The organism is Nitratireductor kimnyeongensis (genome assembly GCF_019891395.1).
GTDB lineage: Bacteria > Pseudomonadota > Alphaproteobacteria > Rhizobiales > Rhizobiaceae > Nitratireductor > Nitratireductor kimnyeongensis.
On the sequence record NZ_CP078143.1, the window covers coordinates 172,521 to 230,191 of the forward strand.

General features: G+C 58.7%; 47 protein-coding genes and 4 tRNA genes (1 of these 51 only partly in view). 16 read left to right on the plus strand and 35 right to left on the minus strand.

Translation table 11 applies throughout. The features are described from left to right. Both KW403_RS00805 and KW403_RS00810 read right to left on the minus strand, forming a co-directional pair. Positions 1–562: the beginning of a homoserine dehydrogenase gene (locus tag KW403_RS00805; RefSeq protein WP_223020907.1), read on the minus strand. It extends 752 nt beyond the left edge of the window; 562 of the gene's 1,314 nt are visible here — the first part of the coding sequence; the start codon lies at positions 560–562; the stop codon falls past the left edge of the window. Between the two features lie 40 nt (positions 563–602). Next, a complete protein-coding gene (locus KW403_RS00810; RefSeq protein ID WP_223022379.1) occupies positions 603–1,823 on the minus strand; it encodes an LL-diaminopimelate aminotransferase in 1,221 nt (406 codons plus the stop codon). A 621-nt stretch (positions 1,824–2,444) separates the two neighbouring features. On the opposite strand from KW403_RS00810, the gene phaC reads away from it, so the two are divergent. The 7 genes from phaC (at position 2,445) to radC (ending at position 9,400) form a co-directional block, all read left to right on the plus strand. Then, a complete protein-coding gene (gene phaC / locus KW403_RS00815) occupies positions 2,445–4,274 on the plus strand; it encodes a class I poly(R)-hydroxyalkanoic acid synthase (protein ID WP_223020908.1) in 1,830 nt (609 codons plus the stop codon). A 253-nt stretch (positions 4,275–4,527) separates the two neighbouring features. Further along, positions 4,528–5,691 carry a YcbK family protein gene (locus KW403_RS00820; RefSeq protein WP_223020909.1) on the plus strand — a complete coding sequence of 388 codons (1,164 nt, stop codon included), beginning with the start codon at positions 4,528–4,530 and terminating at the stop codon, positions 5,689–5,691. Positions 5,692–5,771: 80 nt separating this feature from the next. Further along, positions 5,772–5,847: transfer RNA gene (locus KW403_RS00825), tRNA-Glu, on the plus strand. A gap of 145 nt (positions 5,848–5,992) precedes the next feature. Next, complete coding sequence (locus tag KW403_RS00830) at positions 5,993–6,967, plus strand: hypothetical protein (protein ID WP_246637842.1); 975 nt, start codon at positions 5,993–5,995, stop codon at positions 6,965–6,967. Between the two features lie 43 nt (positions 6,968–7,010). Continuing rightward, entirely contained in the window at positions 7,011–7,712 is a 702-nt protein-coding gene (gene sfsA, locus KW403_RS00835; protein ID WP_223020910.1) for a DNA/RNA nuclease SfsA, read from the plus strand. A 53-nt stretch (positions 7,713–7,765) separates the two neighbouring features. Continuing rightward, entirely contained in the window at positions 7,766–8,593 is an 828-nt protein-coding gene (gene map, locus KW403_RS00840) for a type I methionyl aminopeptidase (protein WP_223020911.1), read from the plus strand. A 66-nt stretch (positions 8,594–8,659) separates the two neighbouring features. Beyond that, positions 8,660–9,400 (plus strand): RadC family protein, encoded by a 741-nt coding sequence (radC, locus tag KW403_RS00845; protein WP_223020912.1) that lies wholly within the window; start codon positions 8,660–8,662, stop codon positions 9,398–9,400. 85 nt (positions 9,401–9,485) lie between these two features. Here the strand turns inward: radC and tig are convergent, their stop codons facing one another. Next, positions 9,486–10,922 (minus strand): trigger factor, encoded by a 1,437-nt coding sequence (gene tig, locus KW403_RS00850; RefSeq protein WP_223020913.1) that lies wholly within the window; start codon positions 10,920–10,922, stop codon positions 9,486–9,488. An 88-nt stretch (positions 10,923–11,010) separates the two neighbouring features. Next, positions 11,011–11,095, minus strand: a tRNA-Leu gene (locus KW403_RS00855). A gap of 330 nt (positions 11,096–11,425) precedes the next feature. On the opposite strand from KW403_RS00855, the gene KW403_RS00860 reads away from it, so the two are divergent. After that, on the plus strand, positions 11,426–11,566 hold the full coding sequence (locus KW403_RS00860) for a DUF1127 domain-containing protein (RefSeq protein WP_007008226.1): 141 nt from the start codon (positions 11,426–11,428) through the stop codon (positions 11,564–11,566). Between the two features lie 498 nt (positions 11,567–12,064). Here KW403_RS00860 and KW403_RS00865 read toward each other — a convergent pair whose 3' ends face one another. Continuing rightward, complete coding sequence (locus tag KW403_RS00865) at positions 12,065–12,514, minus strand: hypothetical protein (protein WP_246637843.1); 450 nt, start codon at positions 12,512–12,514, stop codon at positions 12,065–12,067. Positions 12,515–12,757: 243 nt separating this feature from the next. Here KW403_RS00865 and trmFO point away from each other — a divergent pair, with 243 nt between their 5' ends. After that, positions 12,758–14,161 (plus strand): methylenetetrahydrofolate--tRNA-(uracil(54)-C(5))-methyltransferase (FADH(2)-oxidizing) TrmFO, encoded by a 1,404-nt coding sequence (gene trmFO, locus KW403_RS00870; protein WP_223020915.1) that lies wholly within the window; start codon positions 12,758–12,760, stop codon positions 14,159–14,161. Between the two features lie 92 nt (positions 14,162–14,253). Here trmFO and KW403_RS00875 read toward each other — a convergent pair whose 3' ends face one another. The 5 genes from KW403_RS00875 to yajC form a co-directional block, all read right to left on the minus strand. After that, the gene (locus tag KW403_RS00875) at positions 14,254–15,897 is read right to left on the minus strand and encodes a DUF4153 domain-containing protein (protein ID WP_246637844.1); all 1,644 of its coding nucleotides are present in this window, start codon (positions 15,895–15,897) and stop codon (positions 14,254–14,256) included. 191 nt (positions 15,898–16,088) lie between these two features. Continuing rightward, positions 16,089–16,937 (minus strand): phytoene/squalene synthase family protein, encoded by an 849-nt coding sequence (locus KW403_RS00880; RefSeq protein ID WP_223020917.1) that lies wholly within the window; start codon positions 16,935–16,937, stop codon positions 16,089–16,091. Position 16,938: 1 nt separating this feature from the next. After that, complete coding sequence (locus tag KW403_RS00885; protein WP_223020918.1) at positions 16,939–17,328, minus strand: Mth938-like domain-containing protein; 390 nt, start codon at positions 17,326–17,328, stop codon at positions 16,939–16,941. After that, complete coding sequence (secDF, locus tag KW403_RS00890) at positions 17,328–19,898, minus strand: protein translocase subunit SecDF (protein ID WP_223020919.1); 2,571 nt, start codon at positions 19,896–19,898, stop codon at positions 17,328–17,330. Before secDF ends, KW403_RS00885 begins: the two co-directional genes overlap by 1 nt. Positions 19,899–19,968: 70 nt before the next feature. Continuing rightward, positions 19,969–20,316 (minus strand): preprotein translocase subunit YajC, encoded by a 348-nt coding sequence (gene yajC / locus KW403_RS00895; protein WP_223020920.1) that lies wholly within the window; start codon positions 20,314–20,316, stop codon positions 19,969–19,971. A gap of 242 nt (positions 20,317–20,558) precedes the next feature. Between yajC and KW403_RS00900 the strand changes: the two genes are divergently transcribed. Further along, entirely contained in the window at positions 20,559–21,437 is an 879-nt protein-coding gene (locus KW403_RS00900) for an ATP-binding protein (RefSeq protein ID WP_223020921.1), read from the plus strand. Positions 21,438–21,525: 88 nt separating this feature from the next. On the opposite strand, the gene KW403_RS00905 is transcribed toward KW403_RS00900, so the two are convergent. The 14 genes from KW403_RS00905 to KW403_RS00970 form a co-directional block, all read right to left on the minus strand. Beyond that, positions 21,526–23,160 (minus strand): LysM peptidoglycan-binding domain-containing M23 family metallopeptidase, encoded by a 1,635-nt coding sequence (locus tag KW403_RS00905; RefSeq protein WP_223020922.1) that lies wholly within the window; start codon positions 23,158–23,160, stop codon positions 21,526–21,528. A gap of 110 nt (positions 23,161–23,270) precedes the next feature. Beyond that, entirely contained in the window at positions 23,271–23,924 is a 654-nt protein-coding gene (locus KW403_RS00910) for a protein-L-isoaspartate(D-aspartate) O-methyltransferase (RefSeq protein WP_223020923.1), read from the minus strand. Next, positions 23,921–24,679, minus strand: coding sequence for a 5'/3'-nucleotidase SurE (surE, locus tag KW403_RS00915; protein ID WP_223020924.1), 759 nt, complete (start codon positions 24,677–24,679; stop codon positions 23,921–23,923). The genes KW403_RS00910 and surE overlap by 4 nt, the downstream gene beginning before the upstream one ends. A gap of 4 nt (positions 24,680–24,683) precedes the next feature. After that, on the minus strand, positions 24,684–25,967 hold the full coding sequence (serS, locus tag KW403_RS00920; protein ID WP_223020925.1) for a serine--tRNA ligase: 1,284 nt from the start codon (positions 25,965–25,967) through the stop codon (positions 24,684–24,686). A 66-nt stretch (positions 25,968–26,033) separates the two neighbouring features. Beyond that, positions 26,034–26,867 (minus strand): twin-arginine translocase subunit TatC, encoded by an 834-nt coding sequence (gene tatC / locus KW403_RS00925; protein WP_223020926.1) that lies wholly within the window; start codon positions 26,865–26,867, stop codon positions 26,034–26,036. Then, on the minus strand, positions 26,864–27,445 hold the full coding sequence (gene tatB, locus KW403_RS00930; RefSeq protein WP_223020927.1) for a Sec-independent protein translocase protein TatB: 582 nt from the start codon (positions 27,443–27,445) through the stop codon (positions 26,864–26,866). Before tatB ends, tatC begins: the two co-directional genes overlap by 4 nt. A gap of 52 nt (positions 27,446–27,497) precedes the next feature. Further along, a complete protein-coding gene (locus KW403_RS00935) occupies positions 27,498–27,722 on the minus strand; it encodes a twin-arginine translocase TatA/TatE family subunit (protein WP_223020928.1) in 225 nt (74 codons plus the stop codon). A gap of 35 nt (positions 27,723–27,757) precedes the next feature. Further along, complete coding sequence (locus KW403_RS00940) at positions 27,758–28,876, minus strand: ABC transporter ATP-binding protein (RefSeq protein ID WP_223020929.1); 1,119 nt, start codon at positions 28,874–28,876, stop codon at positions 27,758–27,760. A 53-nt stretch (positions 28,877–28,929) separates the two neighbouring features. Further along, a complete protein-coding gene (gene scpB / locus KW403_RS00945; protein ID WP_223020930.1) occupies positions 28,930–29,661 on the minus strand; it encodes an SMC-Scp complex subunit ScpB in 732 nt (243 codons plus the stop codon). Beyond that, entirely contained in the window at positions 29,654–30,460 is an 807-nt protein-coding gene (locus KW403_RS00950) for a segregation and condensation protein A (protein ID WP_223022381.1), read from the minus strand. Before KW403_RS00950 ends, scpB begins: the two co-directional genes overlap by 8 nt. A gap of 61 nt (positions 30,461–30,521) precedes the next feature. Beyond that, the gene (nagZ, locus tag KW403_RS00955; RefSeq protein ID WP_223020931.1) at positions 30,522–31,541 is read right to left on the minus strand and encodes a beta-N-acetylhexosaminidase; all 1,020 of its coding nucleotides are present in this window, start codon (positions 31,539–31,541) and stop codon (positions 30,522–30,524) included. A 90-nt stretch (positions 31,542–31,631) separates the two neighbouring features. Continuing rightward, entirely contained in the window at positions 31,632–34,406 is a 2,775-nt protein-coding gene (locus KW403_RS00960; RefSeq protein ID WP_223020932.1) for an SPOR domain-containing protein, read from the minus strand. Between the two features lie 112 nt (positions 34,407–34,518). Further along, positions 34,519–36,276, minus strand: coding sequence for an arginine--tRNA ligase (argS, locus tag KW403_RS00965; protein ID WP_223020933.1), 1,758 nt, complete (start codon positions 36,274–36,276; stop codon positions 34,519–34,521). 60 nt (positions 36,277–36,336) lie between these two features. After that, positions 36,337–37,557, minus strand: a complete 1,221-nt coding sequence (locus KW403_RS00970; protein WP_223020934.1) for a deoxyguanosinetriphosphate triphosphohydrolase — start codon at positions 37,555–37,557, stop codon at positions 36,337–36,339. A 147-nt stretch (positions 37,558–37,704) separates the two neighbouring features. Between KW403_RS00970 and erpA the strand changes: the two genes are divergently transcribed. The 3 genes from erpA (at position 37,705) to xth (ending at position 40,337) form a co-directional block, all read left to right on the plus strand. Continuing rightward, positions 37,705–38,055, plus strand: a complete 351-nt coding sequence (gene erpA, locus KW403_RS00975; RefSeq protein ID WP_223022382.1) for an iron-sulfur cluster insertion protein ErpA — start codon at positions 37,705–37,707, stop codon at positions 38,053–38,055. Positions 38,056–38,384: 329 nt separating this feature from the next. Beyond that, on the plus strand, positions 38,385–39,440 hold the full coding sequence (locus KW403_RS00980; protein WP_223020935.1) for a polysaccharide deacetylase family protein: 1,056 nt from the start codon (positions 38,385–38,387) through the stop codon (positions 39,438–39,440). Between the two features lie 105 nt (positions 39,441–39,545). Continuing rightward, positions 39,546–40,337, plus strand: a complete 792-nt coding sequence (gene xth, locus KW403_RS00985) for an exodeoxyribonuclease III (protein ID WP_223020936.1) — start codon at positions 39,546–39,548, stop codon at positions 40,335–40,337. A gap of 378 nt (positions 40,338–40,715) precedes the next feature. Here xth and KW403_RS00990 read toward each other — a convergent pair whose 3' ends face one another. The 9 genes from KW403_RS00990 to KW403_RS01030 form a co-directional block, all read right to left on the minus strand. After that, positions 40,716–41,519, minus strand: a complete 804-nt coding sequence (locus KW403_RS00990; RefSeq protein ID WP_223020937.1) for a tetratricopeptide repeat protein — start codon at positions 41,517–41,519, stop codon at positions 40,716–40,718. After that, positions 41,506–43,230, minus strand: a complete 1,725-nt coding sequence (ilvD, locus tag KW403_RS00995; protein ID WP_223020938.1) for a dihydroxy-acid dehydratase — start codon at positions 43,228–43,230, stop codon at positions 41,506–41,508. Before ilvD ends, KW403_RS00990 begins: the two co-directional genes overlap by 14 nt. 241 nt (positions 43,231–43,471) lie before the next feature. Further along, complete coding sequence (locus KW403_RS01000; protein WP_223020939.1) at positions 43,472–44,404, minus strand: TerC family protein; 933 nt, start codon at positions 44,402–44,404, stop codon at positions 43,472–43,474. A gap of 260 nt (positions 44,405–44,664) precedes the next feature. Further along, positions 44,665–45,777: an OmpP1/FadL family transporter gene (locus tag KW403_RS01005; RefSeq protein WP_223020940.1), complete on the minus strand. Its 1,113-nt coding sequence runs from the start codon at positions 45,775–45,777 to the stop codon at positions 44,665–44,667. A gap of 405 nt (positions 45,778–46,182) precedes the next feature. Beyond that, positions 46,183–49,035 carry a valine--tRNA ligase gene (locus tag KW403_RS01010; RefSeq protein ID WP_223020941.1) on the minus strand — a complete coding sequence of 951 codons (2,853 nt, stop codon included), beginning with the start codon at positions 49,033–49,035 and terminating at the stop codon, positions 46,183–46,185. 186 nt (positions 49,036–49,221) lie between these two features. Beyond that, a complete protein-coding gene (locus KW403_RS19420) occupies positions 49,222–50,016 on the minus strand; it encodes a PopZ family protein (RefSeq protein ID WP_281425681.1) in 795 nt (264 codons plus the stop codon). Positions 50,017–50,273: 257 nt separating this feature from the next. Then, on the minus strand, positions 50,274–51,638 hold the full coding sequence (locus KW403_RS01020; protein WP_223020942.1) for a TolC family outer membrane protein: 1,365 nt from the start codon (positions 51,636–51,638) through the stop codon (positions 50,274–50,276). A 206-nt stretch (positions 51,639–51,844) separates the two neighbouring features. Beyond that, a complete protein-coding gene (locus KW403_RS01025; RefSeq protein ID WP_223020943.1) occupies positions 51,845–52,519 on the minus strand; it encodes a protein-L-isoaspartate O-methyltransferase family protein in 675 nt (224 codons plus the stop codon). A 225-nt stretch (positions 52,520–52,744) separates the two neighbouring features. Continuing rightward, positions 52,745–53,680: a pirin family protein gene (locus KW403_RS01030; protein ID WP_223020944.1), complete on the minus strand. Its 936-nt coding sequence runs from the start codon at positions 53,678–53,680 to the stop codon at positions 52,745–52,747. A 265-nt stretch (positions 53,681–53,945) separates the two neighbouring features. Between KW403_RS01030 and KW403_RS01035 the strand changes: the two genes are divergently transcribed. After that, entirely contained in the window at positions 53,946–54,887 is a 942-nt protein-coding gene (locus KW403_RS01035) for a hypothetical protein (RefSeq protein WP_223020945.1), read from the plus strand. 123 nt (positions 54,888–55,010) lie between these two features. Here KW403_RS01035 and KW403_RS01040 read toward each other — a convergent pair. Both KW403_RS01040 and KW403_RS01045 read right to left on the minus strand, forming a co-directional pair. Beyond that, positions 55,011–55,084, minus strand: a tRNA-Cys gene (locus KW403_RS01040). Between the two features lie 126 nt (positions 55,085–55,210). After that, the gene (locus KW403_RS01045) at positions 55,211–55,492 is read right to left on the minus strand and encodes a hypothetical protein (protein ID WP_223020946.1); all 282 of its coding nucleotides are present in this window, start codon (positions 55,490–55,492) and stop codon (positions 55,211–55,213) included. Between the two features lie 189 nt (positions 55,493–55,681). Between KW403_RS01045 and KW403_RS01050 the strand changes: the two genes are divergently transcribed. Both KW403_RS01050 and KW403_RS01055 read left to right on the plus strand, forming a co-directional pair. Further along, positions 55,682–55,756: transfer RNA gene (locus tag KW403_RS01050), tRNA-Asn, on the plus strand. A gap of 229 nt (positions 55,757–55,985) precedes the next feature. Next, a complete protein-coding gene (locus tag KW403_RS01055) occupies positions 55,986–57,530 on the plus strand; it encodes a CYTH and CHAD domain-containing protein (protein ID WP_223020947.1) in 1,545 nt (514 codons plus the stop codon). Positions 57,531–57,671 lie beyond the last annotated feature (141 nt).

A 57,671-nucleotide genomic window follows, 5' to 3' on the forward strand; every position in this document is an offset into this window, starting at 1 on the left:
GGCGCTGCGCTTCTGTAAGACAGTCCTCGAAGGAAAGCCCCTCTTCTTCCATGCGTGTCAGAATGTAGTTTGCCGTGCCGTTCATGATGCCGAACACACGGCTCACTTCATTGCCGGCAAGCGCCTCGCGCATGGTTTTGATAACGGGGATGCCGCCGGCGACCGCGGCTTCATAGTTGAGAAGAACGCCCTTCTCCTCCGCGATCGCGGCCAGCGCGACACCGTGTTTGGAGAGCAGCGCCTTGTTTGCGGTCACCACGTGGCGCCCGGCCTCCAATGCCGCCTTCACCGCATCGTAAGCCGCACCACTGTCGCCACCGATCAGTTCCACGAAAACGTCGATCTCGGCCGACCCGGCCAATTCGACCGGATTGTCGAACCATTGCGCGTTACCGAGTTCGATGCCGCGGTCGCGATTGCGGTCGCGTGCTGAAACCGCGGTCAGTGCCATCGTGCGTCCGCATTGCCTGGTCAGTTCCGCTTCCTTGTCCGTCATGCAACGCACGACAGAGGCGCCTACGGTTCCCAAACCCGCAATTCCAATACGCAACGCTTCGGCCATGATGCGGCGTGCTCCTTCTCGATCGTTCAGTGAATAAGACTCAGCGCCGGGCGCCGAGCGGGATGACGTTGTCGGTGTTTTCAGGTGCGGTTGCAAGGAAGCGCTTGATGCTGCGCGCCGCCTGTCGGATCCGGTGCTCGTTTTCAACCAGTGCGATACGCACGAACTGGTCGCCAAACTCACCAAACCCGATGCCAGGCGCAACCGCCACCTCGGCCTTTTCAACCAGAAGCTTGGAAAATTCCAAAGAACCGAGTTCACGGTAGGCGTCCGGGATCGGCACCCAGGCAAACATGGTGGCAGGGGGCGGTGGCACATCCCAGCCGGCGCGGCCAAACGCTTCCACAAGCACGTCTCGGCGGCGCCGATAGATTTCGCGCACCTCTTCAATTTCCGTGCCATCGGAGTTCAAAGCAGCCGCAGCCGCCACCTGGATCGGCGTGAACGCCCCGTAATCCAGATAGGATTTGACACGCGAAAGCGCAGCAATCAGCCGCTCATTTCCGACGGCAAAACCCATGCGCCAGCCTGGCATCGAAAAGGTCTTGGACATGGAAGTGAACTCCACCGTGACGTCCAATGCGCCCGGCACCTCCAGTACCGAAGGTGGTGGATTTCCCTCGAAATAAATCTCCGAATAGGCAAGATCAGACAGGATGATCAGATCGTTCCTGCGCGCGAATGCCACCACATCCTTGTAGAAATCCAACGACGCCATGCAGGCTGTCGGATTGGAGGGATAATTGAGGATAAGCGCGATGGGCTTCGGCGTCGAATAGCGCACGGCACGTTCAAGCGCCGGGATGAAATTCGCGTCAGGCTCGGCGGGGATAGCCCGCACAACACCACCCGACATGATGAAACCGAAAGCGTGAATGGGGTAAGTGGGATTCGGACAAAGAACCACATCGCCCGGCGCAGTGATCGCCTGGGCCATATTGGCAAACCCCTCTTTCGACCCCAGCGTCGCCACCACCTGGGTTTCGGGATTGAGCTTCACCCCGAAACGACGCTCATAATAGGCCGCTTGTGCCCGTCGAAGGCCGGGAATGCCCCGAGACGAGGAATAGCGGTGCGTGCGTGGATCGCGCACCGCATCACACAGTTTGTCAACTATGGCCTGGGGGGTTGGAAGATCAGGATTTCCCATGCCGAGATCGATGATATCGGCACCGCGTGAACGCGCACTCGCCTTCAGGCGGTTCACCTGCTCGAAAACATAGGGCGGGAGCCGACGGATTTTGTGGAATTCTTCCATCATCATACCTCGATGCAGGTGACGCGAGACCGGTGACCGGACCTCATATACCCATTCCCCCGACTGGTCGAGGGGAAGGAGAGCGCGGTTACTCGCTCTTTTCAATTTCCTCGAGCTGACGCTCCGCATGCGTTTTGGCAAGACGGCGCAGCCGTGCGGCTTCTGCTTCAGCGTTGTTGCCTGGAGCACGAACCGCAAGACGCTCCCGCACTGCAGAAAGATCGCGCGTGAGCAGGTCTTTCTCGGTGGAATCAATTGGCGTAGCTGCAGATTCCGGCGGAATATTGAGATCAGGATAAGCACCGGTGTTTCGCGCAGCTGGGGCATTGCCTCCTTCTGAGGCAACCTTTGCCCCGGGACTTGGCAAGGGAGGCGGGGCGCTGATCGTTGCGGAGGGAGCGGCGTCTTCCAAACTCGCGCTGACACATCCTCCAAGCGAGAGCGACAGGGAAGCCGTCAATATAATTGCTTCCGAGATGCGAAAAAAACCGCAGTGAGCTCTGATTTTCATATTCTCTTCCGATTCAAGCCACTACCATGCATGATGGTCGCGGGGGAGCCTCCCGTGAGATTACGTTAACACCGCGCCGCTTGAAAGGCGCGTTCAGGTTGCAGGCGCAAATTATGGCTCGAGAAAACAAGACCAACGGCGCAGGAAACCAAGCAGACTCAACGCTCCACCAGTATTTCGCAAAAGATCCCGAACGTCTGGCGCAAAATCTAGCGCGCGCGCTCGAAGAGCTCGGCAAGGCTGCCGCCTCCTGGACACAAGCACGGGAACAAGGTGAAGCAAGCGACATAACGGCCGCGCCGCTTGCCGACATGATCAGGACGTTCTCTCGCGTCAGTGAATACTGGCTGAGCGATCCTACCCGAGCGCTCGAAGCACAGACGCGTCTCTTCGCCGAGTTCATGGGCATCTGGGCAAATGCCATCCGCCGCATGAGCGAGCAGGATGTCAGTGATTACATCCCAACCGCAGCGAATGACAAACGTTTCCAGGACCCCGACTGGGGACGCAACGCCTTTTTCAGCTTTCTGAAACAGGCCTATCTCGTCACCGCCCGTTGGGCTGTCCACCTCGTGGATGGTGCAGATGAGCTCGACGACGTAACGCGCCACAAGGCGCGGTTCTACGTCGAGCAGATGAGCCAGGCCCTTTCGCCATCGAACTTTCTTCTGACGAATCCTGAGCTCTTTCGCGAGACCATGGCGAGTGACGGTGAAAATCTCGTGCGCGGCATGCGCATGCTGGCCGAAGATATCGCCGCGGGGAAAGGCGACCTCAAACTGCGGCAGTCCGACAGTTCGAAATTCAAGATCGGCGAAAACCTGGCCACCACCCCGGGGAAGGTCATAGCGCGCAACGACCTGGTCGAAATCCTTCAATATGCTCCCACGACGAAGAACGTGTTGAAGCGACCGCTTCTCATCGTCCCTCCGTGGATCAACAAGTTCTATATCCTCGATCTGAACCCCAAGCGTTCTTTCATTCGCTGGGCGGTTGAACAAGGACACACGGTTTTTGTCATTTCCTGGATCAATCCAGACGAACGCCACGCGCGTTACGACTGGGCAGACTATATTGACCACGGCATAAGGTTTGCGCTCCAAACGATCGAAGCGGCAACAGGCGAAAAGCAAATCAATGCCATGGGGTACTGCGTCGGCGGCACGCTTTTGGCAGCCGGCCTTGCCTTAATGGCGGCCGAGGGCGATGAACGCATCGCCACCGCAACGTTCCTGACCACACAGGTGGATTTCACTTTCGCTGGCGACCTCAAGGTCTTCGTGGATGAAGAGCAGATCCAGGCTCTGGATACAGCCATGCACCAACGCGGATATTTGGACGCGACGCGCATGGCTACAGCGTTCAACATGCTGCGCGCAGGCGATCTGATCTGGCCCTATGTGGTTAACAATTACCTGCGCGGCCAAGCGCCCCTGCCCTTCGACCTTCTCTACTGGAACTCCGATTCCACGCGGCTGGCCGCAGCCAATCACTCATATTACCTGCGCAACTGCTATCTGGAGAACAACCTCTCCCATGGTCGCGCTGTTCTACGTGGAAAAACCCTTCATCTCGAAGATATCACGATCCCGATTTTCAACCTTGCCACGCGTGAGGATCACATAGCGCCAGCAAAATCCGTCTTCATTGGCAGCCGCTTTTTCGGAGGACCGGTGGAGTTTGTTTTGGCAGGCTCCGGACACATCGCAGGCGTCATCAATCCACCCGAGATGAAAAAGTATCAGTTTTGGACGGGCGGAGAGCCCAATGGCGAGTTTGAAGATTGGTTGGCAACCGCCGATGAGCATGCCGGTTCCTGGTGGCCGCGCTGGCAGTCCTGGATTCTTTCGAAGGACAGCCGTGAAGTCAAAGCCCGCAAACCAGCGAAGAACAAGAACACGCTGGGTGAAGCCCCGGGAGATTATGTGCGCATCCGCGCCTGATCACGCAAAATGACAAGACGAAACAATGCTTTTAGAGGCCGTGAGGGAACTTTGACGTAGTTTCGGAATGAAACATGTTCTTGCCTCAATTGTTTTCTACCGCCTATATGGTTGTCCAAAGGGCTGGGATTCGCAGGCAAGACAAGCACTTGCTGTAGATTTGCGAACCGTATTCAGTTCATCGTCGCGTGCGTTGTTCAATCAATTGAGGGGCATATTTCTGTTGTTGGGGGACGAGAGCGGAAAACGCTATATGACGGTGTTGAGGCATGGTCGGTCCAGTCTGACGGGTGTGATCTGCGCTCTGATTCTGGCATCCTGCTCCACCACCTCTGATCCCGTGGCCCAACTGGGTCTCGCCCCGACCGCGCTGCAAAACGGCGGAACCGATACTGATCTCTCAGCGAGCGATGCTACCCTGCTTGCAGCAGCGGAAGGCACTGGCGGGTCGGAAGTCTCAACTTCCATGCCTCTCCCGTCCGAACGTCCTGGTCAAAACGAAGAGGTGACGGCCGCAGAAGAGGTTCCCACGGAAACAGCAGCAGTTCCACAGGAAGAACCTGTCTCAGCAACCGAGACGGCAAGCGAAACGACCGCCGCCGAAACCACTTCAGAAGACATCGATCCCCCGGCCAAAAGCGCCCCTACACAGACTGCAGCTGCTGTTCCAGCTGAAGAAAGCACTTCCGAAGAAGTCGCGGAGGCCGATGCGGCACCGCCGTCCGAGAACGAATCAGCGTCCAAGCGGCAGAGTTTTCTTTCAGCCTTCTTCTCTGCCAAGGAGCCGAAAGCAGCAAAAGCGGCCGAGAAAGCCACCCGTCCCCTGGTCGATACGAGCAAAGCCAAGCCCGCGGAAGAGTCCAAGGTCGTGCTTGCTTCTGCCTCGCCCGACACAAAGCCCGTGCAGGCATCCGTCAACATGGGTTCAGCTCTCCCTGGCGTACGGCAGGGCGAAAGCCTGTTTGAATTCTCCAGCAAGACGGGCAGCGGTGATGCCGACGCGGATATTTACGAGGAGGAACCTGCCTACCAGGTCGCCTCGGCAGCCGGTATGGCGCGGCTTGCTCCCAATGGCCTTCTTAAACAGCGGGAAAGTGTCGATACAGCCTGCCTGAAGCCCGCATTGGTCGGCATGCTCAAGGCAATCGAACGGCACTACGGCAAAAGAATCGTCGTCACCTCGGGCTATCGCAGCCCCAGTTACAATCGCCGCGTACGCGGAGCCCGTAAGTCTCTTCATATGTATTGTGCCGCCGCCGACATCCAGATCGATGGCGTTAGCAAATGGGAGCTGGCGAAATATGTACGCTCTATGCCGGGCCGCGGTGGCGTAGGCACCTATTGTCACACAAAATCGGTGCATGTGGACGTCGGTCCGGAGCGAGACTGGAACTGGCGCTGCCGCCGCAGAAAATAAATCACAAAAAAAGCATAGAACTATCACAAGACGGGTTGCCCCCGGCAACGAAGCTCACTATAAGCCGGATCGTCTTGAGCGCGCCCATCGTCTAGCGGTCTAGGACGCCGCCCTTTCACGGCGGAAACACGGGTTCGAGTCCCGTTGGGCGTACCATTCTTTTCTTCTCTGACATTCTACGTCGGCAAACTGAATCGGTTGTCGTTTGACCCGACTTGTCAGTCCGCGTACTTCTCGCTCATCCTTGGCATACTGATGGAGACGTGGCGGTTTCACCCGGCACGAGCAGGAAGGCAGCCAAATGCAAGGCCCGTTGATTGTTATTGAGAAGGCGCTCGGTTTTGCCGCCTCGCGCGCACGTTTCTTCCTTATTGCCGGGCTCCTGGTCGGCATTGCCTCACCGGCGGCCGCGCACGCGGCAAAACCCTGGATCGCCGAATTGATTGCCGCACTGCTGTTCCTCGCAGCTCTGAGGGTGGGGCCGAAAGCCCTCGTCGGTGCTCTGGGGGAACTGCGTCAGTCACTTGTCGCCACCCTCGCCTTTCAATTGTTCTTGCCGATCGGTTTCGCGCTTTTCTTTCTCGCAATCGACTGGGAAGGCATCCTGCCCACCGCGCTGGTGTTGATGGCCGCTGCGGCGCCGGTTTCCGGCAGTCCGCATCTGGCGATCATGACCGGCAATGATCCTGCACCGGTCATGCGGGTCATGACGCTCGGAACCGCACTCCTGCCGCTCACCGTACTGCCTGTTTTCTGGCTCACTCCAGCGCTCGGCAGCGCTGACGTTGTCTTGGCGGCTGCTGGCAGGCTGCTGGCTGTCATCGGGCTTGCCGTTTCCGCAGCATTCATCCTTCGCCGTTTCGCATTCGCAAACCCGTCGCCGGTCGCGATCCGATCGATTGACGGTCTCTCTGCCATTCTCATGGGTGTCGTGGTGATCGGCCTCATGTCCGCGGTCGGCGAAACGCTTTTGATCGATCCGGCACGGGTTGGCCTTAATCTCGCGATTGCTGTCGCCGCAAATTTCTTGCTGCAGATCGCCGTGACGGTTCTGCTGGAACGCTCTGGAAAGCAAGGCATTGCAGCGCCTTTGGGCATTGCCGCCGGCAATCGCAACATCGGCCTGTTCCTTACCGCCCTACCCGCTGGCGTGACCGATTCGCTGCTGCTCTTCATCGGTTGCTACCAGATTCCCATGTACCTGACGCCGCTTGTCCTCGGCCCATACTATCGAAAACGCGCGGCGGCCCTGGCTTCCCCTGAAGTACACGGCTGATTGACAGTGTACCGTGTGAACACACCTTCATCGAAAGACCGTCATGGAATTTTCAACACCGCTGATCGAGGCACGCCTGATCCGCCGCTACAAGCGCTTTCTGGCGGATGTCCTACTTTTGGACGGAACCGAGATCACTGTCTCCGTACCGAACACCGGCTCCATGCTCGGGCTCACATCTGAAGGTGCGCGCGTCTATCTCTCCCGCGCAGACGATCCAAAACGTAAATACCGACACCGGCTGGAGATCGTCGAGGCCGACGGCACCCTGGTCGGGATCAACACGGGATTGCCGAACAAGCTCGCCGAGGAAGCCATCCACGCCGGTCTCGTGTCCGATCTTGCAAGATACGGCAGGTTGAAACGCGAGCAGCGCTATGGAGAGCGCTCCCGCATCGATATGCTTCTTGAGGACCCGGAGCGCCCTCACGCCTATGTGGAAGTCAAGAACGTGCATTTCATGCGCGAAGCGGGTCTCGCGGAATTCCCCGACACGGTGACAGAGCGAGGGACACGGCATCTGCATGAGCTTGTCGCCATGCGCAAGGCAGGCCACCGCGCCATCATGATCTATCTCATTCAAAGAGGCGACTGCACGCGCTTTCGTTTGTGTGACGATCTCGACCCCGCTTACGCAAAGGCTTTTGCACTTGCTGACAAAGCTGGGGTTGAAGCCTACGCCATCAAATGCCAAATCAGCCCTGAAGCAATCAAGCCGGATCGTCTGATAGACATCGTGCGATAAAACCAGCAAAATCCGGCAACCGTATCCATTCGAAGCCAAGCGATTCAAACCTCATGGTCACCTATCTCGAAGCAGAGTCCGCCCCGATGCGAAACACCGGCCAGATCCGCCTTTATGGCGAGGAAGGATTCGAGGGCATGCGTCGGGCATCAAACCTGACCGCTCGCTGTCTGGACGAACTCGCAAGCCGGGTTGCACCAGGCATAACCACCAATGAGATCGACAGATTTGTTTTTGAGTTCGGGATGGATCACGGCGCAATACCCGCGACGTTGAATTACCGCGGCTACACCAAATCCACCTGCACCTCCATCAACCATGTCGTTTGCCACGGGATCCCGGATGACAAACCGCTCCGCGACGGTGATATCGTCAACATAGACGTCACCTATATCCTTGACGGATGGCATGGCGATTCAAGCCGCATGTATCCGGTCGGCACTATCAAACGCGCCGCCGAACGGCTTTTGGAGGTTACCCATGAGTGCCTCATGCGCGGCATCGCCGCGGTGAAGCCGGGGGCACGCACCGGAGCCATCGGAGCGGCTATCCAGTCTTACGCGGAGGGAGAGCGCTGCTCGGTTGTGCGGGATTTCTGCGGTCATGGAGTCGGTCAGCTGTTCCACGACGCGCCCAACATTCTGCATTATGGCAGTGTGAACGAGGGTGTTGAAATGCGTCCGGGCATGATCTTCACGATCGAACCCATGATCAATCTCGGTCGCCCCCATGTGAAAGTCCTTTCGGACGGGTGGACAGCAGTCACGCGAGATCGTTCCTTGTCGGCCCAGTATGAACACTCGATCGGCGTTACGGAGACCGGCTGCGAAATTTTCACGCTTTCGCGCGCAGGGCTCGACCGTCCCAGCCTCCCGGCTTAAACTGCCACCAGAACGTGTGCTATCGGCGAACCGCACGTTCCCATGGAACAGTGGCGGGGACACTTCATGGAAGAGGACGACGATCACGGTTTTTTGGCTGAACGGCCGATTGTAGCCACACCAAAATCCGGCATGAAGCCGCATTATCACGGGCATAGAGACCGCTTGCGGCAACGTTTTGGGGAAGCCGGCAGCACGGCGCTTTCCGATTATGAGTTGCTGGAGCTCTTTCTGTTCCGTTCCATACCGCGTGCAGACACGAAAGGTCCGGCAAAAGCCTTGCTGGCGCGCTTTGGCTCGCTTCCCGAGATTTTCGGTGCCTCTGAGCGCCTGTTGCAGGAAGTGGATGGCATCGGAGAAGCCGCTGCCCGCGATATCAAGGTCGCAGCGGCCCTGGCCCAAAGGATGCTCAAGGCCGACTTGCGCAACCGCCAGCTCCTGACCTCATGGTCACAGGTGATAGAATATTGCACCGCGGTCATGGCCCACGAGGACCGAGAACAATTCCGTGTCCTTTTTCTCGACAAGAAAAACCAGCTCATTGCCGACGAGGTTCAACAGACAGGCACCGTGGATCATACGCCGGTTTATCCACGAGAACTGGTGCGACGCGCGCTGGAGCTTGCCGCAACCGCCGTGATTCTCGTCCACAACCATCCCTCAGGAGACCCAACCCCTTCCCGCGCAGACATCGACATGACCAAAACCATCGTGGACACGGCCAAGCCAATGGGCATCACGGTTCATGATCACATTATTATCGGCAAGAAGGGACATGCGAGCTTCAAGGGGCTTCAGCTGATCTGATTTTTCCCTCAAGATCTGGCACCCAACAAAGAAAAGGCCGCTGAGAAAGCGGCCTTTTCCATTGGTTTCGAAAGAAGAGCAGCGATTATTCGCTTTCTTCCTTCTTCTTGGCGGCAGCCTTTTTCGGAGCGGCTTTCTTTTTCGGAGCAGCCTTCTCCTTTTTCGCGGGCTTTGCCTCCGCTTCGTCCTCATCATCCGCCATCAGCTCGTCGCGCGAAACCTTTTCGTCAGTGACGGAGATTTCACCGAGCAGATGGTCAATAACCTTCTCCTCGAAGAGCGGCGCCCGGATGTTGGCCATGGCCTGCGGGTTCTGACGATAGAACTCGTAGATCTCCTGCTGCTGATGCGGCGGATAGCGGCGGATCGATTCGATGAGCGCACGCTGCATCTCTTCGTCACCAATCGTCACCTCGGCCTTCTCGCCGATCTCGGAGAGCACGAGACCAAGACGCACGCGACGCTCGGCAAGACGCTGATACTCTTCCCGCGCCTCTTCCTCGGTGGTTTCTTCGTCTTCGAAGGTGCGGCCGGCAGACTCGAGGTCGCGGGTCACCTGGTTCCAGATATTCTCGAACTCGGCTTCCACCAGCTTGGACGGCGCTTCGAACTTGTAGGCGTCGTCCAGCGCATCGAGAATCTGCCGCTTCGCCTTCTGGCGCGTAACCTGGCCGAACTGGTTTTCCAGCTGACCACGAACGATCTCACGCAGCTTGTCGGCTGATTCCAGCCCAAGCTGCTTTGCAGTCTCGTCATTGATCTCCAGCTCATTCGGCTTGGAGACTTCCTTCACCTTGATGTCGAACTCGGCTTCCTTGCCGGCCAGATGCGCTGCCGCATACTCTTCCGGGAAGGTCACCTTGATCGTGGTCTCATCTCCGGCCTTCAGGCCAACGAGCTGCTCCTCGAAACCGGCGATAAACTGGTTCATGCCGATCGTGACTTCGGAATCCTCAGCTGCGCCGCCATCAAAGGGCTCGCCATCAATCTTGCCGAGATAATCGAGTTTCACCTTGTCGCCGTCAGCGGCCTTGCCCTTCTTCACCTCATAGGTGCGGGCGGAATCGGCAACGCGCTTGACCTGCTCTTCGACTTCCTCATCCGGCACGTCATAAACCTGACGCGTGATCTTGATATCGGAAAAGCTCTTCAGCTCAATCGGCGGAATGACTTCGTAAGACATGGAGAATTCGAAGTCGGCATCGCCGGAAAGAACCTTCTCTGCTTCCTTCTCGTCCTCGGTCATGGAGATTTCCGGCTGAATGGCCGGCTTCTCGCCGCGGTCGGTCAGGATGCTTTGCGTATCGGCCAGGATTTCGTTCACGACCTCGGCCATGAACGACTTGCCATAGACGCGGCGCAGGTGCTGTGCGGGCACTTTGCCGGGGCGGAAACCCTTAAGGTTGACCTTGCCCTTCGCGTCATCGAGACGCTGGGTGAGGCGCGCCTCCAAGTCCTTGGCAGGAACGACGACCTTAAGTTCGCGCTTGAGCCCTGAATTGAGAGTTTCGGTTACCTGCATCCATCATACCTTTGTATTCGCTTTTGCCGCCGCTTTCACGGCGCCCACCGCTCTTGCTGTCGGGGAATCTTACCGGGAATGGCCCTTCTGGTGCGGGTGGAGGGACTTGAACCCCCACGGCTTGCGCCACAGGAACCTAAATCCTGCGTGTCTACCAATTCCACCACACCCGCTTCGAAAGACCCAAGGAACGCCCCAAGCTTCCGAAAGCGCGGGTTCTATATCACCTGCACCTAGTCTATCAAAGAGAAATTGGCAAGATTCAGGCCTTTTTTGACAGGGATCGCACGCAGAGCAACCCTGTGAGCCGACAGCCCCTTTTCCTGCGCTTTCATAAATCGATTATATCGCCGCCGGCACTTGGCCACAACGCAGCCGCAAAAGCGCCATGTTGCATTGCACAAATCGCATTGCTGTCATGCAACATTGGCACTTCAAACGAGCGCTGGTTCGGATTATCTCAAGCTCAACAACGAACACGGATTTACGAAGCGAGCACTGAGATGAACATCATCCGCAATTACCGCAACTGGCGCCGTTACCGGCAGACCGTCACCGAGCTGAGCCGCCTGTCCAATCGTGAACTGAACGATCTGGGCATCTCCCGCGGCGACATCCCCTTCGTGGCGCGCAAGTCCCTCTAAGGGCGCAAACGATTTTTGAGTTTCGTCAGGGTCACCTCCTCCCGATCCTGACGGATACGGCCGACAACCTCCTCCTCCCAATTGTCGGTCACCCAAACTCAACACCTGCCGGAACCTCCTCCCCCGGCAGGTGTTGGAACGGGGCGGCAAGTTCGAAAGAGCGGGCCACAAAGTTTCAGAGCTTCCTTCGGGGTTATCCTCCTCCCAATTCCGAAGGAAACGACCGGCAACCTCCTCCTCCCAATTGCCGGTCATCCCAAAACGACACCCGCCGAACCTCCTCCCTCGGCGGGTGTTGTTTCCGGGCAGATCCCACACTATATGGGCGCTGTCAGACATTGAGTTTCATAGATTTCGTCGGGGTTACCTCCTCCCAATCCTGGCGAATAGACCGGCAACCTCCTCCTCCCAAAATTGCCGGTCACCCCATAAACGACGCCCGCCGAAACTCCTCCCTCGGCGGGCGTCGTTTTTTTGGCTTACCGTGCACCTCGAAACTTACCGCGCGCCTCGAACACCGCGCTTTTTCCATTCGGCCAGTCTCATGATGTCCGGTGCGCCACCCGCTGGCTCGAACCAGCTGTCCACCGCCCACTCATCACCGCTTTTTGCACGCAGTACCGCTGTCGCGTGAGGGTAGCGCACGTCGAGGAAAAAACCGCGCGCGGAGTTTCGCTGAACAACGTGATGGCGAAGAAGCCCATGTCGCTGGAGGTAGCGCAGGAGCGTGCGCGTGTTTCGCGATTCGTCGATGCAGTCCATCTGTCCGTAAACGCGCGCTCCGCCCGGAGCCGATTTAGCGCCATCCCGCACTCCGAGAACCCCGGTTGCCATTGTCTCGAAATAGCGCACGGCCTTTGACACGGCCGCCCGTTCAGCCTTCGCAGATGCCTTGCCGGATGCCATGATGGCCGCTAGCCGCTGCCTCATCGCAGCATCAATCGACATGCTTTTCTTGTAAAAGCAGCCATAGCCGCTGCAAATATATATACGCTCAGCATTTGCGCCCCCCACCCAAAAGAGTGCGAACGCAGCACAAATCGCTCCAAGACGTAAAATTCCAAGCCCCATCCGCTCAACTTAAGGCGCGTTCACCGCCAAGGGAAGCGCTCCCGGTCGTGGAACGCATATTTGGTTAGCGCCCCGTCCTCTGCCGTTGCATTCGTCGAAATGGCGGCTTATCTCCATCCCATGAAACCAATACACATCATAGGCGGCGGGCTCGCCGGTTCAGAGGCTGCCTGGCAGATTGCGCAGGCAGGGGTTCCTGTCATTCTACACGAGATGCGTCCCGTGCGTGGCACCGATGCTCACAAGACCGACGGTCTTGCAGAGCTGGTCTGCTCAAACTCCTTTCGATCCGACGACGCAGAAACCAATGCTGTCGGCCTCCTGCACGCAGAGATGCGGCTGGCGGATTCGCTCATTATGCGTTGCGGCGATGCCAATCAGGTGCCCGCTGGCGGTGCGCTCGCTGTGGATCGTGACGGTTTTTCCCAAGCGGTCACGGCAGCGCTCGACGCTCATCCGCTCATCACCATCGAGCGCGGAGAAATCACCGGGCTGCCGCCGGAGGACTGGGATCAGGCGATCATCGCGACAGGTCCGCTCACCGCACCGGCACTCGCAGAAGCCATTTCAGAGGCAACCGGCGCAGAGTCTCTCGCGTTCTTCGACGCCATCGCTCCCATCGTCCATTTCGATTCCATCAATCTCGACGTTGCATGGTTCCAGTCGCGCTATGACAAGGTCGGTCCCGGCGGCACGGGCAAGGACTATATCAACTGCCCAATGGACAAGGCACAGTATGAAGCCTTCATCCAGGCCCTGCTCGACGGCGGCAAGACAGAGTTCAAGGAATGGGAAGGCACTCCCTATTTCGATGGCTGCCTGCCGATTGAAGTCATGGCCGAACGCGGCCCTGAAACGCTTCGGCATGGCCCCATGAAACCCATGGGCCTGACCAATGCGCACAAGCCGGACGAAAAGGCCTATGCCGTTGTCCAGCTTCGTCAGGACAACGCGCTCGGAACGCTGTACAACATGGTCGGCTTCCAGACGAAACTGAAATATGGCGAGCAAACTCGGATCTTTCGGATGATTCCCGGTCTGGAGAATGCCGAATTTGCTCGTCTGGGCGGATTACACCGCAACACCTATCTCAATTCGCCGACGCTTCTTGACGGCACATTGCAATTGAAAGGCCGCGATGGCCTGCGCTTCGCCGGTCAGATCACCGGTTGCGAGGGCTATGTGGAAAGCGCGTCCATGGGACTGCTCGCGGGGCGGTTTGCTGCTGCCGAACGCTTGGGGCGCCCGATTGCGACCCCGCCAGAGACCACCGCTTTCGGCGCTCTGCTCAACCATATCACCGGCGGCCATATCCTTTCGGATGACGAGCCCGGCAAGCGTTCATTCCAGCCGATGAACGTCAATTTCGGCCTCTTCCCTCCCATCGAGGTTCCCAAGCCCGAAGGCAAGCGGCTTCGTGGAAAGGAGAAATCCGTTGCCAAGAAGAAGGCGCTCACGGCGCGCGCGCTTGAGGATTTCAAGGCATGGCTCGATCGGCTTCCCGCAGCTGCAGCAGCTGAATAGCTCGGCCTCTCATGCTTTGAAATGCAAGCTGTCAGGGGTGCGGTTGGCGCACCCCTTGTTCATTCAGGGCATTTGCAATTGTCGCCAAACCCTCATTCCCAGTCGCTGCTGCGCAGAACCACCGCGCCATAGAAATGCGTCAGCACAGTTTCGGGGTATGAACTGGCAGAAAGAGTAGTGGGGATCAATAGGATCTGCTTCCCGTCCGCCTCGAGGCGTAACAAAGCTGATTGGTCAGCTTGAGTAGACAGTTCGACTATTCTTGAGGTTTCGACCTTGAAGAGGGTTGGGGTGCCTGTTTCCGAGGTCAGCGAAACTTCGTTCTTGTTCAGAGTCAATTTGAGACTGGTTCCGTCAGGCAATGACAAGGGGCTGTTGGCACCATCCTTTTGGTCTACTCTTACGTGCTGAAAAAGCACATCGAACCCATCCAGAGCGACCATAACGGTCGAGTTCCTGTCATAAGAATACCATTGACGCCCACGCTGTACAGGATTGTCCGGATCCAGGTTCCACGCATGCGCAACCTGCCGGTAAAGGCTTTCTTCTCCAGACGGCGAGAACCCTTCAGGCGCCACACCAAGCTCGGCATTCTCTTCACTGAGATAGCGCAGCACGGCTAGTGCTTCCGCCTTCGTTTGTTGATCGTCGGGCTCGCCGCGGACGATCTCAAGAAAGCGTGCCTGCTGCGACGTGATCGACCGGTCGATAGCCCCCTGGGGCCCGAAACTGCCAATCAGAAGCGCAATCACTGGCAACCCTGCGACGACCCGGATGTCGCCGCGCACAGGCCGTACCGTCTGCAGAACGACCAAAGCAAGCGTCACACCGCCAAAAAGCCCCAGGAAGTACCGATCCACGGTCCATCCGAACGCGCCCACACGCAGCCACAAAGCGTAAAACAGAAGGCCGAGCGGCACCGGAAGGATCAATGGCCAAAATCGCACGAAAAATCGGGTCGGCGCGCGTGCCGTATCGAGGAACGGCTTGGTCAAAAGCAGAACCGCGACGGTACAGACACCGTAGGTGAGGACCAACCAACCGATCTGCCCCTCCGGGACCTCGCCGGTGATAACGATTTTCAATGTGTAGAGATGCAAGATCACCGCATAGATGATGAGAAGTGGGACCGCAGCAAAGTCGCCGAGTGCGCGCATTCCATGTCGCATCATGTCATGTTCGCGCCCGCCCGGCTCCTCATCGAATTTGGTGGGTGTCTGACCAAGACCGAAGAGCGGGGCAACGAAGAGCCCGATGGAAACCCAGCTGTGACCATAAAAGCTGTTCGGTATGCCGACACCGAAGAGATGTGTGAGGCTTGTCAGGATCGCAGAAACACCACCGCCGAAGATGAAAAAGGCGAGGATCGCGAGAGCTGCGGCATAAACGAGACGTGCCGTGAACATCCAGAAGGCATCACCTGATTCCCTGCCTACGAAGGGCGCAAGGGGTGTGAGCGTCATCAGAGAGAGAAGAAAAGCCCACTCCACAGTTCGCACGCCGAAAGTTGGCCACATCACGATGAAGGCCACCAGTCCTGCAAGAGCCGTCAAGGCGTAATGCGGCCACCCTGAGATACTCCTGGCTTCGGCGAACAGCGTTGCGGCAAATGACGCGACCACTGCCGCAATCAGCGCGAAGATCTGCCTTTCCTGAGGCACAATGCCGAAAAGCCGGGACGAGAACAGCGTTTCATGAGCAATGATGGCATTGGCCTGCACCGTTGCTACAAACATAAATGCCACAGCGACAGGGAAGCGTGAGACAGCTTCTCCCATTGCGGAAACGGCTTCTTTCCATGACGCCAACCAGCCAGTGCCCGCAAGGGTTCTATTCAGCTTTTGAGACAAGAGGTTTCCTCAATCTGGACCGCTGGCGAAACACGAGCACCTCACAGCGGCGCAAATAGGGCAATGGCGTTAATGGCTTATCGCCAACCTCTAACAGCATGTTTCAACATGAGCCAATGCCGCCGCCACAAGGAGAGCGACACGAATTCGTCAAGCGCCGCCTCTCCCTGAGCCTCAAGGCGTTCAAGGTAAGCGTCTGAAAGACCCGCAGGCAGAAACGCCGGACGCAGACTGCTTGGAAGGTCTCTCGCTCCTTCTTCAAATCTGGCAATATGATGCCTGCCAAGCGCAATCATGGCGGCAAGTGCACGCTTCGATCCTGCCTCGTCATCTCCGTTCAACAAAGCCTCGCGCGAGATTCCCGCCGCGGCAAGCAGATCGGCGGGGATATAGCACTGCCCTCTCCTGCGATGGATTGGCAGCATTCGCAGGAGCCCAGTGATCGCCTGAGCGCAGCCGGCATGGCCGGCAACCTCGGAAAATCGCATGGCTGCAGGAGTGTCGAGCACCAGCGCGGCAAGCTGGATCAGTGCGGACGCCGTTTCACCGCAATAACCTTCCAGATCATTGCGGCTCGGCATCGGATCGTCATAAAGATCGAAGGTGCGCGCTTCCAGGAGGTCGAGCAAAGGCTGTACCGGAAGCTGATGAGAACGCACAGCGTCAAGCAGTGCAACCGCCAGGGGCGAGCCTTCCGCGCTTTCCGAATCTGTCTGTGCCATCAGAACGTCACGCCAGAACTGAAGCCGCACCTCGCCCGGCAGGGCTTCGCTCACACGGTCCCGTATTCCCGCCACCTCGGCGTTGAACGCATAAAGTGCGAAAAGCGCTGAGCGCTTTTCTTCCGGAGCATAGAGGACCGAAAGATAGCGATCCGGGTCGGCATCCCGCACCAGAGAAACGATGTATTGATGCCGGTCAGTCATCTTAATCGACAGCGATCAGCGCTGCAGCCACAGTGCGGTCCTCGGCCAGAAGCACATTGTAAGTCCGCACCGCCGCGCCGGTGGCCATGGTCTCCACCGCCACGCCGGCCTCGCGAAATCGCTTGCGAAGCTCAACCGGCATCGGAATCAGCTGCTCGCCAGTACCGACAAGCAGGATGTCGAATTCACTGGCCTCATCGAACAGGCGGGCAAGATCTGCCTCCTCCAGTTCGCCGAACCCACTGACCTCCCATCCGTGAATGCCCGAGGGCAGACACAGGATGGAGCCGCGATGGGACATGTCGGCAAAGCGGAACCCGCCATTGCCATAAGCATCAATCGGCGCGCGGCCCGGGAAATGGGCCGCGCGTATTTCGATACCGCCCGCCATCACTTGGCCGGCAGTTGTCCGGTCGTGTCCGACCCGGCGGTGTCAGCATCAGCCTGCTCAGCTCCCAGCGCGCCAGTGGAGCGCATGCGGAACAGGATAAGCAGTGGTCCGGCAATGAAGATCGATGAGTAGGTGCCGATCACCACACCGAAGATCATGGCAGCCGTGAAGGAGCGAATGACCTCGCCGCCGAAGACAAACAGCGCAGCCAGCGCCAGCAGCGTCGTCACCGACGTCATGATGGTGCGCGACAGCGTCTGGTTCATCGACAGGTTGAGAAGCTCAGGCAGCGGCATCTTCTTGAACCGTCTGAGATTCTCTCGCACGCGATCATAGACGACCACAGTGTCGTTCAGCGAGTAACCCACGATCGTCAGGATCGCCGCAATACTCGAAAGATTGAACTCGATCCCGGTGATCACGAAGAACCCGACGGTCATGATCACATCGTGCAGCGTCGCCAGGATCGCCCCCACGGCGAATTGCCATTCGAACCGCAGCCAGATGTAGATCAGGATGGCCATCAGCGATACGAGAACCGCTATGGTGCCGGCGCGGGCCAGTTCACCAGAAACCGTCGGTCCGACCACTTCGACACGGCGGAATTCATAAGCATCCTCGAGCTCACCGCGTATCTTGGTAATCACGGTCTGCTCTGCATTCTCGCCGCCGTCCTGCGCCTGCACCCGGATCAGCACCTCGCGCGGATCACCGAACTCCTGAACCTGCACTTCCCCAAGGTTGAGATCGGAAAGGCGTGCACGGATATCGCTGAGATCCGCCGGGCCTTCGCGAGACTGGACCTCGATCGAGGAACCGCCCTTGAAGTCGATGCCGTAGTTCATATTCACGGTCATGAACAACGCCACCGCAGCTATCGATGCTATCGCCGAGAGCGTAAAGGTGACACGCCGCAGCTTCATGAAGCCGATGCTCGTATTGTCCGGCACGAAACGCAGCGGCGTGCGCGGCAATTCCTTCGGACGACGACGGCGCACCCAGTCGGCCACGATCCAGCGTGTCAGCGTGTAGGCTGTGAACACGGTCGTCGCGATGCCGATGGCAAGCGTAACAGCAAAGCCGCGGATCGGTCCCGAACCGAGATAGAAAAGGATGATGGCGGCGATCAGTGTCGTCACATTGGCGTCGACAATGGTCGCCAAGGCCTTGGAAAATCCCGTATCGACGGCCTGGATCAACGAACGCCCGCCGGCCCGCTCTTCGCGTATGCGCTCGAAAATGAGCACGCTGGAGTCCACAGCCATGCCAATTGTCAGAACGATACCGGCAATGCCGGGAAGCGTGAGGGTTGCTCCCAGCGCTGAAAGAATCGCGATGATCATGGTCACATTCGCTGCGAGCGCCACCACGGCGAACACACCGAGCAACCCGTAGGCCGCAATCATGAACAGAACAACCAGAGCCGCACCGATGACCGAAGCGATCTTGCCGGCGTCGATCGAGTCCTGCCCAAGGCCCGGACCGACAGTACGCTCTTCAATGATGGTCAGGGTAGCCGGCAGCGCGCCGGCGCGGAGCAGAACAGCCAGATCATTCGCCGACTGAACGTCGAAACTTCCCGATATCTGGCCGGTGCCGCCCAGAATGGGTTCGCGGATTTGCGGTGCAGAGATGACCTGATCGTCAAGAATGATGGCGAACAACCGCCCGACATTTTCCTGTGTCGCCTGGCCGAAACGGGTTGCGCCCTTTGTGTCGAAGCGGAAGCTCACGACGGGCTCGTTGGTCCGCTGATCGAATGTCGCCTGAGCATCCACGAGGTTTTCACCCGAAACGATGACACGATCTTCGATCAGATAGGGAACCGGTGGATCGTCCACCGAATACTTGATGGTCGTTCCAATGGGAGGGCGTCCATTGATGGCCTCCTGCACGGGGACCGACTGATCCACCATCTGGAACGTAAGCTTGGCCGTCTGGCCAAGAATATCTTTCAGACGCTGGGGATCCTGAAGCCCCGGCACCTGGACGAGAATTCGGTCCTCACCCTGACGCTGAATGATAGGCTCGGTCGTGCCGAGCTCGTTGACACGACGCCCCACCACTTCGATGGACTGAGACAAGGCAGAGGAAACCCGGTAGTTGATTCCCTCCTCCGTCAACGAATAGCGCAGCAGTCCGGCCTCCGGCTCCGTCAGTTGGAGTTCGGTGACGGTCCCCCCACCGAACAGGCCCGAATTGACCGGCTGGGTCAGATCGCGGAGCGCTTCCTTGGCCTCCGCCACCTGCCCCGCATCGCGAATGCGAACCTGAACAGACTGGCCCGATCCTGTCAGCCCCGTATAGCCGATCCGCTTTTCGCGCAGCAGCCTGCGGATATCGTCACGCGTCGTGACGATACGCTCTTCGATAAGTTCCTGCTTTTCGATCTGCAAAAGAATATGTGAACCGCCCTGAAGGTCGAGACCCAGGGTCATCGACCGCGAAGGCGCCCAGCTCGGCATCGAGGACAGGTAGGATTGCGGAATGATGTTCGGCGCCGCATAGGCGACGCCAAGCGCCACGGCCAGCCATATGAGGATCGTTTGCCAGCGCGAGAAATGTAGCATGGGGCCTCGTCGGTTCGGTTTGGAAGGGCCGTTTTTGCCGGCCCTTCCCGGCAATCACGTCATATTGCGGTTATTTCTTGGCGGCTTGACTGTTGTCGGCCACCGGCTCGCCCTTGACGCGCACTTCGGCAAGCATGGAGCGCATCGCCGTAACCTTGTTCCCGCCACCAAGATCGATCTCAAGCTCGGCATCGTTGATGACCTTCGTCACCTTTCCGACAAGGCCGCCACCCGTAACCACCGTGTCGCCGCGGCGAACAGCAGCCAGCATTTCGGTCCGCTTCTTCATCTGCTGGCGCTGCGGACGGATGATAAGAAAATACATGATCACAAAGATCAGGACGAAAGGCAGAATGCTGACAAAGATGTCAGGCGCTCCACCTGCGCCAGCCTGTGCGTATGCCGGGGTAACAAACATCGAAAACTCCTGATATGCGCCGGACACCCGGCTGGTCATAAATGTGGCCGGAATATAGACTTTCGCCTATTCATTGCAACTGTTCGCCGTCTCTGCACACGGACTTCTGATTGCATGTGGACTCCGGCTACGCACTCAGTACCGCAATGCCCCCTTCCCGGCTTGCAAATAACACGGCCGCATGAGAGAACCGTACCGTACGGTACGCAATTTGTGGCAACATGCGCTTTCATGAGGGAATCATGTCCGACAAGACCATCGAAGTGTTGATCGAAAAGCTGGACAGGTTGATCGCAGTGATCCAGAACCTTGGCCCTGCACCCATCACACCTCCCCGGTTCGATGTCGCCGACTGTTTTGTCTGGCAGGCTGAACGAAAAGCCCTGGAACCCGTGGAAAACGTCAATCGGGTGGAAATGGCTCTCATCCGCGGCGTCGATCGCGTTCGTGACATTCTGTCGGACAACACCGAGCGTTTTGCCAAAAGCCTTCCAGCCAACAACGTCCTCTTGTGGGGGGCCCGGGGCATGGGAAAATCTTCGCTGGTCAAGGCAGTGCACGCGGAGGTCAACCGCACCGCAGCCGCCGGACAGCCACCTCTCAAACTGGTAGAGATCCATCGGGAAGACATAGAAACGCTTCCCCAACTCATGGCATTCCTCAAACCTGCCCCCTTCCGCTTCATCCTGTTCTGCGACGATCTGTCCTTCGATCAGAACGACACGTCCTACAAATCACTCAAGGCTGCGCTGGAAGGCGGTGTCGAGGGCCGTCCGTCAAATGTCATCCTTTACGCCACCTCCAATCGGCGCCATCTTCTCCCGCGCGACATGATCGAGAACGAGCGTTCCACGGCCATCAACCCCTCGGAGGCAGTGGAGGAGAAGGTCTCCTTGTCGGATCGTTTCGGGCTCTGGCTCGGCTTTCACAAATGTTCCCAGGACGATTATCTGGAAATGGTCAGAGGCTATGTTGCTCACTATGGCCTCGACATAGACCCGGAAGCGCTCCGCGCCGATGCGCTCGAATGGTCGACAACGCGGGGGAGCCGATCCGGGCGTGTGGCTTGGCAGTTCATCCAGGACCTTGCCGGCCGTCTCGGCAAACGGTTGGACACATAAACAAAAACCCGCCCTTTCGGGCGGGTCAAAGAGGCGGCCTGACCGGAGGTCTGGCAGGCCGCAGCTTTTTTCATTATTCAGGGAACGCTTATTCCAGATAGCCGCTCGGGTTCACCGGCGTTGCATCCTTACGCACTTCAAAGTGCAACTTGGGACGATCGGCACTGCCGCTCATGCCTGACAATGCGATTTCCTGCCCGCGCCGCACCTTCTCGCCACGTTTGACCCGAAGCGCGCTGGCATGCCCGTATACCGTCACCATGCCATCATCGTGTCGCACCAGCACTGTATTTCCGAATTCCTTGAGCCCGTCGCCGGCATAGATCACAACCCCGTTCTCCGCCGCCTTGACGGGCGTGCCTGCCGGGACGGCGATGTCGATGCCATCGTTCCGGGCCGAACCGGACGTGCTGCCGAAATCCGAAACGACGCGCCCACGAACAGGCCAGCGCAGCTTGCCGATGCCGGTCGAGTCCGGCGCGATATCGTTGCTCTGCGTTGCAACGGCTGCAACCTGGGTCTGCGTGGAAGAGGTTGCCTGCGGCGCGGATGCCTTCACCACCGGCGCGGGTTCGCGTGTCGTGGCACTTGTCGTTGTTTTGTCGACATTTTGCTGGGGTACACTTGCCACCTGGGTCTGCTGGCCACCATTGCCGGAAGGAATGGCCAACGTTTGCCCGACCCGCAAATATCCATCCGAAAGGCCATTGGCCGCCTTGATAGCGCCGACACTCGCTCCGGTCTTGCGGGCGATGCCATAAAGGGTATCGCCTGAAACGACTGTATAGGACCCGCCCGCAGCCGAGTTGGCAGGCGAAGCACCCGTGCTGCCACCACCGCTATTGGCATTGGCTGCCGGATTGTTGGTCTCTGCCCCTTGCGGGCGCGGTTTTGGCCGCGGCGTTTCGCGCAGGACAGCAAGGCGCTCCTGCGGCTCGCGTTGCGGTGCCGGCTCGTTCGGGATCGGCTGACGTGCAGCCTGCTGCTGCTGCTGCGCGCGCGCATCATTGTCCGGTGCAGAGACGGGCGCTCTCCGAGAATAAACATAAGTGGGGATGACGATCTGGCGCCCGGCCTTCAGATCGGACGCGCTCGACAGATTGTTCGCGCCGAGGATTGCCCCGACAGGAACGCCAAAACGCCGCGACAGATTGTAAGCGGTCTCGCCCTCGCGCACGGTGATCGTGGTACCACCCACATCGCTCCAGCCACTATCGGTGCTGTTGCCACTGCGAGCCGGTTCCTGCGCCGGCTGACGTGCTATGGATCCGGTCGGAGTGCGGTCAAGCTGTGGCTGAGGGGCAGCCGCCACCACCGGTGCCTGCTGCGTTGGTGCCGCGACAGGCTGACGCTGCACACTGCCGCTGGCAACACTGGGCGTTGTCAGGTCGACCGGCCGGGTCGCAGCGCGTGCCGCCGTATTGGTGGGCGCCGGCAAAGGCTGCTGCATCGAGCCGCCTACAGAGGCTGACGGCCGTGGTCCCCCGCTCTGTCTGCTGATCGATCCGGTGTAGGTCGTGTCAAGGCCGCTGGCCATATCGCCGGGATAAGGCTGGCTGGCTGGCGCCATCGCAACACTGCGATTTGTCGATCGCGCATCAGCAAAGTCGCTGGACTTGAAGCGCGAGAGGTCTGAGCTGCATCCTGCCGCCACACCGCCAATCAAGATGACAGCGGCTCCGCGCAAAAGCGCGCGATCGAAATTCCGTGCAATACAACGCATTTGACTACCCGCGTACCCAATACCTGAACACGAGCAATTAAAACGCGTTAATGTTACTCAGCAGTTAAGCCGAGCGCGGAAATTAATAAATGGAGCTGTTTCTCGCGGTTTCAAATCGCTGACGAAACACCTTTCAGAAGAGGTTGGAGGCGGGTTTCCGCTATATCCGTCCGCTCAAACCTACTGCCAACTTTCTCCAGCTTGGCAACGGTTTGAACATCATTTCCGGGTCCGATCGGCGCGATCATGATACCGCCTGTCGATAACTGATCCACAAATCGCCGTGGCAAATCGTCGAAGGCGGCCCAGGAAACGATTCGGTCGAAGGGGCCGTCAGCGGAGGCCCCATCAGTTCCATCGGCATGGCGCGCAACCACATTGCTGATGCCCAGATGGTCCCAGCGCATCCGGGCCTCCGCTCCCAGCGTTCGGTAGCGGTCGAGTGTGAGCACCCTCCCCGACAGACGTGCCATCACGGCTGCCGTGAAGCCGGAACCAGTGCCGATTTCAAGAACGCGATGCCCTGAAGACAGTCCCAGCGCATCGATCACCTGTGCCTGCAGATCACACCCCTCGATCGCTTCGCCGCAGGCAATCGGCACCATGCGGTTGGACCAGGCAAGCCCATACCATTCCGAAGGCAGAAAGCTGCCACGCGGCGTCGCTTCCATCGCGGCGAAGAGTTCCTTGCTCCCCACCCCGCTGGCGCGCATGCGCAGCATGAAGGCGGCAAAGCTCTCTCGCTCCTGCCCCGGTTCGATCATGCCAGCGCCTTGGCCAACTGATCGCGCACCTCGTGCGCCGTCAGGTCAAGATGCAGCGGCGTGACCGAAACATAGCCATCACGCACTGCCGCCTGGTCGCTGCCCTGGCGAATGTCGGCCTGCTTGCGCCCGAAGCGCAGCCAGTAATAGGGATAGTTGCGCCCGTCGCGGCGCTCCTCGATATTGAGCCCGTGCACCATCTTGCCTTGCACGGTCACCAGCGTACCCTTGGCTTCCTCAGGTGTGCAGTTGGGGAAGTTGATGTTGACCAGCACACCCTCGGGCATCGGCCGTTCGATCAACTTCTTCAGGATTGGCGGCGCAAGCGCCTCTGCCGTCGCGAAGGGGATGTACCGGCTCTCGTCGGTGAAATCATAAGCTTGGCTCAACGCGAACGACGGAATGCCAAGAAGCGTTCCTTCCATGGCACCGGCAATGGTGCCTGAATAGGTAACGTCATCAGCGATGTTGGTGCCGTTGTTGACACCGGACAGGATCAGGTCCGGCGGCGTGTCCATCACGTGCCGCACACCCATGATCACGCAATCCGTGGGCGTGCCGCGCAGGGCAAAATGCCGGTCGTCGATCTTGCGCATCCTGAGCGGCTCGGACAATGACAGCGAATGGGCAAAGCCCGACTGATCGGTTTCCGGCGCCACCACCCACACATCGTCGCTCAGCGTGCGGGCGATCCGCTCCAGCGTCGCCAGTCCTTCCGCGTGAATGCCATCGTCATTGGTCAATAGAATGCGCAAAGTCTCAGTCCTCTACTGCTTCGATTTTCTCCAGGCCGCCCATATAAGGTTTCAGCGCTGACGGTATCGTGACACTGCCGTCCTCGTTCTGGTAATTTTCCAGAACCGCAATCAGCGCCCGGCCAACCGCCGTTCCCGAACCGTTGAGCGTGTGCACGAAGCGTGTCTGCTTCTCGCCCGCAACCCGGTAGCGCGCATTCATGCGCCGCCCCTGAAAATCACCGCAGACGGAGCAGGACGAAATCTCGCGATAGGCGTTCTGCCCCGGCAGCCATACTTCCAGATCATAGGTCTTGCGTGCACCAAAGCCCATGTCGCCCGTGCACAACACCATGGTGCGGAACGGAAGGTCGAGCTTCTTCAGCACGGTTTCGGCACAGGCCGTCATGCGCTCATGCTCGTCAATCGCGCTTTCGGCATCGGTAATCGAGACGAGCTCCACCTTGTAGAACTGGTGCTGACGCAACATGCCACGCGTGTCGCGCCCAGCAGATCCCGCTTCTGAACGAAAGCACGGCGTCAGCGCGGTAAAGCGAAGCGGCAGCTTTTCGCCATCGAGAATTTCCTCGCGCACCAGATTGGTGAGCGAAACTTCAGCGGTGGGGATCAGCCAGTGATCATCGCCGGCGCGGAAAAGATCCTCGGTGAACTTCGGCAGCTGACCGGTGCCGAACATGGCATCGTCGCGCACCAGAAGCGGCGGCTGGACTTCCGTATAGCCATGCTCCAGCGTGTGCAGGTCGAGCATGAACTGCCCAAGCGCACGCTCCAGACGGGCAAGCTGCCCCGAAAGCACCGTGAAGCGCGAGCCCGAGAGCTTCGCCGCGCGCTCGAAATCCATCTGGCCGAGTGCCTCGCCGATCTCGAAATGCTCCTTCGCCCAGTTGGCGCGCTTCGGCTCGCCATGTTTGCGAACTTCCACATTGCCGCTCTCGTCAGCGCCAACCGGCACATCGTCGAGCGGAACATTGGGAATGCGCGCCAGCGCGTCGTTCAGCGCGGCGTCATGGCGCCGCTCCTCGGCTTCGCCATCCTGAACAAAGCTCTTCAGCTCCGACACCTCGGCCTTCAGCTTCTCGGCGAGCTCCTTGTCGCCGGAGGCCATCGCCTTGCCGATTTCCTTGGAAGCGGCATTGCGGCGCTCCTGCGCCTCCTGAAGTTTTGTCAGGTGCTGGCGGCGCGCTTCGTCGAGCGCCAGAAGCTTCGCGCTTTCAGGGTCCGCGCCGCGCTTATTCAGCGCTTCGTCCAGCGCCTGCGGGTTCTCGCGAATCCATTTGATGTCGAGCATGTCAGATTTCCAATCGCGGAGAGATTGCGGTGAACCGCCTCGAACGCGACAGGAAAGCCAGCAAATCTAGGCGGTCGGCTGGTCCGCTTCGTCGGTCTCGTCCTGCGCGGTCTTTTCCTTCTCGCGCTGGCGCTCGACCATACGGGCAGCCCAGATGGCAATTTCGTAGAGAAGGATGGTCGGAAGCGCAAGACCGATCTGGCTCACCGGATCCGGCGGAGTCAGGATCGCCGCTGCGACAAACGCCGCCACGATCGCATATTTGCGCTTGTCGGCGAGCCCCGTCGAGGTCAGAAGCCCCACCCGCGCCATCAGCGTCGTCACCACCGGAAGCTGAAACACCAGCCCGAAGGAGAGGATCAGCGTCATGATCAGCCCGAGATATTCCGAAACTTTGGGCAGAAGCGAGATCTGCACCGTGTTGTCCGGCCCCACCTGCTGCATGGACAGGAAGAACCACATGACCATCGGCGTGAAGAAGAAATAGACGAGCGCAGCACCAATCATGAACAGGATCGGCGAGGCTATCAGGAACGGCATGAAGGCCCGCCGCTCATTGCGATAGAGCCCCGGCGCGACGAATTTATACACCTGCAGCGCGATCACCGGAAAGGCAAGGACGAGCCCGCCGAACATGGCGAGCTTGATCTGCGTGAAAAAGAACTCCTGCGGCGCGGTGTAGATCAGATCCACCTTGTCCGCATCGAGCCCAGCCCATTGGGATGCCCACTGGAACGGGATGACGAGCAGATTGAAAATCTGTTTGGCAAAGAAGAAGCAGACCAGGAACGCCACGAAAAACCCGGCAAGCGCCCACATCAGGCGGGACCGAAGTTCGATCAGATGTTCGATCAGCGGCGCGGAAGACTGATCGATATCGTCGTCACGTTCGGCGTTCACGACTTGGCTCCGCTGGTCTTTTTTGCCGGCGCACGCTTGGCCGCGCTCGCCGTTTTGATTTTGCTGCCTGTTTTTGGCTTGGCCGTCGTCGCCGGCATTGTTGCCGGTGCTTTGGCCGCCCCCGGCTTCGCTGCCGTTTTCCGTGCAGTTCCCGTTTTGCTCTCCGCTGCGGCCTTGGGCTTTGCCTCACCGGGCATCCGGGTCGCGCCCGCCTTTGCCGGGGCCGCCGCTTGCGGTTCCTTGGACGCCGGCGCGCCTGATTTCGCCGCCTGCGGCTTCATCGCCGCATCGAGACCGGACCGGATCTCCTGCCCCACCTTCTCGATCGGGTTGAGATGTTTCTTGATCTCGTTGCGTGGATCGAGCTTGCGTGCGTCATCCACGAGGGATTTGACGTCATCAAGCTCCGCCTCCTGCAGCGCCTCATCGAACTGCTTGCGAAAATCGCCCGCCATGGTGCGCAATTTGGACGTCGTACGCCCAAAGGTGCGCAACATGCGCGGCAAGTCCTTCGGCCCGACCACGACGATCAGGACGATGGCGATCACCATGATTTCGGGCCAGCCAAGATCAAACATAGGTCACCGGATCGGATAGCGAGAAGTGAAGACGCTGCTGGAAAGCAGCGAATCAGCCGGACTTTTTCTTGCTCGGCTTGCTTGCTTCCTTCACCGGCTCATCGGCCTGATGTTCGACCGTCTTGGTCGTGTCCTCATCATCGTCGGACATGCCCTTTTTGAAGCTCTTGATGCCCTTGGCCATGTCGCCCATCAGCTCGGGGATCTTGCCGCGCCCGAAAAGGAGCAGCACCACGACGAGCACGATAAGCCAGTGCCAGATTGAAAAGGAACCCATGATCAGTCTCTTTCACCAATTGCCATTGATTTGATTTATGCGCTTTCGCGCGATGTTTCAAACGATTGTCTCTCGAATACGAGAACATCGCTCTCGATTACATTCAGCCAGATATCCCGCACACCCGGTTGCAACTGCCCGCAGCGCACCCGCGCCCGCACGTGACGGTCGGCACCAGGTATCGCAAGCTCGAGAAACTCCACCACGCCGAGGAACCGCCGCGAAACGATCCGCGCCGGCACGGAACCATGCTCTTGATCCACCAGAAAACCGGACAGGCGGACCACAACAGTCGCATCCGCGCCCTCTTTCAGCCCGTTTGCCGAGAAACGCCCCAGAGGCGTTTCGACATTGCCCCCGTGCACCTGCCCGTCAAACTCGTTGATCTCGGAAAAGAAACCGGCCACGAAAAGATCGGCGGGGCGTCGATAGAGCTCTTCGGCGGTCCCCACCTGAACAAGCTTCCCGTCCTTGAGAAGCGCAATCCTGTCTCCCATGCGCATGGCTTCTTCGGCATCATGCGTCACCACGACAGCAGTCGCACGGCTTTGCCGCAGAATGGAAAGCGTTTCGGCCCGCACACTGTCTTTCAAACGGGAATCGAGCCCTGAAAATGGCTCATCCATCAAAAGCACCGCCGGCCGCGGCGCCAGCGCCCGCGCCAGAGCGACACGCTGCTGTTCACCACCCGAAAGCACGTGCGGATAGGCACCGGCATAACCTTCGAGCCCGACGCGCTCGAGCGCGATCATTGCTTCTTTCTGCGCTTCCTCGCCCGACAGTGCGGTCAGGCCAAATCGCACATTGTCGAGAATCGTCAGATGCGGAAACAGCGCAAAGTCCTGAAACACAAGACCGATAGAGCGCTTCTCGGGCGGCAGAAATACATTTGGCCCGGCAATTTCCCGCTCATTCAGAAACACCCGGCCCGAGCGCTGCGCTTCAATGCCGGCCGCAATCCTGAGAAGGGTCGTCTTGCCTGATCCCGAAGGTCCGAGAAGACAAAGCACCTCACCGGGCTCCGCGCAGAGCGACACGTCTCTCAGTGTTTGCGTTCCCGAAGGGTAAGCGTGGCTGATATTCTGGAAAGAAAGACGCGCCGCGAAGCTGACGCCGGCCGTTCCACGCGCCGAACTGTGCTTCTTATTGTCCATGCACCGGTATCCCTGGATGGATCGCAGGCGGCCCCTGTCCCGCAGGACTTCCGTCAATCATCCTCAGCGAGCGGTGTCAACAGACCAAGTTCCTCCAGATCGATATCCGTCAACGGATCTTCATCTTCTGTGAGTTCGTCCGGATCGGTCATTGGCTGTGGCACGGAGAAATTGGCCGGCATTCTGGCGGAGAGCAGCCCAGCTCCTTTCAGCTCATCGATACCCGGCAGATCGCGCAGTTCCGACAGACCGAAGTGATCCAGAAATTCCGTGCTGGTTCCATAGGTTACCGGACGTCCGGGCGTGCGGCGGCGACCACGCATCTTGACCCAGCCCGTCTCGAGCAGAATGTCGAGCGTCCCCTTGGACGTCTCCACACCGCGAATTTCCTCGATCTCCGCACGCGTGACCGGCTGGTGGTAGGCAATCACGGCCAACATTTCGAGCGCTGCGCGCGACAATTTGCGCTGCTGAACCGCATTGCGATTCATCAGGAACGAAAGATCGCTAGCTGTCCGAAACGCCCAGCTGTTTTCGACGCGAACGAGGTTCACCCCACGCTTTTCATAGTCTTTTTGAAGTTCGGTCAGAGCTGCGGCAACATCGGTCCCGTCGGGCAGACGCTCAGCCAACGCCCTTTCGGCCACCGGTTCTGCACTTGCGAAAATAATGGCCTCCACCATCCGTTTGACCTCGACGAGATGCGGCGAACGCGCCTCAGAAGCGTCGTTTTCCGGCTCGCCTTCATTGGCGACGAGGCGCACTACATTGCTGTTTTCAGTCATCGGCATTCTCAAAGAGGCTGGCCGGCGCCTTCTTGCCCGTACGCATGTAGATGGGCGCGAAGGGTTCCTGCTGACGGATTTCGAGAGCTCCTTCACGCACCAGTTCGAGAGAGGCGGCGAAAGCGCTTGCGGTTGCTGTCGCGCGTTCCTCCGCGTTGGCCATATAGCGGATGAGAAAATGATCCAGCGCGGTCCAGTCTCCGAATTCACCGATCATGCGCACCAGGATTTCCCGCGCCTGTTTGAGCGACCAGACGCCACGCTTGGCAATGCGTACATTCGTCACCGCACGGCGCTGACGCTGAGAGGCATAGGCGGTAAGCAGATCATAGAGCGACGCTGTAAAGGCGCTCTCCTTCTGAACGATCACCGACTCTGGCATTCCACGAGCAAACACGTCCCGGCCCAGACGGTTACGATTCACAAGCCGCGCCGCCGCATCGCGCATCGCTTCCAGCCGTTTCAGACGGAACTGAAGAAGTGCCGCCATTTCCTCACCGGTCGGCTCTTCATCCTCCGGCTTCTTGGGGATCAGCAAGCGTGATTTCAGATAGGCAAGCCAGGCCGCCATCACCAGGTAGTCGGCGGCCAACTCCAGCCGCATCTTGCGTACTTTTTCAATGAAAGCGATGTATTGCTCGGCAAGGGCGAGAACCGAGATGCGCGCCAGATCCACCTTCTGCGTACGTGCCAGGTGAAGAAGAAGGTCGAGCGGTCCTTCAAAACCATCGACGTCAACCGTCAGCGCAGGCTCGGAGACACCGTGCTCCTTTTCCTGATCGTCCCACAGCTTGTCCATGGGTGCCGGTTTGACGGCGGATTTTTCAGCGTTTTGCGCCAAGCGTCATTGACCTTTTTCGTCAGGCGACCGCCGCGAAGCACTCCTCGAATTCAGCGCGCGCAGCCAATTCTTCCGTACCGTCCCCCGGATTGAGGCAAGCCAGTGCACGTTTGGCCCGCTCCAGGCTCTTGCCCGACAATTCAGGCGCCTTTTCGGCGACAGCCTGCATTTCCGGCATAATCCCATGACAGTGAAGGACGAGATCACAGCCCGCCGCAAGGATTGCTTCGGCCCGTTGCGAGAAATCCCCAGAAAGTGCGTGCATCGACACGTCATCGCTCATCAGGAGTCCGTCAAAGCCGATTTCGCCTCGAATGATGTCTCGGATCACCTTGTCCGAAGTGGTCGCTGGCCGCTCTCGGTCGATCGCATGAAAGACGATATGTGCAGTCATCGCCATCGGTAGGTCCGCTAGCGCCTTGAATGGCACAAAATCATGCGAGCGTAGCTCATCCAGGGAAGCTGTCACCTCGGGCAGCGCCTTGTGGCTGTCCGCAAAGGCCCGCCCGTGGCCCGGCATGTGCTTCATCACCGGGAGAACCCCCCCCGCCATCAGCCCCTCACTCGCCGCCCGACCAAGTGCGATCACCGTCTGCGGGTCATGAGCGTAAGCACGATCCCCGATCACGTCATGCGCACCGGAAACGGGAACGTCGAGTACCGGCAGACAATCCGCGGTGATCCCATAGCGCCGGAGATCCATTGCATGGAGACGCGACATCAGCCACGCTGCGCGCACTCCCAGGTCCGGATCCTTTGCAAAAACCCTGCCCAGTTCACTCGCCGTCGGATAATTGGCCGCCAGAGGAGGACGCATACGCTGCACCCTGCCACCCTCCTGATCGATGAAAACCGGCGCATCGGGTCTCCCGACACTGTCACGCATGGAAGCGACAAGATCGCTCAACTGCGCAGGTTCATCCACATTGCGCGCGAATAGGATAAAGCCCCAAGGGCGCTCGTCGCGATAGAAGGCGATTTCATCCGCCGTCAGCTTCTTCCCCGTCGCGCCGAGGATCATGGATTTTGATTCGCTCATGACAACAGGATAACCGGGCTCGGGAATCTGGAAAAGAAAACAAAAAACCGCCGCGCGATGGCGGCGGTTTTGACTGGTCTTGTTCCCAGATCACTTCGAAACGAAGCAACTGCCTCCTGCCGACTTGAGCTGCGAGCAAAGACGGATTGCTTCGTCTTTCGAGGATGAGGGTATACGGACACGATAGTATGTGCCCTTTCCTGCGATCTCGGCCTTGACGATGTTCACGCCTTTCCCGGTCAGGAGACCTCCGTAGCGTTGCGCCATGTCCTGATAGGACTTTTGCGCGGCTTCCACGGTCGGCTGGGAGGAAATCTGCACTGACCAACCGTCCGAACCGGAAGTAACCGGTGCCGGAGCGGGTGTCTGGGCAACAGGTTGCGCCGGCTGACTGGGGGCTGCTGCGACCTGAGCGGGCTGGGATGTTTCAACAGTTCGCGGAGGCTGCGCTGCTGTTGCAGCGGGGCGTGAGGGCGGGACCGGTGCGGTGACCGGTACACTGCCCGCGGTAGCATTCGCATCTTCCGATGATCCGTTCAGCGGATCTGCACTCGCAAGGCGCGCATCCGGAGGTGTTTCCTGGCTCGTTTGCGGCTGTGCGATCGTAGCTCCAACCTGCGATGCGGGAACGCTGTCATTCCCGGTCGCCACAGCGGCTTCTGCATTCTGTACCGGCGCTTCCGGCTCGCGAGGAACAATCGTGCCGTCCGGCCGAACCACCATCGTGCGCACGCGGCGTGGCGTCATTGCCGTCACCGGCTCGCTGGTCGCGGTCACCGTATCGCCGGCGCCCGGCGTCAGACGCTCCTCCGACTTTGGCGCAGCTTGCGGAACATCGACCGGTTCCTCGGCCGTCGAAACAAGCCGTTCCTGAACGGGATCAGTGCCGGCATCGGCGCCCGAAACCCTCTGGTAGACCTGATTATCCTGATTTGGAACCTGTTCTCCGCCGGGTGTTTCCGGCTTCACTTTGATGGGCTCATTGTCGGCTCGGACCACCACCGGTGCGGAATTGTCCTCACCGCCGCCCCCAAAGGCAAAAACGCCCACAAGCGCGAGAATGACGACGCCTCCCGCAACACCGAACATCGCCAGGTTCCGACGGCTTGAAAGCAGTCCGGGACGCGCGGACACAGCGGCCGCCTCAGGCGCGAAGGAGGCTTGATCCCGCTCGAAGTCCTCCGACGGATCTCCCCAAGAATCCACATCCGAAAGCGCGAAGGCGTCGGCTGCGTCCGGTTGCTGGTTGTCGCCAGCCACCTCTTTGTCTTGGCCAGCGGCGTTATCCGGCTCGTAAAAACTGTCTGCGAAGGCGGTTTCGAAGCCGAAATCGTCCTCGTCGCGGGTCTGCTCCGTGGGCTGCAGTGCAGCAGCGGCATATGCATCGGCGGGGACAGTTGCAAACGGCTCATCGCTTGCATCCGAGTGCGTTGCAGCGGGCAAACTCTCGCTGTCGCCAAAGGCCCGTGCCAATGCCAGTTCGAGATCATCGGATCCCGCCTCGGGCACACGCTCTGGTTCGCTCACGAACTCGGGAATATGCGCGGCGTCCTCCACCTGCACCCGTTCATTTCCGGGCACATCGACTGTATCGATATGCGGCACGGATGGTTCGGTTGCCGGGGACCGAGTGCCAGGGGAATGCTCCGGCTGCTGCCAGAAAGGTGCAGAAAGAGTGGCATCCACTGGGTCATCCTCGACCGACAGTTCCGACTTCGGCTCAACAGCCTCGAATACGTCCCAGGCGCTCTCGTCCTGCAGGCTTTCATCCGCTTCCGGCTCTATGGCCGGCTCCACAGGCAACGTTTCATCGGCAAACCCCGCCGAAAGCTGCTCTTCAAGACTCGCGGTAAAATCATGCTCTTCGTGTGCAACCGCTCCGGCGACCGCACTCGTCCGCTCGGTTCCCTGAGCTATTGAGGAGGCGAAGGCCTGCGGCGAAAGAAACGGGTCCGCACTGGCCGCTATGTCTGCAGCCGGATCGAAACTCGCCGGAACTTCAGATTGCCCGGTGTCTTCGACATCGTCGAATTCGACAGGGTGGTCAACTGCAGCCCTCTGGGGCTCGAAAAAATCCTCCGGTTCGGGTGTTCCCGGTTTCTCGTCGATTTCCGCATGATCAGATTGATGCGCAAAAGAAGCCTCGGCACCGGAGGTTCCGAAGTTCTGATCAGCGACCTCTTTCTCAGGACGGAACCAATCCTCGTTGGCCAGGGAGGCTTCGAGATCGTTGTCAAGTTGGGCGAAGTCCTGATCGCTGAAGTCCAGGTCATCAGCCTCCGCAGCCCCTTCCGTCTGCTCTTCACGGATGAATCCTGTTTCGGCAACAGGGGCGCTGGGATCGGTCATATCCAGGTCAACCCCGGAGAATTGAGGCTCGATCGCTTCAGTCTCAAGGCTCTGTGGATCAAAAACTTCGGGAGGTTCGGAAGATCTGACAACTTCTTCCTCAGAGGCCGAAACGGCCGACAGGTCGTCAGCAGGCTCCAGCCGCATTTCGCTTTCAAAACTGGCAGCAAAACTCTCGTCGAGTTCGTCGGCCATGTCGGCCGCGATATCAACCGCAGGCTCACCAGGAGCCTGCGTCGCCTCATCAGCATCGAAACGCCAGTCGCTCGATGGCTGAGGCTGCCAGTCGTTCTGGGGAACTGCTTCCTCATGAACCTCGTCGGAAAACTCTGCCAGATCGCCAAGCAATTCGTTCTCGAGCTCAAGCGCGAGGTCATCGCCCTCCTGCTCGGCCTCATTGCTGGACGCCTCGGCGCGCCGTGGATCGTGGCCCATAATGCGGGTCAGTTCCGCAAATGGGTCGTCCTCAGAAAAAACGGCGCTATCCGCGCGTTGGTTCGAGCTATGATCTGCCATGCTTTTTTCCGCACTCACACTCGGTAGACGCCCGCGACGTCGTACAATTGTCGGGTACCAGCGCAATGTGGGCAAAAGGTGACAGACCACCGCACCCCTTTACGGGATGCGGTCAGCGCATCTCAGAAGGCGCCTCGGCCCCGATCAACGCAAGCCCGGATGTCAACACATCGCGAACTGCCTGCACCAGACCCAGTCTGGCATAGGTCAATTCTGGATCGTTAACCTTAACAAAACGTAAGTCGGCTGTTTCGCTGCCCTTGTTCCACTGAGCATGGAACAGGCTTGCCAGGTCATAGAGATAGAACGCCAACCTGTGCGGTTCCATTACCTGGGCAGCACTTTCGATCAGTCGCGGGTACTCCGCCAGCTTGCGAACCAGCGCCAATTCGCCTTCATCCGTAAGCTTGCCAAGCTGAGCCTTCATCTCAGTCCGACTGAATTCGTTCACGCCGAGTTGCTCGCCTGCCTGCCGAAATGCCGAATAGCTTCGGGCGGAAGCATACTGCACATAGAAGACGGGGTTATCCTTCGACTGTTCCGTCACCTTCTCAAAATCGAAATCGAGCGGAGCGTCGTTCTTGCGGTACAGCATCATGAAGCGGATCGGATCACGTCCCACCTCGTCCACGGCCTCCCGAAGGGTAACGAACTCCCCTGCCCTCTTTGACATGCGAACAGGCTCGCCTCCGCGAAATAGCTTTACGAGTTGGCACAGAAGCACTGTCAGGTCGACGCTGTCCTCCGCGAGAGCACGCGCTACGGCCTGCAATCGCTTCACATAGCCGCTATGGTCAGCGCCAAGCACGTAGATCAGATGTTCAAAACCCCGATCCAGCTTGTCCTTCATGTAGGCCACGTCAGCCGCGAAATAGGTGAAGCTGCCATCCGACTTCATCAATGGGCGATCAATGTCGTCCCCCACTTCCGTCGAGCGGAAAAGCGTCTGCTCGCGATCCTCCCACTCGTCGGGCTTCTGCCCCTTCGGTGGCGGCAGTTTGCCCTTGTAGACATGCCCCTTCATCGTGAGGTCGTTAATCGCCGACCGGATCATCCCGCCATTGCCCTCATGCAGTGAGCGTTCCGAAAAGAACACATCATGGCGAATGTTCAACGCGGCGAGATCGTCCCGGATCATCGCCATCATGCCTTCGACAGCCCTGTCCTTGACGATCGTCAGTGCCTCAGCGGAGGGCATTTCAAGAAGCTTCGTGCCGAACTCGTCCGCAAGCGTCTGGCCCAGCGGTACCAGATAATCCCCCGGATAGAGCCCTGCAGGAATTTCGGCGATCTTCTCACCCAGCGCCTCGCGGTAACGCAGCATCACCGATTGGCCGAGCACATCGATCTGCACGCCCGCGTCGTTGATGTAATACTCGCGTGCCACGTCATAGCCGGCGAAGGACAGAAGATTGGCAAGCGCATCGCCCACCACCGCGCCACGGCAATGCCCCACATGCATCGGTCCGGTCGGGTTGGCCGAGACATATTCGACATTCACCTTCTGGCCCCGCCCCATCTGCGAGCGGCCGTAGTCGATACCGAGATCCAAAATCTCGCTCAGCCGCGCCTGCCAGAAACTGTCGCTCAGCTTCAGGTTCACAAAACCTGGCCCGGCCACCGTAGCCGCAGCAACGTCGGGATCGGCCTCAAATGCTTTGGCGATCTTCTCGCCCAGCGCTCGCGGATTCTCACCGACGGCCTTTGCCAGCACCATGGCTGCATTCGTCGCCACGTCACCATGGCTCGCATCACGCGGCGGTTCAACAGCCACGCGCGAAAGGTCAAGCGCCTCACCGCTGCCAGATTGCAGGTTGAGAGCTTCAATGGTCTTGGCGACCCGATCTGTGAAATCGGCGAAAATGTTCATGGACGATGTCCTGAAAGAAAGATCTTTGTCGTCCGCACGATGGCGGAATTGCGGTTGGCACTAGCTCAAATCAGGAGTCTGGTCAAACAGACGCTGATGCTCCTTCACCGCGTAGGTGTCCGTCATGCCGGAAAGAAAATCGGCCACCAGGCGGGCCTTCTCGCCGTCCTCTGCTACCTCCAAACCATCACGCCACCCCTCGGGCATCTCACGCGGGTTGTCGAAATAAGCGTCGAACAGGTCCTTCACGATCCGGTCGGCACGCGCTCGAACCGCTAAAACCGTCTCATGGCGATAGAGATTGGCGTAAAGAAAACGCTTCAGTTCTTTTTCTTCCGCCGCCATCTGGTCCGAGAATGCGACAATCGTGAAACCCGCATCGTGCACCGCGTCCGCACTGTCCGGTCTCAGAACCTCCAGCCGCTTTCGCGAAGCCACAATCACGTCTTCCACCATCGCCGTTATTTGCCGCCGCATGAGTTCATGCCCGCGGCGCACCGGATCGAGCTCGGGATAGCGGCGTCGGATCTCTCCAAGAATCCTTCCCGGCAGGCCAACCTCTTCCAACATTTCAAGCGTCAGGAGCCCGGAACGCAAGCCGTCATCAATGTCATGCGCGTTGTAGGCAATATCATCCGCAATCGCTGCACATTGCGCTTCGATACCCGCGAAACGGGCCAGTTCCAGGTCATGTTGGGCGACATAGTCGAGAATGGATTGCGGAATGGGGCCATCCAGCCCTTCGCCTTCACCATTCATGAGCGGACCGTTGTGCTTGACCAGACCTTCAAGCGTTTCCCAGGAAAGGTTGAGACCATCGAACTCCGCGTACCGGCTTTCAAGCTCGGTCACGATCCGCAGAGATTGGGCATTGTGGTCGAAACCACCCCATCGCGCCATGCGTTCGTCGAGCGCGTCCTCTCCGGTATGTCCAAACGGCGTATGGCCGAAATCATGCACCAGTGCGATGGCCTCCGCCAGGTCCTCGTCACAGCACAGCGCACGCGCAAGGGCACGTGCTATCTGCGCCACTTCGATCGAGTGGGTCAGCCGCGTGCGATAGTGGTCGCCCTCATGGGCGATGAAAACCTGCGTCTTGTGCTTCAGGCGTCGAAACGCCGTAGAATGGATGATGCGGTCCCGGTCGCGCTGAAAAGGTGTGCGTGTCGGGCTCTCGGGCTCCACCACAAGCCGCCCGCGCGAGGCCGCCGGATCTGTCGCGTATACGGCGCGCGGGCGATAGCCGAAACCGATATTCTTCAAACCCTGGTCCGTTTCCATGCTCCGCAACATCCTTTCGGGCAGCCCACCCCGGCCTGCCTTTGCTCTCGCCTGAAACCCGACCGCGTCGCTCAGGTTGACTTGCCGCCTTCGGCTTCATACCTATTCAATGAACACGAACGCAAGGTGACCGTCAGGACAACCATCATGGGCATGGACGTGGGTACGGATATGAAGAGCGTTGAACTAACGGAAGCTGCGGCAAAGCGCATCGCAACCATTCTCAAGGACGAGCCGGGCAAGATTGCTCTGCGCGTCTCTGTGGAGGGTGGCGGCTGCTCGGGATTTTCCTACGCGTTCGACCTCACGGATCAACGAAACGAAGACGATCACGCCATCGAGCGGGACGGGGCAACCGTCCTTATCGACGATCTGTCACTCGTCTATATGGGCGGATCCGTGATCGACTTTGTTGATGATTTGATCGGCCAGTCCTTCCAGATCAAGAACCCGAACGCTGTCGCCTCTTGTGGCTGCGGCACCAGCTTCTCGATCTGACCTTTCTTCACAAATCATCGTTTCTTTGAGAAAGCGCCGCGTATTCCTGCTGCGGCGCTTTTCGTTTCTCTGATTGCCCCCCCCCAACCGGCTCCACACGATCATCTGAACCCTTTCTGCTGAAGCACCGGGTACAAACGCAGGCGCATCCATCTACCGTTTTTGACGACAGTCCGATTTCAAACATAAGTTGCAGAGAATACCTGATATCTACCGAAGGGAATTGTTCAACATTTTCTGCTTGGATCGCGCCTGTTTCGGTTTAAGGCAAAAATCCGTCGACCAAAAACCCTCAGTCATCCAACTGATCGAAAGACGTCAAGCTTCCCATGCCCTCTCTTCAAGCTCTCAAAAGGTCTGCCCGATACGAGCTGATCCGCGCCGGCTTGGAGGGCACGGCCCTGGCCCTGAATTTTGGTTTGCCGCTGACCAACCCACAACGCGGTGTGATATTCGCCCTCCATCATGTGGATCCGGAAAGCCCGGCAAACTGGGCACCCAATGCCTGGCTGAGCATAACGCCCACCTTCCTCGAACAGGCCATCGAGGTCTGCAAGGAAGAGGGTCTGATACCTATTGCTCTTGAAGATTTGCCCGAACGGCTTGCTGATCCTCAGGACACGCGACGATATGTGTGCTTCACATTGGATGACGGCTATCGAGACAATGCACGTTTCGCCGCACCCGTCTTCCAGCGCCACGCGGTGCCCTATACGATCTTCATCACATCGGGCTTCGTCGAGCGCACCAGATCAATTTGGTGGAAGACCGCTCAAGACCTCGTCATGAGGACGGACGACGTCGATCTTTCGACGTTCGGAATTGACACACGCGTAAACATCGAGCAACGGGCCGAGCGGGTCGCATTGTTCGACCGTCTGGCAAACGCCGTAAATGATGCGGAGAACGAAGACACTGCCATCGCGCGACTCGATAGTCTGGCAGCGGCACATGGTATAGATCCACTCGCGATCACTGAACATTTGACGATGAATGCCCGTGAGCTTGCCGAGCTCGCAGCAGATCCCCTTGCCCACTTCGGCGCACACACACTCACGCATGCAAATCTGACCAAGGTGGATGACAAGCGACTTGAAACGGAAATGGTCCAGTCGGCGGCGAGAGTTGGTGGCTATGTGGGCGCGAAACCCACCACCTTCGCGTATCCATATGGATACGCGTCCGCTGTCGGTGCACGGGAGATCGCAGCCGCGAGGCAGGCAGGTTTTGTTGCCGCAGTCACCACGAGACCTGGCCTCCTGTCCGAGACGTCCGGCAAGGCGGCAACGGCGCTGCCACGGGTTTCGCTCAACGGCTTCTATCAGCGCAAGCGCTATGTGCGCGCGCTCTTGTCCGGCCTTCCGTTTCGCCTTCGACAAACCTGAAGCCTGACGGGCCGTTGCCCGGCACAGTTTGTCAGTATCCTGCACAAGGCGGTTGCGGCGCATTCCCGACCAACCTAAGAAAGAGTCGAGTTGTGGAAGGGCCCCATGAAGATCGCTACCTGGAACATCAACGGCGTCAAGGCGCGCATCGACAATCTTCTGCACTGGCTTGAAGAGTCCAGTCCGGACATCGCCTGTCTTCAGGAAATCAAATCGGTCGACGAGCTCTTTCCCCGCGAACCGATCGAAGCACTCGGCTACCATGTGGAGACCCATGGTCAGAAAGGCTTCAACGGCGTAGCACTCCTTTCCAAACTACGTTTCGACGAGGTCAATCGCGGCCTGCCCGGTGATGACAGTGACGAACAGGCCCGCTTCATCGAGGGTGTGTTCTCCACCGATAAAGGCGTTCTCAGGGTCGTTTCGCTCTACTTGCCGAACGGCAACCCCGTCGACAGCGAAAAATTCCCCTACAAGCTCGGCTGGATGGAACGCCTCGAAAAGTGGAGTGCTGAGCGTCTCAAGCTGGAAGAACCCTTGGTTCTGGCAGGCGACTATAACGTCATCCCCGAACGGGAAGATGCAAGAAATCCTGAAGCCTGGGTAGGCGATGCCCTGTTTCGCCCCGAAAGCCGGCAGGCCTTCCGGCGGTTGGGTGCCCTGGGTTTCACCGACGCATTGCGCGCTGTCAATCAGGATGATGGCGTCTACACGTTCTGGGATTATCAGGCAGGTGCCTGGCAGAAGAACAACGGCATCCGCATCGATCACTTGATGCTTTCTCCGGAAGCCGCCGATCATATAGGCGCGGTGACGGTCGAAAAGCACACGCGCGGATGGGAAAAACCATCCGATCACGTCCCTGTCGTGCTTGAGCTGAAGTTGCGCCCCGTCTGAACGCCTGGCCGCATTCACGTGTGGCGATGGCCAGATATCGTCCCGCGTGTTACCATGATCACATTATGCCCATGTTACGGCACCTCGGGATTGCCGCTCTGGCGATCACGCTCTCTCTACCGATCGCAGGCATCTCTGCGGCCGATTGCCTGTGCCGTGCCAATGGATCCGCTTTCCGTCAGGGGCAAACAACCTGCCTCCCGCTTCCGGACGGACCACGGCTGGCGCGGTGCGAGATGGTTCTCAACAATTCATCGTGGAAGATTCTGGACCAGGCATGCATCCAGACGTCAAAGCATCTGGAAAAACCTGTCCAAGAGACGGTGGCGCACTATAGCGGCTTGTCTGGCCGGCACTAAAGCCCAGCCGCTTCAATGATCAATCGAAACCATTGTCGCGCAGATCATGCGCCAGCGCGATGGCCGTGCGCCGATCCGATTCTCCGGCCAGAGCGAAGGCCTGCTCTTGCATGGCGCGGATCCAGCCAACATCGTGCGGCGCAGCGCGGTCGAGTGCTGCCGTCATCATCGCCAGACCCTTTACCACGCGACCACTTTCAAACAGGATATGCCCGAGCATGGCCTGTGCGCCCGAATGCCCCTTCTCGGCAGCGAGCTGGAACCAGCGCGCAGCCTGCTGCACACTCTGGGCCACGCCGTCGCCATCCAGAAACATCCGGCCGACCTGGTACTGCGCTTCCGGATTCCGATAGGTCGCAGCCGCCCGCATGAAGTGTTCCTGCGCGGCCAGAGGATTGGCACGTATCGGGCTGTCGGGAATGCCGGTTTTAAGATATTTTCCAAGTGCAACAAGTGCGTCCGAGACATAGGTCTCGTCCGGGCTGCCCGGTCGAACATCCTGCTGCGCCACCGCCGAGAAAAACTTGAACGCCTCACGATCATTACGGGCGACGCCGTCACCTTCGGCATACATGCGGGCCAATTTCCAGCGCGCGCCCACCTGACCGTTCTCGGCCGCGTAGCGGTACGCTTCCAGGGCCTCTTCCTTGTCGCCCCGCTTGTAGGCAGAGAAAGCGAAGCGGAAAACGGCCCATGGGCTCCGCTTTTCCTGCTCCTGAATCACAGCGTTCTCGTCCAGCGCATGGGCGGTGCCCGGCAGCGTCACGAAGGACGCTACCAGACCGGCAAGAACAGCTGTTTTCCCTGCTTCAAATATCCGCATAACAGTGCGTTTCTTTCTTTGCCCCGGGATGGGTGACGGCGCCATCGCGGGCCGGTCCAACCGTCTGGGCATATTTCCAGATCGCGCCGGACTGATAATCCGTCTCGCGCGGCTTCCATTCCTTCGCGCGCTCTGCGAGTTCTTCATCGCTGAGCGCCACCTCGATCGTGCCGACCTCGGCATCGATAGTGATTACATCGCCATCCTTCAAAAGGCCGATCGGCCCACATGCTGCCGCTTCCGGCCCCACATGGCCGATGCAGAAACCGCGGGTCGCTCCCGAAAACCGGCCATCGGTGATGAGCGCAACCTTGTCGCCCATTCCCTGACCGTAGAGGGCTGCCGTGGTCGCGAGCATCTCGCGCATCCCAGGTCCGCCCTTCGGGCCTTCGTAGCGAATGACCAGCACCTCGCCTTCCTTGTACTTACGCTCCTGAACGGCAGCAAAGCACTCTTCCTCGGAATCGAAGCACCGTGCTGGGCCCGAGAACGTCAGGTTCTTCATGCCCGCCACCTTCACGATCGCCCCTTCAGGCGCGAGATTGCCCTTCAGGCCAACCACGCCGCCGGTCTTCGTGATCGGATTGTTCGCCGGACGAACCACATCCTGCTCGGCGTTCCACGGAACATGCTCCATGTTTTCGGCAATTGTGCGGCCAGTCACCGTCATGCAATCGCCATGCAGGTAACCGTGCTCCAGAAGCGACTTCATGAGGAGCGGGATACCGCCGGCTTCAAACATGTCCTTGGCGACATATTTGCCGCCTGGCTTCAGATCAGCGATGTACGGCGTCTTCTTGAAGATTTCCGCCACGTCGAACAGTGTGAATTCGATCCCCGCTTCGTGCGCAATCGCAGGCAGGTGCAGCGCCGCATTGGTCGAGCCGCCCGAAGCCGCAACGACAGCTGCAGCGTTTTCCAGAGCCTTGCGGGTCACAATGTCACGCGGGCGGATCTGCTTGGCGATGAGCTCCATCACCTTTTCACCCGATGCATAATTGAACCTGTCACGCATCTCGTAAGGAGCAGGCGCGCCACACGAATAGGGCAATGCCAGGCCAATCGCCTCGGCAACTGTCGCCATCGTGTTGGCCGTGAACTGCGCACCGCAGGAACCGGCCGAAGGGCATGCTGCCTGTTCGATCTCGGTCAGATCCTCATCGGAGATCGAGCCCACCGAATGCTGGCCGACGGCCTCGAATACGTCCTGAACAGTGATCTGTCGGCCGCGATAATTGCCCGGCAGGATGGAACCGCCGTAGATAAAGACAGATGGCACGTTGAGGCGCACCATCGCCATCATCATGCCCGGAAGCGACTTGTCGCAGCCCGCCAGGCCGACCAGCGCATCATAGCAGTGGCCGCGCATGGTGAGCTCGACAGAGTCGGCAATGACCTCGCGCGACACGAGCGACGACTTCATGCCCTGGTGTCCCATGGCGATGCCGTCCGTCACCGTGATGGTGGTGAATTCGCGCGGCGTGCCATGAGCAGCAGCCACGCCCTTCTTGACCACCTGCGCCTGACGCATCAGCGAAATGTTGCAGGGTGCAGCCTCATTCCAGCAGGTTGCGACACCCACGAGCGGCTGTGCGATCTCTTCTTCCGAAAGCCCCATGGCGTAGAGATACGAGCGATGCGGAGCCCTTGCCGGCCCAACAGTGACGTATCGGCTTGGAAGTTTGTCTTTCGAAATTGCTTTTGCGTCCATAATTACCCCAGCCGCAGCGCGCGGCACTTCTCCTGAACAGTCGGTTGTGTCCCGTGCGCCATCGAGCATTTTCGATGCGCCGGGTTTATGGCGGGAAATTGGCGTTTCGTCCCGCCCCATTCTTAACCGAATGCTTATTGAGAAACTGTTGCCAAATGAACACATTGTCCTGTGCACAACAGTCAGGGGCTGTCAGGAGCGGGAACAGGGCGCAAAAAGCGCCCTGCCCGACCTCGCGATCTTAGGGCTGTATTCCCTGTTCTTCCCGCTTCCGCGCAATGATCGAGGCGACGATTGAGCCCCCTATCAGCAGCACCGTGACCGAGAGAGCCAATGGTGAGGGAATCTTGATCCAATGCGCGACCAGCATTTTTAGACCGATGAACATCAAAACCAGAGACAGCCCGGTTTTGAGATGCTTGAAGGTCCGCATCATGCCCGAGAGGACAAAGAACATCGCGCGCAATCCCATCACCGCAAAGACGTTGGACGAAAAGACGATGAAAGGATCGTTGGATATCGCCAGAACGGCCGGAATGGAATCGACCGCGAAGATCAGATCCGTGAATTCGACCGTCACCAGCACGACAAAGAGCGGTGTCATGAAAAGAACGCCGTTGCGCTTTGTCAGAAAGCGCGAGCCTTCATATTCTTGCGTGACACGCCCGGTTTTCATCAGAAGTTTCACGATCCGGCTTTCCCCCGGGTCGATCATCTCTTCGTCCGAAGTCATCATCTTGAAGCCGGAAAAGACGAGAAGCGCCCCCAGCGCCATACCGATGATCATAAACTGATCGACCAGCTTTACGCCCGGAACGATCAGCGAAAGACGCATCACGATCGCGCCGAGAATGCCGTAGAAGAGCACGCGATACTGCGCTTCGGAAGGCACCTTGAAATAGGTGAATATGAGCGCGATGACGAAGATGTTGTCGAGAGAAAGCGCCTGTTCGATCAGATATCCGGTCAGGAACTCCGCGCCCCGATCCTTGCCGCCGAAGTAGAACACGCCCATCGCGAAGATCATGGCCAGCGCCACATATCCGGCGACTGTCTTCATCGCTTCGCGCGTCGTTATGACATGATCGCGCCTGTGTAGAACAAAAAGATCGAAAAAGAGAACTACGGCCACGAAGGCCAGAAACCCGGGCCAAAGCCAGTCATGCGTTGTCATGGAGAGATACGAGGTTTGCGCCGCGTTTGCGCGTTGTCGTTCGATCCGACATCACAGGCAACGCCTTGCCTGCCAGAGGGGCCCGGATCGGGTGACTGCTCTTATGTGCGGCAAAACACGAGACAATACAAGTCTTGTCCCTCCACCACCGCCCCATGGTCACCCGGAATGCCCCCCTCCTAAGGACCGGAACAAAAAAACCCGGCCGAAGCCGGGTTTGGGGTAAATGCGATCGAACTCTTGTTATCCGTGAACGGGGCTTACCATTTGACCTTGTAATTGGCCGATAAAATGCCAGCCCAACCGGAATCCACGGCATTGCCGATCTCGTTTCCCTTCGTTGCCTCGGCACTTGCGAGATAAGATAAAGCACCGCCCAGGCGGAGCTCCCCACCAAGCGAATCCTTCACGCTGACACCGGCGGCCAAAAGCCATTTGTCGGTGCGGAAGTCATAGCCGGTTGAGACGCCACGGTCCCACTGAAGACTGACCAGACCCGACACATTGTCTGTAAAGGCATGGCCCACGCCACCGGTGACAGTCCAGCCATCGCGCCAGTAATACTGGTTCTGGCTCGTCCCCACACCGGTTACATTGAGGTTCAGTGTTTCGTTCACCGACCAGTCAGTCCAACGAACGGAACCAAAGGCGAGCCAACCGGGTGCGATGCCGGATTGAACCTTCAGCTCCACGCTCTGCGGAAGTTCGCCGTCGCCGGCCGCAGGGACTGGAACGAAGACCCCGGGAGCCACCATCAGACTACCGCTGCCGGTCGCATCATGCGAAGTACCGGATCGATACATGAGTTCGGTACGGAACGCGATATCCGGTATCTCGTAAGCCAAACCGGCCCGCCAACCAACGGCACTGCTCGTGAGGTCAACGTGAAGCGCGCCCGCGCCACCCACGAAGTCATAATTGAACTTTTCAAGAAACGCGCCGCCCAAAACGGCAAGTCGCCCCTTCCCCATGTTCATGAACACGGCACAGGTCGCGCCGAACTCGGTAACGGTAAACTTCTCTGACAATTTTAAACTCGGCGCCGGTCCAAAGGGCGATTCATATGTAGAAGCCGCGCCATACACGTCCGTATAGGTGCCGGCGCAAGACAGGTTCTCCGTCACCTTGAATTTTACAGCACCGGAGGGAATGACATAGGTATCGAGATAGTCCGTCCCCACGAGCGCAGGGTTGGTCGATTTGGAGAATTTCTGCGTCGGCACGACAATGATCGCTCCTGCACGCATGTTAAAATTGCCATCCTCGTAAAGGATGTCGGTGTCAGCCGTACCTCGCGAAAAACCACCAGCCTGGGCTGAACCAATAGCCGCAGCCAGAACGGTCGTAGCCGATAGAATGCGAACCATACGCATGAGATCCCCTCTCCTCCAATTGCGGGTTCCAGAATAGCAGCGCCGCCCCGAACCTCAATTGTTACTGTACAGCTTGTCACACCTCACGCTTACGTTAACGTAATACTCCTATCGGATATTGTCGTGACAAGCTGTTCTTTGATGCTCAGCAAAGCAGCGAAGACCTTAAAATTCCCCTGAAAAGACACATTTTCGCTCCAGCGCATCTGCAAACTCGGTACAAGTTGCACAATAGCAACACCTCGCCGGGATTTCGCGAGATCGTCATAAATCGGTCGCGCGCAAAGTCGGCGATACGCGTCTTCCCTACCCGATCACGAATCATTGGCCCATAGAAAAAGCCGCGCTCACCTCGCTTGGTGAACGCGGCTTGTGAACCTCTCTCGAACGCTGGAACCGTTCCCGTCAGCCTGCTTCGTTCACACGGGCAAGCGCCACTTCGAGTCGCGCCTTCGCATCAGCGAACTCAGCGAGCTTCTCGCGCTCGGCGGCAACGATTTCCTGTGGCGCGTTCGCGACGAATTTCTCATTTCCCAGCTTCTTTTCCAGCCGCTGCATTTCGGCGTTGGTCTTGGCGATCTCCTTTTCGAGCCGGGCAGCTTCCGCCGACAGGTCGATCAGGTCACCGAGCGGCAGGCAGAACGTGGTGTCGCCGAGCACGATCTGTGCCGATCCTTTCGGCGCTTCGGTGCCGAAGCCAAGTTCCCCCACGCGAGCAAGACGCCGAATGGCCGGGTCATGCCGGGCAATACGCGCCCGTGTCGTTTCATCGGCACCGACGGCCACCAGCGGTGCCGTAGCAGAAGGCGGCACGTTCATTTCCGCGCGCACCGAGCGAATGCCGGACACCAGATCAACGAGCCAGTTGATGTCGGCGGCCGCATCCTCGTCCTCAAAGACTGGCGTCGGCCAGCGGGTTAGAGCCAAAACGCTTTCTCGGCCAGCATCCCCTCCCGTATGCGCCCAGAGTTCTTCGGTCATGAACGGCATCATTGGATGAAGAAGCTTGTAGGTTTCTTCAAGCACGTAGGCCGCACAGGCGCGGGCCTCAGCCTTTGCTGCCTCATCATCCCCTGCGAAGACAGGTTTCAGAAGCTCCAGATACCAGTCACAGAAGAGGCTCCACACAAACCGGTAGGCAGTTCCCCCAGCTTCGTTGAAGCGGTAGGTTTCGATGCTCTCGGTAATCCCTTTGGCAGCTCGCGTAAGCTCGGTCAGAATCCAGCGATTGATCGCGAGTTTCGCGTCGTCGGGGCGGAAGTTCTCGTCGCGCTTGACGCCGTTCATTTCGGCAAAACGCGTCGCATTCCAGAGCTTGGTGCCGAAATTGCGATAGCCAGCCACACGCGCCGGATCCAGCTTCACATCACGGCCCTGCGCGGCCATGATCGCAAGCGTGAAGCGAAGGGCGTCGGCGCCGTACTCATCGATCAACTCGAGCGGATCGATGACATTGCCTTTCGACTTCGACATCTTGGCGCCGTTCTTGTCCCGCACCAACGCGTGGACATAGACGGTGTGGAACGGCTCCTCCTCCATGAAATGCATGCCCATCATCATCATCCGGGCAACCCAGAAGAAGATGATGTCGAAACCAGTCACCAAAACAGAGGTCGGGTAGTACCGGGCGAGCTCAGGCGTCTTGTCGGGCCAACCCAACGTGGAAAAAGGCCACAGGGCTGAGGAAAACCATGTATCGAGCACATCCTCGTCGCGGGTCAGGATCTCGCCCGGCTTGAAATTCTCAAGCTTCTCTTCAACCCACGCCTTCCACGGCCCTTCGTGCGAGATATAGTGCTGGATCGCAGCCTCAAGCGCGGTTTCCTCGTCCTTTTCGACGAAGACCTGCCCATCCGGGCCATACCATGCCGGAATCTGATGGCCCCACCAAAGCTGGCGGGAAACACACCATGGCTGGATGTTCTCCATCCATTCGAAATAGGTTTTTTCCCAGGTCTTGGGAACGAATTTCGTGCGGCCTTCCCGCACAGACGCGATGGCCGTTTTCGCCAAGGTCTTCGCGTCCACATACCACTGGTCGGTCAGGAATGGTTCGATCGGCACACCCCCGCGGTCGCCGTGGGGCACCATGTGCTTGTGGGGCTCCACCTTTTCCAGAAGCCCTGCTTCGTCCATCATGGCGACAATTTTCTCACGCGCGTCGAAGCGATCGACACCGTCGAGCTCGGCGATCGTCCGTGCTAGCGGTGCATCCGCACCTTCCAGCCCTTCGAGAAAGGCCTCATTGCCCTTGAGCGTGATCGTGGCATCGGTTGCCATGATGTTGATCTGAGCCAGATCACGCCGCTTGCCGACTTCGAAATCGTTGAAGTCGTGCGCAGGCGTCATTTTCACCGCGCCCGTACCTGCTTCCGGATCCGGATAATCGTCGGCCACGATCGGGATGCGCCGGCCAACCAACGGCAAGAGCACGTTCTTTCCCACCAATTCCTTGTAGCGGGGATCGTCAGGATGCACTGCGACACCGGAATCGCCCAGCATGGTTTCGGGGCGGGTCGTGGCGACCACCACGTAGTCACGTGTTTCATAGCCATCCGGCTGGCCGTCCGACGGCCGCCAGGAGACCCGGTTGCCGTCATCATCCAGCTTGTAGGGATGCTCATAGGTCAGCCCGTCAGCCAGCGGATAGCGGAAATGCCACAGATGGCCGTTGGTCTCGATCTGCTCAACCTCGAGATCCGAGATTGCGGTCAGAAGCTTGGGGTCCCAGTTGACGAGACGCTTGTCCTTGTAGATCAGTTCCTGCTTGTAGAGCGAAACGAAAACGTCGACAACGGCCTTCGAAAGCCCCTCGTCCATGGTGAAGCGTTCACGAGACCAGTCGCAGGACGCCCCCAACCGCTTGAGCTGGTTCATGATAGCGCCGCCGGATTCGGCCTTCCATTCCCAGACCTTGTCGACAAATTTTTCGCGGCCCATGTCGCGGCGATGCTGCTGCCTCTCCATGAGCTGACGCTCGACAACCATCTGCGTGGCAATGCCTGCATGGTCCATACCGGGCTGCCACAGAACGTCCTTGCCGCGCATGCGTTCGAAACGCACCATGATATCCTGCAAGGTGTTGTTGAGTGCATGCCCCATATGCAGTGAGCCGGTTACATTCGGCGGCGGAATGACGATGGTGAAGGAGTCCGCACCCGCTTCCGCGCCGGCTCCGGCCTTGAAGGCATCCGCCTCTTCCCAGCGAGCGGCGATTTTCGGCTCGACGCTTGCCGCGTCGTAAGTCTTTTCAAGCATAAGGGTTTCCGCGCTATAGCAATCCCGGAAACATGGAAAGCGCCCCGCCGGAACTGCGTGGAATCAACAGTCGACCATTTCACGACCCATCAAGTGGCAGCAAAATGGAGGACCAGCAATCTGGTCTCTTCACAGGAAGGTGTAAAGCCGAAGGGTCAGGTCAAGTCAACCGGCAGGCAGCGCGGTCTAGCCGCCACGCGCAATCCGCTCGATCTCTTCGCGCACGAGGCGCTCGACAATGGTCGGCAGATTGTTGTCGAGCCAGTCTTGCAACATTGGCCTCAGCATGTCCTCCGCCATCTGGTCGAAATTCCGCCGCCGGCTGGCTTCAAAGGCTTCATTCAATTCACCGAACGCCGCTGCAACCTTGCGGCCGGTATATTCTGAAAGAATACCCTGCTTCGTCTCGTCAGTTCGCTCCGAGGAGGCTGGCGAACGCGCTTCATTCTGCCGCGCCCCGCTCTCCTCGCGGTCGGCTATGCCGGAAGAAGTCGGAGTACTTTGAACAGCTTCAACCTCGGCAAGCCGCTGCATCAGGCCTTTGTCGATTGTCGAAGCATACGATGATGATGAACCCGCCACTTGCGATCCCGATGGCCCAGCTTCGGTGACGGTCTCTTTGTCGGCCGTGTCTTGCAGCTCCGATTTGAAGTTTTCAACATCACCCGCAACATCATTCTGAGGTACGTCCTCAAGCGGAACCGGCCGGGAAAGTGAAACTTCGTCACGAACCGAGAGCGCCTGTAGGTTCTGTGGCTCTTCCTTCCGGGCGGCTTCACTTTGCTGGGCCGAATCCTCGTTGGCGGCGACAGTCTCCGCGCCCGCTTTCTCCGATGATGTCGCTGGGGGGGTGTCATTGTCCTCGATGATCCGACGGATCGAGGCGAGTATCTCCTCCATGGAGGGCTCGCGTTGACTCCCGTTTGAAGTCAGCGCCTCGACTGCTGCTTCCATCTTCTGCGCCCCGAAACCCTGTGACATCGTCAAACCTGCCGCCTCCAGCTGCGTCCGCCTCACCTGCCTGCCCGGAACGACGATTTCAGGTCCGTCCGGGCGCCGGAGCAGACGGTCGAATCATATAGAGAAGCGTAACCCACGGTCAGCCCTGTGAGAATCCCTGAGCCAACGCAGTTTCAGGTTGCACACAAGAATGCCGGGCTCGAAGGAGACCGGCATTCCGTCCGCACACATTTTTTTTCAGGGATGCCGGCCGAAACTCCGCCCGGATCAGTCAGCTGTCAGCGACCATCCGGCGTGCGCAGTCCGTACCATTTGTCTTTGACGGCCTGGTAGTGTTCTTCGGGACGATAGGCACTGACCTGAAGGCCCAGACGATTGGCGGAGAGCCGACCGGTCGCAGAAAGAATCGCGTAGCTGGCCACCACAATGTCGCGCTCTGCGCTGACCTGGTTGATCTTTGCGTCAATCACATCGGCCTGCGCATTCAAAACGTCTAGCGTAGTGCGCTGCCCCACATTGCGTTCTTCGATCACACCGTTAAGTGCCAATTGAGCAGCCTGCACGAGTTCACGGTTTGCCCCGAGGGACTCGCGCGCCGCCTGATACTGGCTCCACGCTGAAACCACCGCGGCGCGAACCTGATCCCGGCTGACATCCAGATTAATGCGCGCCTGACCGAGCGTTTCCTTGTTTTTGCGCACCTGAGCAGAAGCCTGGCCACCCTGATAGATCGGTACGGTCAGATTGAGTCCGATGCGTGCACTGTCACTCGATCCGTCGCTCGAGAGGCCTGGGGAAGTATCCTGATAGCTGTGCGACAACCCCACCGACCCGGAAAGCTGCGGCAGGAAAGCACCTTCGGAAGACTTTACACGGAACGACGCGGTGTCGATCTGATGTTGACGCGCCTTGATGACCGGATGCTCGGCAAGGCCGAGTGCAAGCGCACTGTCCAAATTCTTGGGAAGCAAATTCGTCAGAGGCCCGGCCGTTTTCAAGTTCTCGGGCGCATCGCCGATGAGCTGACGATAAACGGCTGAACTGGATGTTACCGCCGCGCGAGCTGCACTGAGCTGCGCCAGCGCTGCCTGCCGCCGCGCCTGGGCTTGCGCCACATCGGTGCGCGTCCCCTCGCCCACATCGAAACGCGAGCGGGCCGAACGGACCTGTTCTTCCAGAAACTCCAGGTTCTGCGCCCTTAACGCCGCTATCTGGCGGTCACGGATCACGTCCATATATGCGCTGGCAGCGTTGAACAGCGTGTCGAGCTCCTGATTCCTCAGCGCCTCATTGGCAGCCCGGACGGACGCCTCGGCAGCCTCGACATTGTTGCGCGTCTGGAAACCATCGAAAATTGGCTGTGTAAGCGAGACGCCGAATTCGCCGGTGCGAATGTCCGTGCCGTCATTATGGGTCAATGCAAGCGACGCCGTACCCTGAACCCGCGGCCGCATGCCCGACTTCGCGATGGCAACATCTTCATCGGTGATCCGAACGCCTGCACGTTCCGCATTGAGCGTTGAATTGTTTTCGTAAGCCTTTGCCAGAGCACCCAGAATGGTCTCGGCGGAAACGGTGACGGGCGTTGCAATCAACGCAGAAGAGGCCACAAGGGGGATAAGGAAACGACGGTAAAAAGGCACGATCTGTCAACCTCGAACTGTTATTGGCAGCCGCGTCCTTCAGGACACCACCACACCGACTTATATGTTCCGGTATTCCAACCGGTGACCACGCCCGGGAGACGATCACAACACCACGTCCCCCACCCCCAAATCAGGCGCTCTTTAAAAAGATGTTACATCAAACCATTGATCAATTCCGTTGCATGAAAGCAACAAGTCTCACCTCAAAAAATGAACACCGGCTCTTCTTGGAACCCGGGCAGTGGTCTGACTGCCAGATTGAAGGCAGGCCGGCTTGAAACGATGCCGTCATCCTTCACGAAAAGATGTGCCTGAGCTGCATTGCCTTGCCCGATGACCGCGACGAGACGTCCACCATCGCGCAATTGATCCAGAAGGTTCTGGGGAACACGGTCCACAGCCCCGCCGACAAAGATCACATCGTACGGAGCATCGTCTGCATATCCGCCCTGCAAGTCGCCGCCAACGACAGCGACATTGACACAACCAAGTTCGTTGAGCGCCTCTGTCGCCATTCCCGAGAGCCCCTCGTCGCGTTCCAACGCGACGACAAAGCTGGCGAGACGTGACAGCACGGCTGCGGAATAGCCTGTGCCCGAACCGACATCGAGAACCACATCGCTGGACTGAACGTCAGCAAGTTGAACCAGCTTACCGAAGGCTGCGGGTTCCATCAGATAGCGTGCGCCGTTTCCTTCGGCAGCCGAGGCGATTTCGATGTCCTCGTCGATATAGGCGAGCGCCTTCTTGCGTCCTGGCACAAAGGCTTCGCGCGGAATCTCACCCATCGCCTCGAGAAGCGCGCTGCTTGTCACATCGGACGTCCGCAACTGCCCTTCCACCATATTGGCGCGCTGCTGGGAGAAATCGATTGTCATACGTCTGATCCCGAAGCCCGTTTTCGCACGATCGAGTGAAGAGGTTTCCCACTTCGGCGAAAACAACGATTTGAACGGTTTGCTAACGGCTGCCGCCGCCCCTGTCAATCGCTCGAGGCCAGCCAGTCGTGGACCACTGACACACACGGAAATTCCAATTGGCATCCGCGGAAACAACAGGCCCCACCGGCGGCCAACAGGACGACGCGATGGGCGAGCACTCACTCAGCCGGGCAGTGGAACGAATTCCTGGTCGTCTCCCTGCGGCAGGTCAAAAAGGCCCCTGCCCCAGTTAGCCTTGCGCCAGTCCTCCTTGGCCGCTTCTATGCGTTCCTGCGAGGATGCCACGAAATTCCACCATATGTACCGTGGTCCGCTCATTGTGGCGCCGCCCAGCACCATCATGCGAGCGCCGTTTGCTCCCGCTTGTACTGTAATAGGATCGCCAGGGCGGAAAACCATCATGCGCCCGGCTTCGAAGACCTGTCCTGCGACAGATATTTCGCCTTCGGTGACGTAAATGCCCCGATCCTCATGGCCGTCCGGCAGTGGAAAGCGCGCACCGGCATCCAGTTTCACATCAGCATAGAACATATCACTATAGACAGACGCCGGTGCTGTTTCGCCGTAGGCGCGTCCCAGAATGAGCCGCAAGCGCACGCCATCATCGCCGATTTGAGGAAGTGTCTCTTTTCCGTGGTGTTCAAAAACGGGGGACGCGTCTTCCATGGCCTCTGGCAGTGCCACCCAGGTCTGAATGCCAAAAAGACTGTGTGGCCCCTGCCTTGATGCAGCACTCGTACGCTCCGAGTGAGAAACGCCCCGCCCGGCAACCATCCAGTTCAGCGCGCCGGGGTGAATGACCTGATCTGAGCCAATGCTGTCGCGATGGTGAAAATCGCCGCGAAACAGATAGGTCACGGTGGCCAGTCCGATATGCGGGTGCGGCCGGACATCGATCCCCTGGCCGGTCAGAAATTCCGCAGGTCCCGCCTGATCGAAGAAAATGAACGGCCCGACCATCTGTCGCCGCGGCGCAGGCAGCGCTCGTCGCACCTCGAACCCGCCAATGTCGCGCGCCCGTGGTACGATCAGCGTTTCGATGGAATCGGCCTCGATATCATCAGGACATCCCGGCGTGAGAGCAGGATTCCAGCTCATGGCAGCACCCTTCGCAGCAAGCATTCTGTTTGAGAAAGACTACCACTTAGCTCGGCGCCCTGGAATGTCGGTCCTATTGACAGTGCGTTACCTTCCTTTGACCTCAATCTTTCACGGGTCCGAGCCCGCGCCCTGAAGTGCCGCCGGCGTGGACACGAATGCCGTCCGCGTGACCCGCAGGAGTATCCCGGTAAGTCGAATTCATGAATTGCGTTCGGAACAATATCCGGCACCGTTTTCGTTCCTGGAAACTGGCTGGCAAGACATGATGAAAGCATACCTTTCCATCGCATTCCTGTTTCAGCTGATGCTGATCGCTCCTGCTGTCGCCCTGAATCTTGAGGTCTGCAATTCAGGCCAACAGACGGTTTTCGTTGCTCACGCGGAATCCCCCTTGAATTCACCTTACCGGGCCGTCGGCGGATGGACGCAACTGACATCGCGCAAATGCTGGAAGCGCGAAGCGCCGAAAATGGACAGGATGTCGGTCCTCGTGGCCTATATAGACAAAAGGGGACGGCTTGGTGCCGTTCCTTTCAATCCTGATTTCCGGGTCGGAGGGCAATACCCGCTTTCTCGAGGCCCCTATTCATTTTGCATCCATCCCAAGGATGGCTTTTTCCGCCCCCGGGCCCGACCGGGCGGCAAGCACTGCCCGAGCGACATGGTTCCCGCCAAGTTTCCGTTCTACATTGCAGGGAAACGAACCTCAGGCAGTCTTGCCAAACTGTATGTATCTGTGGAGCCGGGCACGCTCCACGAGGATTACGCGGTCATCCCCTGGGAGCCTGCGAAAGCCCCTCCCGACCCGCAGGAAGAACGCTACGCGGATGCAGGCAAGATCGATCTCTTGCGCGGTCCGAGCGCGCGACAGATCGAAGCGGCCGAATACAAGAATCTTCAGTTTCGCCTGCAACTTGCCAACGCCCTGATTCTAAAAGATGCGAAGCTCAAGATTCACGCGCTCGATCTGGACAAATGCCTGTCCACCAAAAACGGACCATTCTATTGCCGGTACAAGCTTGATGCCCGGATAGAAGCGTCGAAGGACATGCGCCCGATGGCCCAGCTGCTAAACCTCGGGTTTCTCTTCAAAGGCTACTACTGGTCGTCCTTCACCGTAAGCCGTGGTCGCTGGGTGATCGAGAAGCAATATGAGGGCTGCAGGCTTTCGGATGTGGATATCAGATGCTGGAGGCACAAATAGGGCGGGAGAGAGCCAATGGCATGATTCGCTCAATGCGCCGCGCATAGCGCAGATCCGCGGGGCTGGCGCGAGAGAAAATGACCGCCGCCCAACGTTTCATATTTACCGGGGATGAAGAAAAATTGGAGGCCTCGCCCGGAATCGAACCGGGGTGCAAGGATTTGCAGTCCTCTGCGTAACCACTCCGCCACGAGGCCATGCCGCAAGCGGCAACGGGCTGTTCAATAAGTTGCGTCCATTTCCCCGTCAAGCGGGCAAATGTGATTGCCGTGAAAATAACCGGGGAGACGGGACGTTTCCCATAAGAACGCTCCGATGAAGGATCATGCGCCGTGCCGTCCTTCTCTACGCCTGTTCCACCATACGGTGACCTTGCGCCTTTGGCGACGGACGGATGCGATGTCGTATGACAGGATGAGCAATCCAAGCGGGATCATCCAGAACCCGAGTACGGGCAGAAATCCGAACAGTCCCAGAACCACAAGCAGGCAGCCCCCGCCGATTCTGGCGAACCGTGAGCGCGGTATGGGGATGCGTTTGCCCATCAGAGAGACCGAGGGGCGCCCGTTGTTCCCGGCGTTCGGATCTGAGTTTCCATTAGCCATGCGTTGTTCCATCGCCCTCTGGCGGTTCATCAATATTGCCTACCCTGCAAATGCCGGACCTTCCATATGCGTTGCGAAATACGTCAATGGGAGGGGCCTGCTGAAAAAAAGCTAGAAAATCGCAATTGGCGCTTTGCAAAGCTGAATTTGGTTTGCTATAGGCTCGCTCACTCGCACGAGCACAGGCATTCCCCGGTAGCTCAGTGGTAGAGCAACCGGCTGTTAACCGGTTGGTCGCTGGTTCGAATCCGGCCCGGGGAGCCACTTTTCAAAAGACATCTGATATCACACCAGAGGCCTTTCGGCTCGGTTGCATTCGCCGTGTATTGGCGGCATTCGCGTACGGATCGCCCCGCCGGGGCCTTCGATCCCTCCACCAATCCGGGTCGGCGCGAACAGTCAGCATTTCAACAACGTTTCATCCTGCATGGTTCCGGTCTAGGATGAACCTTGGCCAAGCCTACTTGTCTGCTCAGCTGTGCGGGGATTCTTCTTGCCTGAAATCGAGTTGAAGCTTTTGCTGGAGCAACAGCAAGTGCCCAGCACACTTGCGCGCATCGAGCAATTGCCCCCTGCCATACGAAGGATACGCGGCACACGGCAGCTGCACAGCCTTTATTTTGACACGCCGGATGGAGTCCTGCGCAACAACGGGATTACGCTGCGCCTGAGGTGCACCGGCACGCAGTGGGTGCAAACGGTCAAACTCAATGGATCCATAAAAGGTGGTCTGTCCAGGGTCACAGAAATCGAGGGCGCGATTCCTGAGGGCGTGGTTTCGGTCGATGCAATCGACAACCGGAAGGTCCGAGACCATATCAAAGAGCTCGTTGAGAACACGCAACTCCAAACGGTTGCCGAAACCCGCATACGGCGCACGCAGATCGATCTTCATCTCGACGACGGCACGAGGGCCGAAGTCGCGCTCGACAGCGGCGCCGTGAAAGCGGCAGGGCGCAGCGCGCCTCTCCATGAGCTCGAAATCGAACTGATCGACGGGCAGCCGGCTGGTCTCTTCCGGAGCGCGCGCATGATTCTCCCGGATGGCGCATTGCGATTTTCCCGCTATTCGAAAGCGGCACGCAGTGTGCTCCTGGCCGAACACGGCTATGTCGAGCCCCCAGCCTCGCCCCGCAAGGCCCTGCGCGTCCCGATAACGCGGAAAACCCGCGGCGGCGAAGCAGCGCAAGAGATATTGCAGGAATGTCTGGCGCAGATTTCAGCAAACATCGAGGCTGTCCGGCAGTCCGAGGACGTGGAGGGGCCGCATCAATTGCGCATTGGTCTTCGAAGGTTGCGCAGTGCGCTCTCGCTCTTCGACCAGATGATCGGGCGGTCCATCTCCAACCAGTTCGCCAAGGAAGCGCGCTGGTTGGGCCACGAGGTTGGGCGGTTGCGCGATCTTGACGTTGTCCTCGATGATATCGCCCGGCCTTTCTATAGAGACGTTCCCCAGGAACCCGGCGCGAACCTCGTTCTGAACACCCTTGAACGGCACACTCGTGATGTGCGAGCCGATCTTCGGCACACCCTGTCGTCGGAACGCGTGAACGTCTTTTTGCTGGATCTCTCCGAATTGATCCAGACAGGTCTTAGTGCCCCCTCGAGGCCCGACCGAAAGCTTAAAGATTTGGCCGACGAAAAGCTCTGCAAGCGATGGAACCACCTCCTCGCGCGCGCAGAAGGGATCGAGAATTTCACCACAGATCAGAAACATGGGCTACGAAAGGCGCTGAAAAAGCTCCGCTATGCCATAGAGTTTCTCGGCCCGCTCTACGCGCCCGCCAGCGTGAAGCGAATATCCAGCCGGTTGAAAGCATTGCAGGCGATGTTCGGAAGCTTGAACGACGTGGCTGTGACCGAACTCACACTCAACAAGCCGCCGCTCGCCTCGATCAATGACCCGTCCGCTCAACGCGCCATCGGCCGGTTGTTGGGGGCCTGTGAGACGCGCAGTGTGTATGATTGGCCGGCGACGATCGGAGACTGGAAGCGATTGCGGGCATCCCCGCCTTTCTGGAAGCATCATCAGCCCTAGACCCATGAGATGCGGCAACAGTGTTGCGCACGCCTTCCTTCTCCCTCATGCCGAACACAGATTCGTGAGCCAACGGAGATCGGCGGAACGTTTTTCGATCGCACCGATTGTACTTAACACATCAAATTCGGGCGGTAGCAA

Coding starts and splice junctions, on each gene's coding strand:
- KW403_RS00810 (WP_223022379.1), bottom strand. CDS start 1,823: ATGATGGAAGAATTCCACAAAATCCGTCGGCTCCCGCCCTATGTTTTC.
- phaC (WP_223020908.1), top strand. CDS start 2,445: ATGGCTCGAGAAAACAAGACCAACGGCGCAGGAAACCAAGCAGACTCA.
- KW403_RS00820 (WP_223020909.1), top strand. CDS start 4,528: ATGACGGTGTTGAGGCATGGTCGGTCCAGTCTGACGGGTGTGATCTGC.
- KW403_RS00830 (WP_246637842.1), top strand. CDS start 5,993: ATGCAAGGCCCGTTGATTGTTATTGAGAAGGCGCTCGGTTTTGCCGCC.
- sfsA (WP_223020910.1), top strand. CDS start 7,011: ATGGAATTTTCAACACCGCTGATCGAGGCACGCCTGATCCGCCGCTAC.
- map (WP_223020911.1), top strand. CDS start 7,766: ATGGTCACCTATCTCGAAGCAGAGTCCGCCCCGATGCGAAACACCGGC.
- radC (WP_223020912.1), top strand. CDS start 8,660: ATGGAAGAGGACGACGATCACGGTTTTTTGGCTGAACGGCCGATTGTA.
- tig (WP_223020913.1), bottom strand. CDS start 10,922: ATGCAGGTAACCGAAACTCTCAATTCAGGGCTCAAGCGCGAACTTAAG.
- KW403_RS00860 (WP_007008226.1), top strand. CDS start 11,426: ATGAACATCATCCGCAATTACCGCAACTGGCGCCGTTACCGGCAGACC.
- KW403_RS00865 (WP_246637843.1), bottom strand. CDS start 12,514: ATGTCGATTGATGCTGCGATGAGGCAGCGGCTAGCGGCCATCATGGCA.
- trmFO (WP_223020915.1), top strand. CDS start 12,758: ATGAAACCAATACACATCATAGGCGGCGGGCTCGCCGGTTCAGAGGCT.
- KW403_RS00875 (WP_246637844.1), bottom strand. CDS start 15,897: ATGTTTGTAGCAACGGTGCAGGCCAATGCCATCATTGCTCATGAAACG.
- KW403_RS00880 (WP_223020917.1), bottom strand. CDS start 16,937: ATGACTGACCGGCATCAATACATCGTTTCTCTGGTGCGGGATGCCGAC.
- KW403_RS00885 (WP_223020918.1), bottom strand. CDS start 17,328: ATGGCGGGCGGTATCGAAATACGCGCGGCCCATTTCCCGGGCCGCGCG.
- secDF (WP_223020919.1), bottom strand. CDS start 19,898: ATGCTACATTTCTCGCGCTGGCAAACGATCCTCATATGGCTGGCCGTG.
- yajC (WP_223020920.1), bottom strand. CDS start 20,316: ATGTTTGTTACCCCGGCATACGCACAGGCTGGCGCAGGTGGAGCGCCT.
- KW403_RS00900 (WP_223020921.1), top strand. CDS start 20,559: ATGTCCGACAAGACCATCGAAGTGTTGATCGAAAAGCTGGACAGGTTG.
- KW403_RS00905 (WP_223020922.1), bottom strand. CDS start 23,160: ATGCGTTGTATTGCACGGAATTTCGATCGCGCGCTTTTGCGCGGAGCC.
- KW403_RS00910 (WP_223020923.1), bottom strand. CDS start 23,924: ATGATCGAACCGGGGCAGGAGCGAGAGAGCTTTGCCGCCTTCATGCTG.
- serS (WP_223020925.1), bottom strand. CDS start 25,967: ATGCTCGACATCAAATGGATTCGCGAGAACCCGCAGGCGCTGGACGAA.
- tatB (WP_223020927.1), bottom strand. CDS start 27,445: ATGTTTGATCTTGGCTGGCCCGAAATCATGGTGATCGCCATCGTCCTG.
- KW403_RS00935 (WP_223020928.1), bottom strand. CDS start 27,722: ATGGGTTCCTTTTCAATCTGGCACTGGCTTATCGTGCTCGTCGTGGTG.
- KW403_RS00940 (WP_223020929.1), bottom strand. CDS start 28,876: ATGGACAATAAGAAGCACAGTTCGGCGCGTGGAACGGCCGGCGTCAGC.
- scpB (WP_223020930.1), bottom strand. CDS start 29,661: ATGACTGAAAACAGCAATGTAGTGCGCCTCGTCGCCAATGAAGGCGAG.
- KW403_RS00950 (WP_223022381.1), bottom strand. CDS start 30,460: ATGGACAAGCTGTGGGACGATCAGGAAAAGGAGCACGGTGTCTCCGAG.
- nagZ (WP_223020931.1), bottom strand. CDS start 31,541: ATGAGCGAATCAAAATCCATGATCCTCGGCGCGACGGGGAAGAAGCTG.
- KW403_RS00960 (WP_223020932.1), bottom strand. CDS start 34,406: ATGGCAGATCATAGCTCGAACCAACGCGCGGATAGCGCCGTTTTTTCT.
- argS (WP_223020933.1), bottom strand. CDS start 36,276: ATGAACATTTTCGCCGATTTCACAGATCGGGTCGCCAAGACCATTGAA.
- KW403_RS00970 (WP_223020934.1), bottom strand. CDS start 37,557: ATGGAAACGGACCAGGGTTTGAAGAATATCGGTTTCGGCTATCGCCCG.
- erpA (WP_223022382.1), top strand. CDS start 37,705: ATGGGCATGGACGTGGGTACGGATATGAAGAGCGTTGAACTAACGGAA.
- KW403_RS00980 (WP_223020935.1), top strand. CDS start 38,385: ATGCCCTCTCTTCAAGCTCTCAAAAGGTCTGCCCGATACGAGCTGATC.
- xth (WP_223020936.1), top strand. CDS start 39,546: ATGAAGATCGCTACCTGGAACATCAACGGCGTCAAGGCGCGCATCGAC.
- KW403_RS00990 (WP_223020937.1), bottom strand. CDS start 41,519: ATGCGGATATTTGAAGCAGGGAAAACAGCTGTTCTTGCCGGTCTGGTA.
- ilvD (WP_223020938.1), bottom strand. CDS start 43,230: ATGGACGCAAAAGCAATTTCGAAAGACAAACTTCCAAGCCGATACGTC.
- KW403_RS01000 (WP_223020939.1), bottom strand. CDS start 44,404: ATGACAACGCATGACTGGCTTTGGCCCGGGTTTCTGGCCTTCGTGGCC.
- KW403_RS01005 (WP_223020940.1), bottom strand. CDS start 45,777: ATGCGTATGGTTCGCATTCTATCGGCTACGACCGTTCTGGCTGCGGCT.
- KW403_RS01010 (WP_223020941.1), bottom strand. CDS start 49,035: ATGCTTGAAAAGACTTACGACGCGGCAAGCGTCGAGCCGAAAATCGCC.
- KW403_RS19420 (WP_281425681.1), bottom strand. CDS start 50,016: ATGTCACAGGGTTTCGGGGCGCAGAAGATGGAAGCAGCAGTCGAGGCG.
- KW403_RS01025 (WP_223020943.1), bottom strand. CDS start 52,519: ATGACAATCGATTTCTCCCAGCAGCGCGCCAATATGGTGGAAGGGCAG.
- KW403_RS01030 (WP_223020944.1), bottom strand. CDS start 53,680: ATGAGCTGGAATCCTGCTCTCACGCCGGGATGTCCTGATGATATCGAG.
- KW403_RS01035 (WP_223020945.1), top strand. CDS start 53,946: ATGATGAAAGCATACCTTTCCATCGCATTCCTGTTTCAGCTGATGCTG.
- KW403_RS01045 (WP_223020946.1), bottom strand. CDS start 55,492: ATGGCTAATGGAAACTCAGATCCGAACGCCGGGAACAACGGGCGCCCC.